Origin of the sequence: Bradyrhizobium sp. SZCCHNRI3043 (assembly GCF_032377735.1) — a bacterium.
Taxonomy (GTDB): domain Bacteria; phylum Pseudomonadota; class Alphaproteobacteria; order Rhizobiales; family Xanthobacteraceae; genus Bradyrhizobium.
Genome location: NZ_JAUHID010000009.1, coordinates 1 through 57671, shown reverse-complemented (window position 1 = coordinate 57671; position 57671 = coordinate 1). Strand labels below are relative to the sequence as shown.

Here is a 57671-nt window from a genome sequence, read left to right as displayed (position 1 = left end):
CTTCCTGATCGCCGCCGTGGACAGCCTCGGCCATGGCGAGGCGCTGGTGACCTGCGCGATCGAGTTCGTCGTCGCCATCACGGCCGGCGTATGGCTGGTCTGGCGCCAGACCCACATGGCCTCGCCGCTGCTGCCGCTCGACCTGCTACGCATTCCAGTGTTCGCGCTGTCGATCGCGACCTCGATCTCGTCGTTCTGCGGACAGATGCTCGCCTTTGTCGCGATCCCCTTCTATCTCGAAAGCCATTTCGGCTATTCGCCGGTGCAGATGGGCCTGCTGATCACGCCGTGGCCGATCGCGGTCGGCCTGACCGCGCCGATTGCGGGGCGGCTGGTCGAGCGCGTACCAGCCGGGCTGCTCGGTGGCATCGGTCTCGTGATCTTCGCGTGCGGGCTCGGTGCGCTCGGCCTGCTGCCGCGCGAGCCGTCGGCATGGGATATCGTCTGGCGCATGGCGCTGGCCGGCTGCGGCTTCGGCCTGTTCCAGACGCCGAACAACCGTACCATGATCGCCGCTGCGCCACGCGAGCGCGCCGGCGGCGCCAGCGGCATGCTCGGCACGGCGCGCCTGCTCGGCCAGACCACAGGTGCGGCGGTGGTCGCGATGTTTCTCGCGATCGATTCGACCGACGGCACGCGGCTGTCGCTCTTGACCGGGGTCGGTTTCGCGCTGGTCGGCGCGTTCCTGAGCATGCTCAGGCTGTCGCCGGCCGGCGCCCGCGGCGCCGAGCGCGTCCGCGTCCAAGACGGCCAGCGGTTGAAGGGCGAGTAGTGACAGCGATGACGGACTGGACGATGCTGGCCCTGCTCGCCCTCGCCGCCTTCGGCTCGGGCATCGTCAATGCGCTGGCCGGCGGCGGCGCGTTCCTGACCTTCCCGACCTTGCTCGCCGCCGGCATTCCCGCGATTGACGCCAACGCCTCCAGCACCGTCGCGCTCTGCCCCGGGCAGTTCGTCAGCGCTTGGGCCTCCCGTGAGATATTGAACGACGCAAAGGCGCCCTGGCGCCACGACCTCGTGCGACTGTCGATCATCAGCCTGATCGGCGGCACGCTCGGCGCCGTGCTGCTCTTGGTCACACCGTCGGCCGCCTTCAGCCGGCTGGTGCCCTGGCTGTTGCTGTTCGCCACGAGCGTGTTCGCATTCGGCATGCGCTTTACGCCGAAGGACGGCGCGCGCTGGTTCGGGCCGCTGACGATCCAGGCGGTGCAGTTCGTGATCGCGATCTATGGCGGCTATTTCGGCGGCGGCATCGGCATCCTGATGCTGGCGGCCCTGGTGTTCTACGGCATGCGCGACATCCGCGCCATGAACGGCATGAAGGTGCTGCTCGCTGCGCTCATGAATATGACGGCCTCCGCCATCTTTGCGTTCTCGGGCCGCGTGCATTGGCTGGAGACGCTGACGATGATGGGGGCTGCCATGGTCGGCGGCTTCGTCGGCGCGCGGCTTGGCCAGATCATCCCGCCGGCCCATGTGCGCCGCTTCATCATCGCCGTCGGCTGCGGCCTGACGGTGTATTTCTTCGTCAAGCCGGCCTGAGCCGCACGTCGCATCAAAGAACCTCGCGTCAACGAAAAAGGCCGGCGCGATGGCCGGCCTTTCGTAGTCATCTCGTAGCGTCAGGCTTACGCCTTGACCAGCGGTCCCTTCGGCGCCGGCCCCTTCGAGCCACCGCCGGACTTCGGCTTGCGCTTGCGCGCGGCCGGAACTTCGGACTTCGGCGTGACCGGGCCCTCGACGAACTCGAAGCCGATCTTCTCCTCGACGCCGGATTCGTCCTTGACGAGGACGACACGGACATGCCCGCCGCCCTTCAGCTTGCCGAACAGCACCTCGTCGGCCAGCGGCTTCTTGATGTGCTCCTGGATCACGCGGCCCATCGGCCGTGCGCCCATCTGCTCGTCATAGCCGTGCTGGATCAGCCAAGCCTTGGCCGGCTCCGACAGCTCGATCGTGACGTCGCGGTCGGCGAGCTGGGCCTCGAGCTGCAGCACGAACTTCTCGACCACCATGCCGATCACCTCGACGTTGAGGTGCGCGAACGAGACGATGGAGTCGAGCCGGTTGCGGAATTCCGGCGCGAACTGCCGGTTGATCGCCTCGTGGTCGTCACCTTCCCGCTTCGAGCGATGGAAGCCGAACGCCTGCTTGGCCATGTCGGCCGCGCCTGCATTCGTGGTCATGATCAGGATCACGTTGCGGAAGTTGACCTGCTTGCCGTTGTGGTCGGTGAGCCGGCCGTGATCCATGATCTGCAGCAGCACATTGTAGAGATCCGGATGCGCCTTCTCGATCTCGTCCAGCAGCACCACGCAATGCGGATGCTGGTCGACGCCGTCGGTCAAGAGGCCGCCCTGGTCGAAGCCGACATAGCCGGGAGGCGCGCCGATCAGGCGCGACACCGTGTGCCGCTCCATGTACTCCGACATGTCGAAGCGCAGCAGCTCGACGCCCAGGGTCGAGGCGAGCTGCTTGGCGACCTCGGTCTTGCCGACACCGGTCGGACCCGAGAACAGGTAGCAGCCGATCGGCTTCTCCGGCTCGCGCAGGCCGGCACGGGCCAGCTTGATCGAGGCCGACAGCGAATCGATCGCCTTGTCCTGGCCGAACACCACGCGCTTCAGGGTCTGCTCGAGATGCTTGAGCACCTCGGCATCGTCCTTCGACACGCTCTTCGGCGGGATCCGCGCCATCGTGGCGATCGTGGTCTCGATCTCCTTGATGCCGATCGTCTTCTTGCGCTTGTTCTCGGCCAGCAGCATCTGCGCCGCGCCGGATTCGTCGATCACGTCGATCGCCTTGTCCGGCAGCTTGCGGTCATGGATGTAGCGCGACGACAGCTGCACCGCGGCCTCGATGGCCTCGTTGGTGTATTTCAGCCGGTGATAGTCCTCGAAATACGGCTTCAGGCCTTTCAGGATCGCGATCGCATCTTCGACCGACGGCTCGTTGACGTCGATCTTCTGGAACCGGCGCACCAGCGCGCGGTCCTTCTCGAAGTGCTGGCGATACTCCTTGTAGGTCGTCGAGCCCATGCAGCGGATCGAGCCCGAGGCCAGCGCCGGCTTGAGCAGGTTGGACGCATCCATGGCGCCGCCCGACGTCGCACCCGCACCGATCACGGTGTGGATCTCGTCGATGAACAGGATCGCATTCGGATGCGCTTCGAGCTCCTTGAGGACCTGCTTCAGGCGCTCCTCGAAGTCGCCGCGATAGCGCGTGCCCGCGAGCAAGGTGCCCATGTCGAGCGAGAACACGGTCGCCGCCGCCAGCACCTCGGGCACTTCGCTGTCGACGATGCGCTTGGCCAGGCCTTCGGCGATCGCGGTCTTGCCGACGCCGGCTTCGCCGACGAACAGCGGGTTGTTCTTCTGGCGCCGGCACAGCACCTGGATGGCGCGGTTGATCTCGGAGTTGCGGCCGATCACCGGATCGATCTTGCCGTCCCGCGCTTTCTTGTTGAGATTGACGCAATAGGTTTCCAGCGCCTCGCCCTTTTTCTTGGAGTCCTCACTGCCCTTGGTCTCGGTCTCTTCGTCGACGCCGCGCACGGGGCGGGCCTCGGACACGCCGGGCCGCTTGGCGATGCCGTGGCTGATGTAGTTCACGGCGTCGTAGCGCGTCATGTCCTGCTCCTGCAGGAAATACGCGGCGTGGCTCTCACGCTCGGCGAAGATCGCGATCAGCACGTTGGCGCCGGTCACCTCTTCACGGCCCGACGACTGAACGTGGATCACGGCGCGCTGGATCACGCGCTGGAAACCTGCGGTCGGCTTGGCGTCGTCGCTGCCGTCCGTGACCAGATTTTCGAACTCGGTTTCGAGGTAGTTCACGAGACTGCCGCGCAGCTTGTCGAGGTCGACGCTGCATGCGCGCATCACGGCCGCTGCATCGGAGTCATCGATCAAGGACAGAAGGAGGTGTTCCAGTGTCGCGTATTGATGATGACGCTCGTTGGCGATCGCCAGCGCACGATGCAGGGATTGTTCAAGGCTTTGAGAAAAAGTCGGCATGCGCGTCCTCTGTGGCCCCTTGCCATCATGATCGCCGCCGCCCGGTCAGGCAACAACAACCTTCGTCAAATATAGTTATAACCGAGTGCGACAAAAGACCGGCCGAGCCGCTCGATTACGGGTTCACCGGATCGTCAATGCAAAACCCGTTCCGATTGCGGCAAATCGGGCTTGCGACAACCGAACGGCGCAGGCGGTCCAGCGCGGAGAGATAAGGACCGGAGCGGCCGTAATTCTTCGGGCGAAACGTGAAACCTGCCCGGATTGCGCCGACCTCGTCTGCAGCAATTTGCATCTGCGGCGACTTGCGATTCCGATTCGCCACCGCCACTTCTCCGGCGCGCCCGAGCGGCCGGAGCCCCCGGCCTCTGGCGCGCTATTGCACGCGTCGGCGGCTCTCTTCGCGGAGGGAGCCGGCTATTTCTTCTCCATCACACACTGCAACGGATGCTGGTGCTTGCGGGCGAAGTCCATCACCTGCGTCACCTTGGTCTCGGCGATCTCGTAGGTGAAGACGCCGCACTCCCCGATGCCGTGGTGGTGCACGTGGAGCATGATCTTGGTCGCGGCCTCGACGTCCTTGTTGAAGAACTTCTCCAGGACGTGAACGACGAACTCCATCGGCGTGTAATCGTCGTTCAGGATCAGGACGCGGTAGAGGTTGGGGCGCTTGGTCTTCGGCTTGACCTTGGTGATCACGGACGTTGCCGGGCCACCGGTGCCACCGGACTTGTTGTCGTTATTGCTCATCCTGGGCGCGGATCGGTTCAATCTGGAAGTTGGCTGCGACATCTTGCACGCGTTAGATATGGCTGCGAGGCCCCCAATAAAGAGTTTCCCTTGGAGGGTCGCTCAACTTGGAGGGTTGCTCAATAAGGGTTGCCCCGACCTGTCCCCTGCCGGGCCGCTTTCCGCCACCCGGTCCTGCTTTCCAGATCGCCTGTCCCAGCCGACCGGTCCGGTCGGACCGACGCCAGGAATATGGGTCAGCGACCGGTTTGCCGCAAGCGCAGGCCCAGGACGGACCGACGCTCCGGCAGGACCGATTCCCTGCCCCGGCGATGAGGTGCAAGGTTAATCAAACCGGCCGCATTTTACAAAGCCCATTCAGCGGGCATTGACAGGGAACCAGCTCGGTTGCGGGCGCGGCGCCACGCTGCGGGCATTGGCCCGGTGTTTCGCGGTTTCGATTTACCCGTCCTTGACGAAGCCGAACCGAAAACACCCTGCAGAAAACCATAATTGGTGAGCGACATGACCGATGTCTCCTTCATTCGACTCTGCCGCCGCGCCGCCCGACGGTTCGCCTGCGACCGCGGTGGCAACATCTCCGTGCTGTTCGCCATCTCGCTCGTCCCTATCCTGGCCTTCGTCGGCGCAGGCGTCGACTACAGCCGGCTGAACGCCGCGCGGTCGTCGATGCAGGCCGCGCTCGACTCCACCTCGCTGATGCTGTCGCGCGACTTGGCGCAGGGCACCATCAGCGCAGCCGACGTCGGAACCAAGGCAAGCGCCTATTTCAAGGCGCTCTACACCAGCACGGACGCGCAGAACGTCACCGTGACGGCCAGCTATACCTCCTCGACCAGCTCATCGGCCTCCAACATCCAATTGTCGGCCTCCGGTCAGATCGTCACCCAGTTCATGAAGATCGCCGGCTTTCCGACCATGGACTTCGGCGTCAAAACGACATCGACCTGGGGCGACGTGAAGATGCGGGTGGCGCTCGCGCTCGACAATACCGGCTCGATGGCGTCCAGCGGCAAGATGTCCGCGCTGCAGAACGCCGTGGCCGGCAGCGGCGGGCTGATCGACCAGCTCAGCGCCCTCGCCAAGACCCCGGGCGACGTCTACATCTCGGTCGTTCCATTCGCCAAGGTCGTGAACGTCGGCGCCAGCAACTACGCCAAGGACTGGATCGACTGGACCGACTGGCAGAATCCGCCCACGATCCAGCCCGCCAATGGCTCCTATCAGGCCGCAATCCCGAACGGCAGTTTCACGCAATCCCAATGGGACATGGTGGGACCGGGATCTTCCTGTCCGTTCAAGTCCGGCAACGGCTTCCCCTACTTCTCCTGCACCAGCGGCCCGGCGACCGGCAGCTCCAGCGCCTCCAAGATCCCGTCGAGCGGGACCTACAACGGGTACATCTGCCCGGGCTACGACTCCGCCTCGCACAGCTACTACAACGGCTGCTGGGACAGCGTGCAGACCAGCACGCGGGTGAACTGGTGCACCGGCAGCTACTGCAGCTGCCCGACCAGCGGCAGCAATCTTCCGAACAACACGTGCAGTTGCACGGGAAGCGGATCCAGCACGGTGTGCAAGGTCAACACCTTCACGCACACCTGGATCGCCAACACCAAGAGCACCTGGACCGGCTGCGTCGCCGACCGCACCCAGCCCAACGACGCGAATGCCGTGTCGCCCGCGACCTCCGACGTGACGACGCTGTTCCCGGCCAACCAGCACATGGAGAACAGCACCCAGTACTGCAACAGCACGGCCTCGACCAAGCTCGCGGAGATCGTGCCGCTCAGCTACAATTGGAGCTCGCTGAAGAGCGCCGTCAACGCCATGCAGCCCACCGGCGGCACCAATCAGGCGATCGGACTTGCCTGGGCCGTACAGTCGCTGATTCCGAACGGCGTGCTGGCCGCGCCGGCGGAGGACGTCAACACCACCTATAATCGCGTCATCATCCTGCTGTCGGACGGCCTGAACACCGAGGACCGCTGGCCCGAATACGGCAACGGCTCGTCGCAAGCCTCGGGCAACCCGATCGACGCGCGCCAGGCCCTGCTCTGCTCGAACCTGAAGAACACCAAGGATTCGAAGGGCAACGCGATGTACACGATCTACACGATCCAGGTGAACACGAGCTCGCCCGCCGATCCGACCTCGGCCGTGCTGCAGAACTGCGCCAGCAGTCCCGACAAGTTCTACATGCTGACGAGTTCGAGCCAGATCGTGACCACGTTCAACTCGATCGGCACCGCATTGTCGAAGCTGCGGGTTGCCAAATAACAGAAGCGCCGGGCACCGACTGCGCTCCGCCTTCAGCCAACAAAAAAGCCCGGCGCAAGCCGGGCTTTGTGCTCCCTACAGGGCGCGAACGGTCAGTGCGCGGCCGGCGGGGTGAACTTGGCGGCGATGCCTTCCAGCGGCTTGAACGCCTGCTTGGCGAGATCCGAATACAGCCCGGCGATCTTCTGCGAATCGGCGACGAAGGTCTCGTAGGCCGACTTGGCGAACTCGGTCTGCACCTCGAGCACCTTGTCGAGCGACTTCACGCCCTGGAGCTTCTCGACGAACGACTTGGTGTCCTCGAACGACTTCTTGGTGTAGTCGCCATACGCGGTGGCGATGGCTTGGAGCCCGTTCTGCACGGTGGTCGCAGAGTTCACGACGGTCTCGAACTGCTCTTTGCCGTAGTTCTGAAAGTCTTCAACCTTAAACATGTGGCATTCCTTTCCCTGATTTTGAGCGCCCTCAGGGAAGCCCCGGCTCCCTGACGCATCCATAATATAGTGCAGCGCACAAAAAATCAAGAATCTTGTGCAATGCACCATCACGGGCATTGCGGTCTCGACGCACCGTCGGGCGCCCCAACCCGGGCCAGTTCGGCGGAAATACCGACCGTCGGCGCAAGGTTTCTTTAATCCTTTGGCAACTCGACCGTCCTAACCTCTCCGGTGGTCCCGGCCAGCGTCGGCCGAACCGTAAAGCTGTTCTAAAACAGCGTCTTAACAAAACCTCAGTTCGAGCCCTTCGATGCTTGGCAGCGTCATGGCGCGATCGGGAGGTCCGACAGGCACGGTTACGGGGGCGTTCGGCACAATTTCGCCTTACGAGCCGGTGATCACGTCAGAAATTGGACGGGGATTTCATGCTTCGCAAACAAATGGCTTCCTCGCGCCTGTTGCGAGTCGGCGTCTACGGACTGATCACCCTCGCGACGGCAGCAGTGGTCACGGTCGACAGCGCGGAGGCGCGTCGGCGCCATCGGCAGCATCACGCGCGGCACTCGCCCCATAATGACGAGGGCAGCTACAGCCCGGCGTTCGCGTCGATCGTCGTCGACGGCAATTCCGGCGCGACGCTGACGGCGACCAATCCCGACGCCTCGCGGCACCCCGCCTCGCTCACCAAGATCATGACGCTCTATTTGCTGTTCGAGCGGCTCGATTCCGGCAAGATGAAGCTCGATACCGAGATGCCGGTGTCCGAGCACGCCTCCGAGCAGTCGCCGACCAAGCTCGGCCTGCGCCCTGGTCAGACGATCCGCGTCGAGGACGCGATCAAGGGCCTGGTGACGCGGTCGGCCAACGACGCCGCCGTGGTCATCGCGGAGGCGATCGGCGGCGACGAGGACGAGTTCGCCAAGATGATGACGCGCAAGGCGCGCTCGCTCGGCATGAGCCGCACCACCTATGTGAACGCCTCCGGCCTCCCCGCTGACGCGCAGATCACGACGGCGCGCGACCAGTCGATCCTGGGCCGCGCGATCCAGGACCGCTTCCCGCGCTACTATCGCTATTTCTCGACGGTGGTGTTCAATTATCGCGGCCAGTCGATCCGCAACCACAATCATCTTCTCGGCAATGTCGAGGGCATCGACGGCATCAAGACCGGCTATACCCGCGCCTCCGGCTTCAACATCGTGACCTCGCTGCGCCGCGGCAACCGCCACCTGGTCGGCGTCGTGCTCGGCGGCCGCAGCGGCGGCTCGCGCGACGCCATCATGCGCAACCTGCTTGCCGAAAACCTCGACAAGGGCGCGACCCGGCGCACAGTGGCGGCGATCGGCGAGCGCGGCGGCTCCGACGGCGGCGATCCGAACCAGGGCACGGTGCAGCTCGCCTCCGCGGCGCCGGAGACGCCGGCCCCGAGCCGCGCCTCCAAGATCATCTCGACCCTCTCGGAAGCCACCGCGGCCCTGCCGCCGGCGGCACCGCGAGAGGCCAAGGTCGAGCCGGCGCCGATGACCTCCGGTGTGATCCAGAGCCAGCCGATGTCGATCGTTCCCGGCTCGACCGAGCCGATGAAGCCGGTCAAGGTCAGGACGGTCCAGGTCAAGGCCGGCGCGGTCAAGCTCGCGACCGCCGCGCCGCAGCCGGCCGCCCCTGCTCCCGCGCCCTTCGCTCAGCGCGTCGAGGCCATCGAGCCGGCGCCGCCGATCACCCGCGCCGAGGCCCCCCGTCCCGACATGCCGCCGCAGCCGCCGGGCCATGGCACCGGCAACGGCATTCTCGGCGTGCTGCCTGCCTCCAGCCTGCCGGCAGGCTCGTCGCAGGCCATGGCCTATGCGGCGCCTCCGGCCCAGCCGGCACCGACGCAGATCGCCTCCGCGAGCGCTGCGGCGGAGCTTCCGAGCAAGCCTTCCGTGACGCGGAGCGGCTGGATCATCCAGGTCGGTGCGCTGGACAACGAGGCCGAGGCCCAGAAGCGGATCGAGGCGGCCCGCAGCTCGGCGCAAGGCCTCCTCAGCAAGGCCGATCCCTTCACCGAGACGGTCGCGAAGGGCGACAAGACCCTGATCCGCGCCCGCTTCGCAGGACTCGATCGTGATCAGGCCGAGGCCGTCTGCAAGAAGCTGAAGCGCGCCGACATCTCCTGCATGACCGTGCACAACTAACGCTGGCACCGATCCTGTTCCGATGAGGCCCGCGCGACACAGCGCGGGCCTTTTCGTTTGCGGACCATGCGATCGATGACGGGACGCACGGCTGCAAACCACTCGTCAAGGATTTGCCGCTAGAACTTTTTCACCATGACGAACGATCGTGCCTGGCAAGGGCGAGAGCCGCAGGCGTCGACAAAGTTGCGTTGAAAGCGGGTTCGGTGTTGTGGCGTTGGTGGCGTTGCCGGAGTTAGCCGTGATGCGTACGAAGCAGAGTATCCTTGGCCTCGTTCACCCGGGCGGCGAGGTACGTCGACCCCCCTTGGTCGGGATGCAGTTTCTTCATGAGCGCACGGTGGGCCCGACCGATCTCGTCTCGCCCCGCGCCCGGCTGCAGGCCAAGGATCTGATAGGCCTCCTCTTCCGTCATTTTGGAGCTCGACGCCGCGCGTCCCTGCCGCCCTGCCGCATCGCGCTCCGCGTGCTGACGCCAAGCGGGAAACCGGCGGTCCAGATAAGTTTCAAGTAGAGCGACGCTGTCGGCATCGAGGCTCGGCGTCATCGCGGCGAGCTGCGGCAGATCGAACTCGTCCAGCGACCGGCCGGCATGGACGCCGGCGACGAAACGGCCCTGCATCTGCCCGCTGTCGTGATCGAGCACCATCTCGATGAATTGCGAGCGCACCCGCGAGTTCTGACCGGACGAGCGCTGCCCGCCCAGCCCGAACATGCTGCCGACATTGCCGAGCCCACCCGGTGACCAGCCGAGCAATCCCGCCCCGAACAGCCCGATCGGGATCGCCACCACCAGCTCGCCGCGGAGGCCGGTGAAGGCTGCCACCGCAAGGCAGCCGATGCCGCCGGCAAACTTGAGCGCGCGCGCCAGCGCCGCCGGATTCGCGTTCCGGAACATCTGCAGCAACAGATAAAGGGTGATGACGGCGACGGCGCCAGCGATCAGTGTCATGATCCGAATATAGGGCGTGTCGAGACAAAAAGCATGATCGGCTGCGTACGCGACCGGCAGGCTCGAGCCGGTGCGCCGGGCTTGATATTGGCGGCGGCCGAGATCGATCTCTACTTCATCTGCCCGATCAGGCGTGCCGCGCCCGCTTCGGAGCCGGCGAGCCGGAGCAGCGCCGCGCGACCACCGGCAGCATAGGCCGCGGCGGCGCGCAGAAGATCGCGCAACTGCGCGGATGCGCCCGGATCGAAGCGGCACCATGCTCCCCCCGACAGCCGCGCCATCTCGCGAAAAGCCTGCTCGGCCGCGGGCTCATTGCCCTCCTGGAACATGAACAGCGGGACCTTCAACAGCCCGAGCTCGCCGGCTTTTGCGCAGAGCACGTCGACATTCTCCTCCATCGCGTCGCCAACGAACACGACGGCGCGGATTCCAGACGCTGTCGCATGGCGTCGCGCCTCGGCAAGAACCTTGCCGATCTGGGTCTGGCCGCCGCGGCAATCGATCTTGCCCATCAGTCGGGCGAGCTCAGCGCTGTCGGAGATCCAGCCAGTGGCGCGGCATTCATCGAAACCCCGATAGTACACCAAGCGGATATCAAGGCTGCCGAGGGCGGCGGCCTCGCGAAACATGTCGGCCTGCAGGGCACAGGCCATGTCCCAGGTCGGCTGGCGGCTCAGGGTCGCATCAAGCGCAAAGACGAGACGACCTCTGGTTCCCTGAGCTGCAGGAGCCATGGCCTTGGCCTGCGCCACAAACGCCGCAACGGCGTCTGCCGTGGAGCGCGCATCGTCCGGCAACCGTTGCTGGCGCGAGCCATCGTCGGCCGTGGTCATCGGCGCAGAACCTGGCTTCGTACGACGATCGACCATACGCGCACCTTGCTCGGACGCGCATCATGTGGGCAGCCGGACGAACAGCTTCAATGACGGCAGCGACCCATCTGCCGCATACGTCGTTCATTCCGCCCGTCGTGGTGGGCGGCAAGGGTCAGGCGAGGCTGGCGTGCATCCCGGCTTGCGCGCTCAATGCGTCAGCGGCTTGGCCGGCGTCGCGGTCTTGCCGACCGGCGCATAAGGCGCGACGGGCCCCGGATCGAGCAATGGTGTCTTGGTCTTGACCGGCCCGATGTCGCTGCTGCTGTCGCTGTCGGCGAGGAACTTGTCCAGCATGGCCTGGATCGACGACTTGGCGTCGTCGGGTCCGGTGTCGCGCATATCGTTGTGCTGGAAGTCCGTGTTGACGACCGTGATGCCTTCCTTCTCGCAGATGTCGTCGCTCGGGATCACGCCGGGATCGGTCTTGAATTGCGGGTCCTTCGAACGGAACGACAGGATCTTGAACTTGCCGTCGGTGACGAACGGGACGCGGAGGTTGTCGAGCGTGACGACCTTCCGGACGTCTTCGGGATACTGCTTGGCGAAATACATCGAGATGTCGCCGCCCATCGAATGACCAACCATCGTCAGATGATCATAGTCGGCGTTCGGCTGCACTTGGTGCATCTGCTCGACGGCGAACCGGATGTTGGCGACACCGCGCTGGATCTGCGGCAGGCGGCCGACATAGGGCTCGCCGACCTTCGTCACCATCGGCGCATCGGTCGGCAGGTCGTGCTGGATGCTGACCGCCATGTAGCCGCGCGCAGCAAATACGTTGGCCAGGAACGAGTACTCGGTGAACTTGACGGTGTTGCCGTGATTGAGGATCGCGACCGGCAGCTTGACCATGCCGGCTTCGGCCTGCATCTCCTTGTCGCGGCGGACGGCCACGGCGACTTCGACCAGACGGTTGTCGCGCGAGGCGTCATAGAACCTGATGGTCTCGTGCCGGATCGCCCACTTGCTCGCGGTGAAGTAGCCGACGGCCGCCAGCACGCTGACAGACACAAGAACGGTTATTCCACGCTTCATGTTCGTCCCTCGGGAGCACAATCAAAGGTAGTTTTGAACCTATAAGACTCTCGCGACCCGTTCTGTTTAATATATGTAACGGCGCTGTGACAGGAAGACCAAATGTTGTGTATCGGTCGCCCGTTCGTTGTGCGCCGCACCTAGTTGCTGTGCAGCATAGCGGGTTCCGCCGCCCGTCTCTGTAACTTGAGCCCTGAACGTCAGGTTCAAATCAGTCATGAATTTGACGGTAATCTAGCGAAGTTGGCGGCCGCGGCGTTGACCTGAGACAAATCTTCCTCGTCCGCCCCAAGCAGGCTGAACGCGCCGTCCCCCCCTGTCACGCGGATTGTTAACCAAGCGGCGGGCGTACGTTCAACGCGCACAATGTCTCAGGCGCGGCTTCGCCGGACTGCGGACGGTATTCAGGCGCTGATGATGTCGTGCAGGTCGAGCGGCTTGTCGACCTGGGCGAACCATTCGGCGCGGTTCGCGGCGCGGCGGCGGCCGCGCTCGTCCAGCGGCAGCTTGAGCTGCCGCAGCAGGCTGGTGACCTCCTCCCGGGCCGTGACGTGGCCGAGATTGGGGCGGGTGCCCAGGGTCGCTTCGTCGATGTCGTCGAGCGCGGTCAGTCCGCGCGGGAAGAACTCGCGATAGACGACGCGTTCGGCAAAGCCGTCGATGGCGCGAAAGCCGAGCCGCAGCGACAGGTCTTTGAGGCCGTCGGCGACCAGTTGCTTGTTGCGGGAGCCGAGCATCGACAGCCGGTTGCGGACCACGATCCAGTCGGTCATCGCACCGTCCACCTGGCGGCGCTTGCGCCGGACGTCACGCACCATCTCCGCATAGTGGCTCTCGCCGGTCACGGCATAGGTCGCCGGATCGACCGTTCCCAGCACGTCGAAGTCGAGGAAGCTGTCGTTGATCGGCGTGACCAGCGTATCCGCCATCGAATGCGCCAAGCGCATCAGGTAGCTGTCGTTGCCGGGCGTATCGATGACGATGAAATCGAACGAGCGTTCGACGGCGCTCACGGCCTCCATGAACTGCTGGAACTCGGCGTTCTCGTTCTCGTCGATCTGCAGCGTCCGGCCGAGCTGGATGCAGTAGTGCGTGGGCAGCTCGAGGCGCAGGCCGGTGCGGCGCGCCCAGGCGCTGCGGTTGTTGATGTAGTGGGTGAAGCTCTGCTGGCGACAGTCGAGATCGATCGTGGCGACGCGCTGGCCGGCCTTCAGGAGTGCCACGGCGATGTGCAGGGCGGTGGTCGACTTGCCCGACCCGCCCTTCTCGTTTCCAAGCACAACCACGTGGGCCGAGCCCGATTGTCCTTGGCTAGTCTGCACCAGCATGTTGTCGACCTCTTACGATCATCTTCGAGTCACGGTCGTCTGCGGTCAAGTGAAATGCATCGTCATCGTGAATCCCACGGGGGACGCATCCTCCGCTACTACTTGACGCGCGCGTTTACCAACTCCGCATCGGACGCGGAGACGTGCTAACAGGCGTATTCAAGTATGCTGAGCGGCGTGTCGCGTCCTTGTTAAGGGCGGTCGCCCGAGCGTCAAGGCCGAACAGAGCAACCGCAATTTTTCGCTGTGAGATCGAGCAAAAATGTCACGAAGCCCTCGCGTCGCCCGCACCGTTTCCGCCCTCCGCCGCGAGCTCGACAGCTTGCGCGCGAGAAAGGCCAGCATCGCGCTCGTGCCGACCATGGGCGCGCTGCATGAAGGCCACATCTCGCTGGTCCGGCTGGCGAAGCGCCGCGCCGACAAGGTGGTCGTCTCGATCTTCGTCAACCCGACTCAGTTCGCGCCGACGGAGGATTTCGGTTCCTACCCCCGGACCTGGAAGGAGGATGTTGCGAAACTTGCGGCCGAGCGCGTCGATCTGATCTGGCATCCCGACGCGAAGGCGATGTATCCGGACGGCTTCGCGACGCGGGTCGTGCCGGAAGGCGCGGCATTGGCCGGGCTGGAGGATCGCTTCCGTCCGCATTTCTTCGGCGGGGTCGCGACCGTGGTCGCCAAGCTGTTCACGCAATGCCGGCCGGACGTCGCGATCTTCGGCGAGAAGGACTATCAGCAGCTCCGCGTCGTCGCCCAGATGGCGCGCGACCTCGATCTCGGCGTCCGCGTCGTCGGATCCCGTACGGTGCGCGAACGCGACGGGCTCGCGATGTCGTCGCGCAATGTCTACCTCACTGCAGACGAGCGGCGGGCGGCGCCGACGCTGCACCGTGTCCTGAAGGAGCTGGCGGCCCGGCTGCGCGCCGGCGACGACATGCAGCCGGCGCTTGGGGACGGCGCCGCCGCGATCACCCAAGCCGGCTTCGCCTTGGACTATCTCGAGGTCCGCCACGCCGAGACGCTGGCCCCCATCGCCCCGAACGAGTCAGGACCGATACGCATCCTGGTCGCGGCCAAGATCGGAACCACGCGACTGATCGACAATATCGCCGGCTGAGCCGCCGGGAAATCAGCGGCTCGCCAAGACCGCGAGTGCTCCTTCGCCCGCAAGGGCAGAGGCAGCGGCAACTGACGCCGGGTAGAGCGTACGCTCTGCCCTTGCGATCGAGTCTGAACTTCCGCCCCGGCGTGAGATGCTCACGTGCAACACCGGCAACTCGTCGAGCGGCTACAGCAGGCCGAGATCGCGCAGCTCGCGGCGCAGCGGCTCGGGCATGGCTTCGACCCCCGCCGCACTGGACTTGCCGAGATCGGCCGGCGCATCCTCGGTCGTCAGATAGCGCCACCCCTGGAACGGACGCATCGGCCGCGGCGACACCGCGATCACCTTCGGCTGCATGATGATGCGGCACCGCCCGATGCCGTCGCCGTCGCGGAACGGCTCGATGCCGACGATCTTCTCGCGCGCGGCGACCTCACCGCGGATCACCCAGTACAGCGAGCCGCCGGCGAGGATGTCCTCGACTCGTTTCGGCGTCATCCGCGTGACATGGACGTGCTGCTGCGGCAGGCCCTTCTTCTTGGCCGCGAGCATGCGCTCGGCGATCCACTCCTTCAGCTCTTTCACGGACTCGCAGCCGACGGCGAGCTTGATCAGGTGCAGAGGCATGATGGCGGTTCGACCAGCGGGATCTATTCGTTGTTGGCGGCCGGCTCGGCGGCGTCAGGCGCCGCCTGAGGCGCCGCGGCAGCCGGCGGCTTCGGCTTCGGTGCGGCCTTCTTGGCCGCCGGCGGCGCCTGGGCGTGGCTGGCAGCCACGGTCGGCGGCGCTGCCGGCGACGGCGCAAGCTGCGTCGGCGGCTTCGGCGCAGCGGCTGCCGGTGCGACCGAACGCGTCGAGGCCGTCGGCTCGGGATTCATGATGCTGACCGGCGGGGTATTGGCCGAGCTGGGAAATTCCGCGGTCGTCGGCTTGCCGCTCGGCGCCGACGGCGCCTGCCCTGGAGGCGCCAGTCCCGCAAAGGTTCCAGCGACGGGCTGGCCCGGCGCCGCATTCCACTGCGAGGCGTAGCGCGTCACCAGCCCCTCATAGGTCCGCCCTTCCATGTTGTTCATCAGTTGCTGGCGATCGCCCACGGCACGGAACATCACGCAATCGCTCGGCGTGCAGCGGTCGCGCGTCAGCAGCACATAGGCCATCAGGCCATAACGATCGCGCTCCACGGCGCGGCGCAGCGCCAGCAGCTCGGCGGTCATCACCTTGTTGGCGCTGGCGACGTCGCCCGCCTGGGACAGCCGGCTCAGCATGCCCGCCGCATAACTGACGGCCGCGGCCGTCATCTCGGCCGATCCGAACAGGCTCTTCTCGCAATTCGCGAGCACCAGGTCGCCGGCGAGATCATCCACGCAGGCCAGAGCGGGCGGCGAGAAGCTGACGGTGGCGGTCGCCGCAGGATCGCCATTGGCGCCGCGCGGGCTCGCATCCTGGCTCCGCATCATCGACGCCACCGCAATCCCGACCGCCAGCAGCGTGATCACCGTCAGCGCGCCGTTGGCGACCGATTTCTCGGCCCTGAGCAGGGTCATCAGGACGATCAGTGCAAAGAAACCCGCCGCGGCAACGGTGAGCCACATCGGGAACGCCGGTGAGTTCAAGAGCTGATCCAACGAGGAAGGCCAGGTCGAGTTCATGCGCGCTTGTTCCTGACGTGGGCCAGCGAGAGCGGGCCCGATGGCGTCCCTACATGGGACGGCCGTGAAACGATCATCAAATTCAAATGATCACCCGATCGATTGCGGCCCCACCACGACAATAGGACGATTCCATGCGCCTGCGGGCGCCGGATGGTGTGGAGCTACCCGCTATCCCCAAAGGGATCGCGCAGCAATCGTCAGCGTCTCGCGCCACGGCTCCCGAACGCGTGGCAACTCCCCCTCTCGCTTCGGCTACGTCTCCGGCGGCCGCCTCCGCCGACGCGGCACGTCATCCTCAAGACAAGGCCAATTGGCTCTCTCTGGCAACCCGCTCAAAGGCTTCCGTCGAGCTTTTGATCCGATACTGGCAGTCGTCGTCTTCCGTCGGAAGCTGGCGGATGATCTCGTAGGTGCCGGTGGCGGCCGGACGCGAGACGTTGCTCGCGGTAAAATAGACGGTCGATCCAATGGGGAACTTGTGTTTCAACGCCCTCTCCTGCTCGCGTGCCGGCAAGAGCCCCTTGTCCCGCTGCCCGGGCCGGCGTGTCTTTATAAATATCGCGCTTATATCACGCCGCCGCCCGCCCTGACCAGCGACCTCACGACATGGCAAACACGGAGATTGCGAGAGTCTTCAACGGGATGACGCCGTAGGCGGTATTTCTGGACGAGCGCGTCGGGGCTCGCTCGTCCACCGCAGACCATATCGTGAACAGGCGGCGCCGTTCAGACTTTCTCGACCCGGTCGATGATCCAGCTCTCCGCAAGTCCGTCCTTCACCCACGCCGCGAACTCCGGCATCGCCATCATCGTGTCCATGTAGGCACGGGTCTCGGCGGCGACCGGAATGGCGAAGCTGTGGAAGCGCGTGACCACCGGCGCGAACATGGCGTCGGCCGCGCCGAAGCGGCCGAACAGGAACGGCCCGCCATTGCCATAGCGGGCACGGCAGTCGCGCCAGATGTCCTCGATCCGGGCGATGTTGGCCTTGGCATCGGCAGACAGCTCCACCAGCCGCACCGGCCGGTGCAGGTTCATCGGGCATTCGTTGCGCAAGGCCGGGAAGCCGGAGTGCATCTCCGCGCAGACCGATCGCGCGTGGGCGCGGGCAGCGGCATCGGCGGGCCACAGCCCCGCTTGCGGGAAACGCTCTGCGAGATATTCGATGATCGCGAGCGAATCCCACACGCTGATCGCGCCATCGATCAGGATCGGCACCTTGCCGGCCGGGGAATGCTTAAGGATGCGCGCCTTGTCGGCGGGATCGTCGGTGTAGAGCGGGATCACGATCTCCTCGAAGGCGATGTCGCAGCCGCGCAGCGCCAGCCACGGCCGCATCGACCATGAGGAATAGTTCTTGTTGCCGATCACCAGCTTCAGCGTCATGTCCAGCCGTCTCCGTGTTCAGGCGTGCATGGGCCGCGCCGTGTCGGCCATGGCAACCTTGCCTTCCGGGACGCATACAGGATCGGCAGTGGCCGCGTCGACAGCGACTTGCTCCGATTTGCGTCCCCCGCGCGCGACACGATCAGCGCGTGAAGTCCTGCGGCGTGAACGACATCTCGATCACCTTCCACTCGTCATAGCGATCTCGCGGCAGCATCGAATAAGGCTGGCAGGCGTTCAATGCCTCGACGGCGCTTTCCTTCAGCTGCGCAGCCTTCAGCGGTGCGATCACCTCCCTCACCTCCGGCTCCGTCGCCAGCCGCCCGTCGGGCGTCATTGCGAAGCGCAGCCTGACCATGACCCGGTCGGACGGTGACATCGAAGCCGAAAGACGGGCGCAGCTCCTGACCCGCTGACGCAGCGCCGTCTCCAGATTGGCCGCGAGGTTGGTTGTCGCGGCCGGCCCGGCGTCCTTGGCATCGTCCGGGCCGATTGCCGGCGGCAGCGGCGAAAGCGGCTCGGGCAGGCCCAGCATGACGCCGTATTTCACCGTGATGTCGGGCTCGGGCGGCACATAGCTCGGCGCCGGAGCCGGCACAGGCGGCGGCAAAGGCTTGGCGGCCGACTTCGCCTCCGCCTTGGCGGCCGTCTTCACGGCCTTGGACGGCGGCATCGGCGAAGGCTGCGGCAGCGCCGGTGAGGGAGACGGCGGCTTCGGCATCTCCTTCGCCTCCTGCACCGGTGGCTGCGCCAGCTCAGGCGCCGGAGGCGGCGCGGCGGCCGCCGGCGACGGGCTCGGCGCCGGCTGCGGCAGCGTCAGTTCGGGCGATGGCGACGGCACCGGCTCCGGCGTCTTCTGCGGGTCGTCGGCATCGACGATGTCGACGGCAACCTCGTCAGTCCTGGCAATCTCGTAGGGACGCACCGTGGTCGAGACCACGACCCCACCGGCGATCAGGAGATGCGCGAGCACCGATGCGGCGATGCCCCAACGGATGAACTGCCAACGTTCCATGCTGCTTCACTTGCGCCCGCGCCTGACCGAACGCCGGACGGATTGCCTGGGCTGCGCGCGGTCTCGCCGATCATTGGCAGGGATTGCAGCGCCAGCCGCCGGCCGCGCCGGCCATGTCGGTGTCTAGCATAGCGGCGCGGGCGCCGCCCTCAATCCCATTTCGGCGCAAAGGCGAAGTTGGTCATCCGCCCTTCGGGACTGCCCATCGCGAAGATGTCGGCCATGTCCTGCTCCGAGAGCTCGAAATCGAACACGTCGAGGTTCTCGGACAGCCGTTCGATCTTCGAGGTGCGCGGGATCGCCACCACGTTCTGCTGCACCAGCCAGCGCAGGCAGATCTGCGCCGGGCTCTTGCCATGGACGCGGCCGATCCGCGTCAAGGTCGGATCGTTCTTGATCTTGCCCTTGGCGATCGGGCTGTAGGCGACAAGCGCGATGCCATGGCGCGCGCAGGCATCGCGGACCTTGGTTTGATCGAGATAGGGATGATACTCGACCTGATTGCACACCAGCGGCTCGGGCGATGCCGCCACCGCCTCGTCGAGCAAGGCAACCGTGAAATTGGAGACGCCGACGTGGCGTGCGAGCCCGAGCGTCTTGGCATGCGCCAGCGCGCCGAGCGTCTCGGCCAGCGGCACGTGCGGGTTGGGCCAGTGCAGCAGCAACAGGTCGACCTCGGAGACGCGCAGCCGGACCAGGCTCTCCTTGGCCGAGCGCTCGAGGTCGTGCGGCGCGAAATGCGTGGTCCACACCTTGGTTGTCAGGAACACCTCGCTGCGCCGGACGCGCGAGGCGCGCAGGCCTTCACCGACCTCGTGCTCGTTCTCATAGACCTGCGCGGTGTCGATGTGCCGGTAGCCGAGGGTGAGCGCCTGCTCGACGATGCGGCTGCAGGCGCGCCCGCGCAGCTCCCAGGTTCCGAGACCCAAAGCGGGAATTCCGGCACCATTGGCCTCGATCATCAGCATGGCCGTGCACTCCAGAGCGCGTGCAACATTATGTAGGCACACGCTGGGCGTTGCCAACGCACGACCCGTGTTTGGCTTAAGTCTTGGCTAAGGCGGCAAACACCGTCTCGGGCGCGTGCGCGATGACGGTGAGCAGCGCGCGCGCCGGGCCGCGCGGCATGCGCTTGCCCTGCTCCCAGTTGCGGATGGTCTCGACGGGCACGCCGAGCTTGGCGGCGAATTCCTGCTGGGTCAGCTGCACCCGCCGCCTGAGATCGCGCACTTCGAGCGGAGCCGCGGGCGCCAGCGGAATCTCCTCGCCGTCACGCAGCTCCACGATCCGTCCATCTGCCTTCAGCCGCAAGCGTTGCATCGTCCGACTCCGTCTCGAGCGACAGTGTCGCCGAACCGCGTTAAGGCCGGATTAACGATATAAGTCGTTCAGGGATTGCGCTTATTTCAAGCCGAACCACAGCGTGGCGATGCCGAGAAACGAGAAGAAACCGACGACGTCGGTCACCGTCGTGACGAAGGTTCCCGAGGCGACGGCCGGGTCGGCGCGGACCCGTTCGAGCACCATCGGAATCAGGATGCCGCCGAGCGCACCCGCGACGAGATTCGAGATCATCGCAAGCCCGATCACGATGCCGAGCCCGGGCATCTTGAACCACGCCACGGCGGCGATGCCGGTGACGAGCGCGAAGGCCAGACCATTGACGAGCCCGACCAGTCCCTCGCGGATCACGACCCGCATCGCATTGTTCGGCCCGAGCTCGCGCGTCGCCAGCGCGCGCACCGCGACCGTCATGGTCTGGGTCGCGGCATTGCCGCCCTGGCTGGCGACGATCGGCGCGAGCACGGCGAGCGCCACCATCTGCTGCAACTGGCCCTCGAACAGGCCGAGCACCGATGACGCCAGGAACGCGGTGGCGAGATTGATCAGCAGCCAGTTGAAGCGACCCTTTGCGATGGTCCAGACGCTGTCGGACAATTCCTCGTCGCCCGACACGCCGCCGAGCGCCTTGAAATCCTCGTCGGCCTCCTCCTCGATGACGTCGACCACGTCGTCGATGGTGATGACGCCGGCCAGCCGGTTATCGGCATCGACCACGGGGGCCGCGACCAGATTGTACTTGCCGAACAGCCGCGCCACTTCGGCGAGATCGTCGGTGACGGTGACGCGACGGCGGTCCTCGTCGATCAGATCGGCCAGCGGAACCGGACGGCGGGCGCGCAGCAGCGCATCGAGCGACACCGCGCCCTGCCAATGCCGTGCGTCGTCGACCGCATAGATCTCGTAGAACCGCTCGGGCAGATCCGGCGTCTCGCGCATGTAGTCGATGGCCTCGCCGACCGTCCAGCCCAGTGGAACCGCGATGACCTCGCTCTGCATGCGGCGGCCGGCCGAGCCCTCGGGATAGTCGAGGCTGCGCGCCAGCGCGTCGCGCTCCGACGGCGGCAGGCGTTCGAGGATCTCCTCCTTGTCCTCCTCGTCGAGGCTTTCCAGCAGCTCGACCGCATCGTCGGATTCGAGCTCGCGCACGCCCTCGGCGACGGTCGCAGGCTCGAGCTCCTCGAGGATCTCCTCGCGGACCGCGTCGTCGACCTCGTTCAGCGCGGAGAAGTCGAAATCGGTGCCGGTCAGCTCGACCAGCCGGACACGGTCGTCCGGCGCGAGCGCCGCGATCAGGTCGCCGAGATCGGCCTCGTGCAGCTCGGCGACCTCGGCGCGCAGAAACGCCTCGTCCTCGGCGGCGATCGCCGCCGTGATGGCCGCGATGAATTCGGCGCGAATCACGCCGGATTCGGTGCGCATCGGCGCGCGATCGCGTAGAGTAGCATCAGCATGGGCAACGTCCGATGTCTCGTTCATGACGTGCCTCACGCGCTTGATTTCAGAGCAAATGGTCTGATTTGTGCTTTCACGCATTACATAATCGGCAACAGCGAGCGCAACGGGAAAAGATGCGGCTTTGGCGACCGATGACGGGATGGGTAAACGCGGCCTGCGTCGTGGCGGCGCTGCTTGCGGCTGACGTCGCCGCAGCTGCGCCCGCCGCATGCCCGCGCGAAGGTACGCTCGGCACGTCGCGCATTCTCACCGTCGATCCCGCGACACATCCGCGCGTCGGCCTGAAGAGCTTCCCGGACACGCTGCCGCTGCACGACGGCGAGGTGGTGCTGACCTTCGACGACGGCCCGTCGCCGCCGATGACCGACAAGGTGCTCGCCGCACTCGCCAGGGAATGCGTGCGCGCGACCTTCTTCCTGGTCGGCGAGCCTGCGTCGCGCCGCGCCGCGCTGGTGCGGAAGATCGCGGCCGAAGGCCACACCATAGGCCATCACACCTTCACGCATGCGAATCTCGCGCACATCACGCCGGGACAGGCCGTCGATGAGATCGATCGCGGCATCGGCGCCGACGAGAAGGCGCTCAACGGCGCGGAGACGACCACGCCGTCGACGCCATTCTTCCGCTTTCCCTATTTCGAATCGACACCGGCGACGCTCGACCTGCTGCAGTCGCGCGGCATCGTCGTGTTCGGCGCCGATCTCTGGGCCAGCGACTGGAACCCGATGTCACCGCAGCAGACGCTGAAGCTGCTGACCACCCGGCTGAGCCAGGCGCGCAAGGGCATCATCCTGCTGCACGATCCGCAGCCGCGCACGGTCGCCATGCTGCCCGCGTTCCTGCGCTACCTGAAGAACCACGGCTATCGCGTGGTCCATGTGGTTCCGAAGCAGCCGGCGGATGTGCATCACGAGCAGCATAGCGAGCGCCCTTCACCCGCGCCGACGACGCCGAACGAAGGTGGTTAATCCGTCGTTCAGGACCCCTGTCTACGCTCGACTGCCGTGATCACGGCGATTTCTACCGCTTGCAATCCGGCAACAGCCGCGTGCAAACCGGAACCAGGAACGATGTCATCTCGCGACGGCCGAACATCCCTGCTATGTCTTGGCGGTCGCTTGCCCGTCCCGCGCGGCTGCGACACATCATCGAGCGTCGAAGACCCTGGCCGAAGGGGCCGGGACGGTGAAGGGAATGTGAGCAGCGTGATGCGTGATCGTCGGTGGGCTTGCGTCGGACGGCCAACATGGCTCGCAGTGCTGTTGGGCACCGTCGCCTGCGTCGCCTCCAGTGTCGGATCGTCAGCCGCATCGGCGGCCGATTGTCCCGGACACCCGAACGCGCTCGGCACGTCGCGCGTCCTGGTGGTCGATCCGCGCGAGCATCCGCGCCTGGGCGCGATGCAGTACAAGGAGACGCTGCCGCTCAAGGATCACGAGGTCGTCATCACCTTCGACGACGGGCCGCTGCCGAAATACAGCAATCGGGTGCTGCAGATTCTCGCCGACCAATGCGTCAAGGCGACGTTCTTCACCATCGGCCGCCAGGCCAAGGCCGATCCCGAGGGCGTGAGGAAGCTCGCGGCCGCCGGCCACACCATCGGCACTCACAGCCAGAACCATCCGCTGAGCTTCAACAAGATGACGCTCGAACAGGTCCAGCCGGAGGTCGATCAGGGCATCGCCTGGACGAAGGCCGCGCTCACCGATCCCTCCGCGCTGTCGCCGTTCTTCCGCGTGCCTGGCCTGCTGCGCGGCGACGCCGTGGAAAGCTATGCCGCCTCGCTCGGCCTGCAGGTCTGGAGCGCTGACTTCCTCGCCGACGACTGGCGCAGCATTTCCGGCGCCAAGGTCTACGAGCTCGCGATGAAGCGGCTGGAGGCGCGCGGCAAGGGCATCCTGCTGCTGCACGACATCCAGGCCCGCACCGTCACGGCGCTGCCGAAGATCCTCGCCGATCTCAAGGCCAAGAACTACAAGATCGTGCACGTCGTGGCGGCAACGCCGGACCGGCCGGCGACGCCGACCGAGCCCGAGGATTGGCTGGTGCATCGTCCGTCGGACGAGACCCCGGTGGCGCATTGGCCCAGGATCGCGCCCGTCGATCTCGCCGGCGCCGAAACACGCGCCCGCGCCAGGCTGGACGATTTCGGCATTCTCGACGTGCCCGCGGCCGTCACGCACGGCGCCCAGAAGCCGGCATGGCCGCGTCCGCCGCTCGCGCCGCGCCTTGCAGCGCCGGCCTTGGCAGCGCCGGCGCCCAATCTGTTCGCATGGCCGCCTGTCGCGCCGCTGTCGGCGCAGCGGCATCAGCTCGCCCGGCTCGAGAGCCCGGCCCCGAAGGCGGCGACTGCCAAGCCGGCGCCGCGTCCGCTGCGCCTCGCGAGCCTCAGGCGGCGCTGAACATTCGCAGATGTTGCACGCGGGGATGCCGCACGATTCGCTCGCCCTCGCCTTCGGCTGCTGGAACTCGATATCGCGGCGATCGGCCTGATGCACACCGATCGCGGTGCGACCGATCAATTCGAGACCAGCTTGCTGACGCAGAGGATGACGGCGGCGGCCAGGAAGAACAGGTCGATGTAGGATTTCTTCTCGCCGTCCTTGCGCAGCGATCCGACGTCGGACACCACCTGCCTGCTGACCACCTGCCCCACCGGCCCGTCGCCGAGCATGCCGGCCAGCCGGCGGACGTCCGATTCCATCTTCTCGATCCGTCCGAAGAAATGGAAGGTGCGCACCACCGTGACGGCGCGCATGCCGGCATAGATCAGCACCACGAGCGCCAGGACGGCGCGGTTCTGGTACTTCTCGATGTAGTTCAGGCTGAGATAGACGGCCGCGAGAAATACGAAATTCGAGATGAAGCGGTACACGAGGCCCGTGAAGTTCATCTGCTCCCCCACATGATGTTCGGATCACTGGCCGACGACAGAACTCACGAAACGCGTTTCGCCCCCGCGTCCTGGTTCAACCGGCGTCACCCTAGGAGAGCGGGCTTGCGAATTCGTGAAGTGGAAATTTTGCAGCGCCAGAACAGGCCCGCTTGGTAAACAAGGGACTGCCCGGAGAGCGCCGCTGCAGCCTGCAATTGCAGGGCTGCAGCAGCTCTCGCAGCTATGCGCCGAATCGCGCCGGCGCGCAGGCGGCGACGTCGACGCTCGGCGCCTCGCCGCTCATCAGCTCGGCGAGGATGCGACCCGTCGCAGGCCCCAGCGTGAAGCCCTGGTGGCCATGGCCGAAATGCAGCCACAGGCCCTTGTGACGCGCCGCCTGGCCGACGACCGGCAGCATGTCGGGCATGCACGGCCGCGTGCCGATCCACGGCTCGGGCTCGACCGGCTTGCCGAGGTCGATGAGCTGGCGCGCGGCAGCCTCGGCCTTGCCGAGCTGAACCGGGGTCGCCTTCGCATTCGGCGATGACAGCTCGGCGCCGGTCGTGATGCGCACGCCGAGCGCCATCGGGTTCATCAGATAGCCGAGCGCCGCATCGCGCAACGGCAGATCGAGCGGGGCGCCGCCGCTGTAGTGACGGTGATAGCCGCGCTTGCGCACCATCGGGATGTCGTAGCCGAACTGCTTCAGGAACTCCGGCGACCACGGTCCGAGCGCGACCACCACGGCCTCGGCCTCGATGCGTCCCTCCACCGTGGTGACGGCCCAGCCGCTGCCCGCCTGTGCGAGCGTGGTCGCGTCGCCGCGCAGCAGCTTGCCGCCGCGCCGCGTGAACAGCTCGGCATAGGAGCCGACGAGGCTGCCCGGGTCGGACACGGTCCACGGCTCCTGCCAGTGCAGGCCGCCGATGCCGCTGTCGATCAGCCCGGGCTCGGCCTGCTTGAGCTGCTGGGCGCTGAGCAGCTTGAACTTGACGCCGAACGCCTTGCCGACCGCCTCGGCCTCCCTCGCCTCCTTGTCGAACTGCGCCTGCGTCCGGTGCAGCACGCGAAAGCCGTCGCGGCGCACGAGATTGCCGGCCCCGGCCGCGAGAATCAGCGGCTCGTGCTCGGGCGCGGCGCGTGCGATCAGTTGCGCATAGGTCCGCGTCAGCACCTCGTGCCGGGCGGGGAACGAATTCCACCAGTATTGCAGCAGCGGGCGCACGTGATAGGGCAACGCCGCGAGGCTGTAGTGCACGTCGTTGGTGCGCGCGAGCGCAATGTCGAGCACGCCGGCGAGATCATAGGGCATCGCGTAGGGCCTGACGGCCTCGCTCTGGATGATGCCGGCATTGCCGTAGCTGGTCTCGCGGCCTGGCTCCCTGCGGTCGACCAGCGCCACTGACCAGCCGCGGCTCTGCAGGTGCAGCGCCGTGCCGACGCCGACCATGCCGCCACCGAGAACGATCGCGCTTTGCATCGTCATCACTCCTATCTCAGGTCCGCGCCGCCGCGACGACGGTGACCTCGATCTTCACATCCGCCATCATCTGGGCCTGCACCGTGGTGCGCACCGGCAGCGGGTCCTTGAAGTGCCTGCGATAGGCCTCGTTGTAGGCGGCGAAATCCGCCTTGTCGGCGAGGTGCACCATGCAGGACACGACGTCGTCGAGCGTCAGGCCTTCGCCGGCAAGCGTCTCCGAGATGTGCTTGAAGACGAGATCGGTCTGCGCCGCGATGCCTTCGGGAATGCTGCCGTCATCCGCAACCGGGATTTCGCCGGACAGGAACACCAGGCCGCCGGCGCGGCGCACCAGCGAAAACGGCCATGAGGGGGCGTCGGACATCGTTAGTCGCTCCAGGATGTATTGATCATGATGGCCGGCCTCAATCCCACGCCATGAAGCCCGGCGTCTGCGCCAGCGGCGGCAGCGACGCGAGCCTGGCGAGGTCCGGCCGGGGACGGCGCAGCTCGGAGTCATCGGCAAAGGCGGCCTCCAGCGCCGCGGCGACGCCGAGCACCAGCGCATCGCCGCCGCGGGGACCTACGATCTGCAGACCGAACGGCAGGCCGTTGTCGTCGAGGCCGAGCGGCAGGCTGAGCGCGGGGTGGCCGGCGAGCGTCACCGCATAAGCAAGCGCCAGCCAGTGGAAGTAGGAGCGTGTCGGCACGCCGTCGATCTCGGCCGGATACAGCTCGACCCACGGCCGCGGGCTCAAGGTGATGGTCGGACTGATCAGCACGTCGTGGCTTGCGAAGAAGCCCTGATAGGCGCGGTAGATGCGGGTCTGGTTGGCGCTCGCGCGCGAAAAATCGTCGAGGCTGTAGCCGAGCCCCTCCTCGACATTGGCGCGCACGTTCGGCCCCAGCATGTCGGGCCGCTCGCGAAAATTCTTGCCGTGCTGGGTGAGGAACAGCGAGGCGCGCAGCACCGCGAAGGTCTCGTCGGCGCCGCTGCAATCGGGTGCGCTCTCGTGCGCGTCAGCAAACAGCGGCGCGATGCGCGACACGCGCGCACGGAAGGCGCGGCGGATCAGCGCTTCCGTCGGCGCAAAGCCGAAATCCTCGGTGAAGGCGAGCCTGAGCGTCTTGAGTTCGACCGCCGGCGGCACCGCCCAGCGCGATGGCGCGCCGCGCACGGCTTCGCCCGGCAAGGTGTAGGCGAGCGGATCGCGCGCATCGTCGCTCGCCATCACCGACAGCATCAGCGCGGTATCGGCGACATCGCGCGCCATCGGCCCATCGGTCGACAGGCACGACCAGCCATGGGCGCGCTTCTCGCTGGCGACGAGGCCGTAGGACGGCCGCATGCCGACGATGCCGGAGAAGCCGGCCGGATTGCGAAGGGAGCCGCCGGTGTCCGAGCCGGAGGCCAGCGGGGCCATGCCGCAAGCGAGCGCGACCGCCGAGCCGCCGGAGGAGCCGGCGGCCGAGCGCATCGGGTCGAACGGGTTGCCGGTGGCGCCGAACACGGGATTGCGGGTGTTGCCGCCCGCCGCCCATTCCGGCGTGTTGGTCTTGCCGAAGATGATCGCGCCGGCAGCGCGCAGCCGGCCCACCGAGGCCTGGTCGACGGCCGGGACATTGTCGGCCAGGATCGGGCTGCCATAGGTGGAGCGCATCCCGGCGGTGTCCTGGGTGTCCTTGATCAGCACCGGCAGACCGTGCAGCGCCCCCCGGTCCTCGCCCCTCACGATCTCGGCCTCGGCGGCCTTGGCCGCCGCGCGGGCAGCCGGCTCGTCCAGGGTCACCACCGCGTTGACGGCCGGATTCACCGCCGCAATCCGGTCCAGACACGATTCGAGCAGCGCAACCGGCGAGATCGCCTTTGTTTTCAGGAGGTTGACCAGCTCGACGGCGGTCTTGTCGCAAATCGATTCCACGGGGCTTCTCTTTTCCGTTTCGGAAAACTATTTAGCATATAGGAAATCGAATGCACGACCCGAAAACGCATTGTTCCACCGCTGTCCACGCATGACCTTCGGACATCGGGGCACCCAATTGAATATGTTGTTCTTTGGGGCGAGATTGTCGGCCTGCCCCGGCCATCGGCACGCCTGATCCGCTAACGGATTTTCCGGAGATCGCTTTGACAGACACTGCCATCAGCGCGTCGACCGAAGGCCCCCACTCCCAGCTCGGCCAGTGCCTGAAGGCGGCCCGGCAGGCGCGCGGGCTGACCCTGAAGCAGGTCGCCGAAAAGACCGGCATGGCGCTGTCGACGCTGTCCAAGGTCGAGAACGGCCTGATGTCGCTGACCTATGACAAGCTGCTGCAGCTCACCTCGGGCCTGCAGATGGACATTGCCGAGCTGTTCAGCCCTGCTTCGCCGCGTCCCGAGGCGGGTCGCCCGGTGACCGCCCGCCGCAGCGTCAGCCGCGCCGGCCAGGGCCAGATCGTCAACACCAGGTTCTACACCTACACCTATCAATGCACCGACCTGATCGGAAAGCGCATGGTGCCGATGATCGCCGAGGTGCGCGCCCGCACGCTCGAGGAGTTCGGCCCCTTGCTCCGCCACAGCGGCGAGGAATACTTCCTGGTGACCCGCGGCACCATCGCCGTGCACACCGAGTTCTACGCGCCCGAGACCCTGCACGAAGGCGACGGCATGTATCTCGACAGCACCATGGGCCACGCTTACCTCAACGCCGGCGAGACGGACTCCGCGCAGGGCGTGTGTCTGTGCACGAGTGAGCAGGCCGATCTGTTCGAGCAGCTGCACCGGATCGCGAAGAAGGATGCGGTGGAGTGAGGGGCGCGTCGGCGGCACGTTGAAGCAGAGGCGAGACGCGCTATGTTGAACAAGGAAGGTTTTTGTCCAACAGAACCCGGATCATCATGGCCAAGGCACCTGCCGGCAAATCCCCCTCCCGCCGGGGCAAGCAAACCGCTCACGGCATGTCGCGCCGGCCTCGTGTTGAGGCGACGATTGGACGCGTCGTCCCGAGCGAGACGCGCGTCCAGGCGGTCATGCAGGCAGCCGAACGGTCCGGACTCCTCAAGGACAAGGCGGGACGGATTGGCGGACGCGTGAGCTCCGCGTTGGTCCGGCAGGCCAAACGGCAAACGGGAATCGAAACGGATACCGACCTTTTCGAGTTTGCTCTCGCGACCATCGCGCTCGAGGATAATTTCGCGCAAGTCTTCAAGGAATCGCGCGGGACGGTCGATCCGAAACTGAAGCTCGGCTATTGACGTGGCGGCATTCGACTTCGAGAGCGCGCGGCGCTGGGCGCGTTTCGATCCACGGGGAACGTGGCACGGCGGAGCGATGACGAGCTGCCATTTGTCGGACCCGGCCTGATTGCCGGACAAGGACTTTTGCTCGACACTTGTGTCTATATCGACCAGATGCAGAGCCGCTCACCTCCCATTCTGGACGAAGTCATCGCGCGTCGTCAGGTCAACCACTCGATCCTTGCGGTGCAGGAGTTGATGCACACGGTTGGCGCCTTGAACCCAACCGACTCGCGCACTGCGTCCGTCATCGCGGTGGTTGGACGACAGATCAAGGCAACGCCCTCGCATTGCGTCTTCATCCCAGACGCCGAAATTCTTGGACGCGCAGCACTCCTGTCAGGCATCCTTTGCCGAACCCAGGGTTATGACAAAGATGGCAAGTTCCGCGCTCTCCAGGATTGCGCGCTGTTCCTTCAGGCGCAGAAGCTCGGCTTGGTGGTCCTGACGGCAAATGTCACCGACTACGACATATTGCTTCAGCTCATACCGAAGGGACGAGCGCTCTTCTATCGAGGAGCCGACCCTGATCGGGCTTAGAGCTTTGCATTGAGCCAGTCTCGGTCGCTGCGCTGAGGCTGCGTGTCCGCACAGCCGTCTTGGATTCTTCATGTCGGACGTTGCGCCATGGCTGCAACGACGTCTCCTCGCTCTCATGGTTCAACGCCGTCCCGAGCAGCGCGGGAGAAAACCCGGTTGCGCCAAAACTCTGTTTTCGTCTGCCCCCTCAACCACATCACCCCTGTCCAGTCGTTCCGTGAAAAATATTCCTCTTTCGCTTTTCCGAAAATCATGATTTTCTACCACCGTCCCGCCTCAGCACGAGGGGCGTTTCGCGATCGTCACGACACGCGGGGTGGGATGCGGTGGGCGTGTCGGTTCGCAGCATGCTTGGCATGCGGACGAACGAATCCGATGCGCCGGCGAAATCGTAGGGTCCTGGCCTCCCGGTGCTGAGGCCAAGCTCGTGACAACGCGTTCGCGTTGCGCGGGTGACGGGGGCAAGACAGCCGGTCCCCGGGGAGAGGACGTATAAGCCGCCCAACCATCGCGCGGGGAATGCCGGGATGTCTCGGCTGAACCTGTGGTTCCTGCCGCCAGCATTTTTTCCGCTGGCGGGCCATGGGTGCGGCCAGCGCCCGGCATTCCCTGCGCCCTCGTTGTCGAGAGGGCGAAACCACCGGCACAGCTCGGACGCATCACGCGCCGCGAGGCGGAGACGGCTCGCCCGGACGGCGCTGTGGATCGGGGCAAACGAGGGATCGCTCACCGCATGATCGCTGCGGACTCACGTCGCTGTCCTGCCGGACAAGGCCGACACGATCGCCTCCGACAATTGGCTCAGCCGGAACGGCTTGGCGAGAAGCCTGGTCGTCGCCCGGAATTCCTCCGGCACCAGCGAGGGGTCGGCGAAGCCGGACATGAAGACGATGGGCAGATCGGGCCATCTGCGGCGCACCTCGCGCGCCAGGTCGATGCCGGTCAGGGCATCCGGCAGGAGAATGTCGGTCAGCAGCAGCGCGACCGGGTCCGGCCGCTCCAGTTCGGCAATCGCCGCGGCCACGTTGGTGACGACGACCAGGCTGTAGCCCATCGATGTCAGCATGGTCGATGCCATCGCGCCCACCAGCGGATTGTCCTCCACGACCAGGATCCGTTCGCCAGTCTGCGGCCGCGCCAGCCGCGCCGCGCCGGCGCGCGCGCGACCGGTGACGCCCGGCCCCGCGCTCGGCAGATACAGCGTGACGCACGTGCCCTCCGCCACCCGGCTGTCGATCAGCACCGTGCCTCCCGATTGCCGCGCAAAGCCATAGACCATGCTGAGGCCGAGGCCGCTGCCCTTGCCGAACTCCTTGGTGGTGAAGAACGGCTCGAAGGCGCGGCGCGCGATCTCGGGCGGCATGCCGGCCCCCATGTCCGACACCGCGATCGTCACGTAGTCCCCGGGCATGATGCGCTCGTCGCCGTCATCGAGCGGCTGGTCGAGCACGGCATTCGTCGTCGTGATCGTCAGTCGACCGCCGCCATCCATCGCATCGCGCGCGTTGAGCGCCAGGTTGAGCAGCGCGTTCTGCAATTGCGTCGGGTCGATCAGGCAGTGCCACAGCATCGGATCCTGCGCCAATTCGATCTCGATGTTCTCGCCGAGCGTCCGCTGCAGGATCGTCGTCATCCCGCTGACCAACTGATTTACGTCGGTGATCTGCGGCTGCAGCGCTTGCTTGCGGGCGAAGGCCAGCAGCCGCCGGTTGAGATCGGCGACCCGCTCCGCCGCCTCGATCGCCCGCTCGACCATGCTGCGGCAGGAGACATCGGCGGGCGGCAAGGCGTCGAGCAGCAGATCCAGATTGCCGAGCGTCGCCGCCAGCATGTTGTTGGAATCGTGCGCGATGCCGCCGGCCAGCTGGCCGACGGCCTCCATCTTCTGGGCCTGGCGCAATTCGTCCTCGATGCGCTTGCGCTCGGTGATGTCGACCGACAGCACGAAATAGCCGCGCACCGTGCCATCCTGGCTGCGATCCGGCACCCGAATGGTCTGGCACCAGCGTTCACGGCCGTCGGGAAACGCGATCTTCTCCTCGCCGCCCGCGGTGCGGCCGGCCAGCGCGGCCTCGATCTTCGGCCTCACCTCGCCACGTCGCGCGGGATCGATGTAGTCGTCGATCCTGCGGCTGCGGCCGGCTCCGGTGGGCGGCTGCGCGTACCATTCGCGTGCGACACGATTGGCGTAGCGGATGTCGCCGTCGGCGCCGACCTGGACGATCAACGCGGGCACGTTCTCCGTGACCAGCAGATGCTGCTCGAAATTGTCGCGCAGCGCCTGCTCGGATGCCGCGCGCAGCCGCCATTGCCGCGCCAGGACGAGGCCGAATCCCGAGATCAGCAGATTGAGCCCGGCGGCGATGGCGCTGTAGTACAGCGCGTTGTGTTTCCAGCCGGCCAGATACTCGACCGGATCGCGCGCCACGGTCACCACCAGCGGCAGGCCGGCGACGCGTCGATAGCTGATGCTCCGCGACGTGCCGTCCGTCATGCCGCTGCCCTCGAAGCTGCCGTGAGGCGCCTGCGGGAGATATTGGCTGAACAGACGATTGGACCGAACGTTGCGGCCGGCAAAATCGTCGGCGTGCGGCGAGCGCAGCAGGATCGTGCCATCGTCTCGATAGAGCGTCACCGTTCCGCGCTGCCCGACGTTCAGCGACAGAAAGAACTGCCGCAGATTCTCGTAGTCGACGGCCACGACGATCACGCCGGCGAAACGTCCGCCCGGCATCATCAAGGCGCGGCTCACCGCGATGAACAGACCCTTGTTCACACGCGAGGCCACCGGCACGTCGATGAACAGGCCGCGGCCGGGGTCATCGCGCTGGACCCTGTAATAGGCCCGATCGGCGAAATTGTTCTCGCGGCCGGGAACTCCGTTGCCGGCGCTGTCGCCGAGCAGGTTGCCGTCCGCATCAATCACGACGATGCCGCCCGCGGCGGGATACGGCGCCACCCTGCGCTTCAGCTCGTCGATCAGGGCCGGATTGCCGACGGTGAGCAGCGATGGGTCCTGCTTGAGACTGTCGATCGTCGTGTTCAAGAGCACGTCGACGCCCTGGATGTTGCGCAACATGTATTCTTCGAGCGCGCGGGCAAGATCGCCGTTGGCGGCCTCGGTGGCCCGATAGGTCTCCCGATAGTTGACGGAAAGCATGTGCGCCACGAAGGCATCACACAGCAGCGCCAGCACGAGGCCGCTCAGCACGATGATCCAGGGGGTCCAGCGCCGATCCATCCACGATCCGGACGCGGCCCTGGTCCAGGCGTCGACAATGCCTGCCTGCCGCGGACCGCGCCGATGGTCGGCTCTCGCTTTGATCTGGTCCCGCATGGCGTCGAATTCAGGAGGTCGTCGGGCGGTTTGATTGTGAATCGATCGGCGCGTCAAGCATCGGCGAAAGGTCCGGATTGTGCCGAATTCCGCGTCTCCAGGCGCGTCGCGATCCATATCGCGGGCGCTCGATAGCACGGTTTGCCGGGGCGTGTCATCGGCACCCGCCAAGCGCTGCGGCGGTCGCGGAAGGGCTCGAGGCGTCAAGACGCGGTCAGAGCTGATGCTCGAACGCCTCGCGCTCGGCACGGCTCAGATGCAGGCCGTGCTTGGTGCGCCGGTCGAGGACGTCGGCGGCCGTGACGGCCCACTCCTGCTCGCGCAGAAAAACGAGCTCGCGCTCATAAAAGGAGGAACCGAAATGGCGGCCGAGATCGCCGACGTTGCGGGATGCTCCGAGCAGGTCGCGCGCCCGGGTGCCGTAGAGCCGCGCGCAATGTGCCAGCACCGCCGGCGGCAATCCCGGATACTCGCCGGCGAGATCAGCAAGGAACTGATCGAACGGCGCACCGAGATCGCCGCCCGGAAGACACGCGCCCGCCGTCCATGCCGACGCCAGCTGCGGAAACCATGGCGCGAGGCGCTCCATCGCTTGTTCGGCAAGCCGGCGAAACGTCGTGATCTTGCCGCCGAAGATCGACAGCAGCGGCGGCTGCCCGGGTGCACCATGTACCTCGAACGCGTAGTCGCGCGTCACCGCCGACGGATTGTCGGCGTTGTCGTCGTAGAGCGGCCGCACCCCCGAGAAGGCGTGAATGATATCCCCCTTGCCGGGCGCAGCCCGGAAATAGCGGTCGAGCACGGCGAGCAGATAGTCGACTTCGGCACCGTCGATCGCAACGTCTTCCGCGCGGCCGTCATGCACGATGTCGGTGGTCCCGATCAGCGCCAGATCGGTCTCATAAGGATTGACGAAAATGACGCGGCGATCTGTGTTCTGCAGCAGATAGGCCTGCGATCCGCTCCAGAATTTTGGCACCACGAGATGGCTGCCTTTCACGAGCCGCACATTGTGCGCCGAGTTGAGCCCGGCGACGCCCTGCACCACGTCCTGCACCCAGGGACCTGCGGCGTTGACCAGCGCCCGCGCGCTGACGGTCTGCAGCTCGCCGCTCTCGGAGCACATCTCCAGCCGCCAGACGCCATTCTCTCGCCGTGCGCTCACGGCGCGGGTGCGCGGCAGGATCGTCGCGCCCTTGCGTGCGGCATCGACGAGATTGAGGATCACCAGCCTGGCATCGTCGACCCAGCAGTCCGAATATTCGAAGCCGCGCCGGAATTCGGGGCGCAGCGGCGCGCCCTCCGGCTCATGCGCGAGATCGACGTTGCGGCTCGCTGGCAGCTGCTTGCGGCCGCCGAGATGGTCGTAGAGGAACAGCCCGGCGCGCACCAGCCAGGCGGGACGCTGCTCCGGCGAGTGCGGCAGCACGAAGCGCATCGGCCAGATGATGTGCGGCGCCGAGGCCAGCAGCACCTCGCGCTCGATCAGGGCCTCGCGCACCAGGCGGAATTCGTAGTACTCCAGATAGCGCAAGCCGCCATGAATCAGCTTGCCCGATCGCGACGAGGTGCCCTCGGCGAAATCGTCCTTCTCGCACAACAGCACCTTCAGGCCGCGGCCGGCGGCATCACGGGCGATACCAGCGCCATTGATGCCGCCGCCGATCACGGCGAGGTCCAACAGACCGTGATCGGTTCCGCTGCGTGAGACCGTCGCATTCATCGCTTGCTGCTGCGCTTCTTCTCTGGCTTGCTGCGCGCGGCGGCGCGCGCCTTTGCCGTCGCCTTGGCCGGCTTCGCCGCCTTCGCCTTCGGCTCCTGCAGCCCGTAGGTCGAAAACCCCTGCGACGTCTCGGCGATCTCGGCGTCGCCCAGGATGTGCGGCTGGCCGAGCGCGAGCGACAGATAATATTGCCGGGCGATGGTCTCGAGCTCGACCGCGAGCCACATCGCCTTCTCGAGACTGGCACCAACCGCGATCATGCCGTGATTGGCCAGCAGGCAGCCGTTGCGGCCTTCCAGCGCCTCCAGCGCGAGTTCGGACAATTCGGCCGTGCCGAAACGCGCATAGCCGGCGCAGCGGATGTCGGTGCCGCCGAACGCCGCCATCATGTAGTGACAGGCCGGTATCGGCTTGCGCGCGATGGCGAGCACGGTGGCATAGGTGGAATGCGTGTGAACGACGCCGCCGACATCCGGACGGCCGCGCATGATGTCGAGATGAAAGCGCCATTCCGTCGAGGGCTTCAACGGCCCCTCCCAGGAACCGTAGTCACCCTCGAGCGGCATCGAGGCGATCATCTCCGGCTTCATCGAGTCATAGGGCGTCGCCGAGGGCGTGATCAGCATGCGGTCCTTGTAGCGGGCGGAAATGTTGCCCGAAGTGCCCTGGTTCAGCCCCGACGCATTCATCCATCGGCATTTGGCGATGATGTTCTCGCGGATCAGCCGTTCCTCGCGATTCATGTCGAAAACCTTTCGTCGTCAGCAGGGATTGAGCGGCGGCTCGCCGGCCAGATAGCGGCGAACCTCTTCGGCCGCCTGGTCGGCGGCAAAGGTAACGGTGCGCACGGACGCGCCGGCGATGTGCGGCGTCAGCGTGACGTTGGGAAGCTGCAACAGCGGCCAGTCCGGCGGCGCCGGCTCGACGGCGAACGTATCGAGCATCGCACCGGCCAGTCGCTGCGAGCTGAGCGCGTCATGGAGCGCGTGATAGTCGACCAGCGGCCCGCGCGCCGTGTTGATCAGGATCGCGCCGGGCTTGATCCGGGCCAGCGCATCGCGATCGATGAAGCCGGTGGTTTCCGGCGTCACGCGGGCATGCAGGCTGACGACGTCGGCGCGCGCCAAGAGGTCGGCGAGCGCGACGTGCTCGACGCCGTCGTTGCGGTCCTCAGCGCTGAGCTGGACGTAGGGGTCGGTCACCAGGATCTTGCAGCCGAACGCCTTCAAGAGCTTGACCACGCGAGTGCCGATCGCGCCATAGCCGACGATGCCGACCGTCATTTCGCCGAGTTCGCGTCCCGTGCGGTCGGCGCGGTAGAGATCGCCGCGCCATTGCCCGCCCCGCATCGACTCGTGGCCGCTACGGATCAACCGGGTCTCGGCGAGCATCGCGCCGATGGTGAATTCGGCCACCGCGCTCGCGTTGCGGCCGGGCGTGTTGACGACCAACACGCCGTGATCGCGCGCGGCCTGCATGTCGACGTTGACGGGGCCGCCGCGCGACACGGCGATGAATTTCAGGCTCGGCAACCGCTGCAGCATCGCCCGCGAGATCGGAGCCAGATGCGTCACCAGCAGGGACGCCTCGCCGATGAAGTCCGCCAGTTCTTCGGGGTCGCCCATGAACTCCTTCAGCCCGTCGAGCTTGGAGCCGGCATAGCCATGCTCCATCGGCTCGTCCGGCCAGGGCTGCTCGAGCATGCGGATGTCGATGCCATCACCGCAGATGGCGGTGATGCGCTCGGCGAACACCGACGGCAGCATGAAGCGGTCGCCGATAATGGCGATGGAGCTAGACATGATCGGCACCCGTGCGCTGCGCGGCGAGCTGCTTCCAGACCGGCCGCGCCGCGAGGCGGGCCTCGACATAGACCGGGAACAGCTGCGCATAACGTTCCGCCAGCGCCGCATCCGGCGCTTGCGGCTCATCCAGATACGGTCTCACCCACTCCTCCGCGCAGATCATCATGTCCGAGTAGAGCCCGGTCGCGACCGCGGCGATCATCGCCGCCCCCGACGCGCCGGCCTCCTCGCGACGGCAGACTCGAATCGTGCTGCCGAGTGCCGCGCCAAGAATCGCGCCGAGCGCGCGGCTGCGTGCCGCGCCCCCCGTCAGGCGAATTTCCGTCGGCAGCGGTCCCATCGCCGCGTAGCAGTCGCGTGCGGCGAAGGCCAGTCCCTCCATCACGGCACGCATCAGATCCCAGTAGCCGTGACCGATACGCAGGCCGATCAGTTGCGCAGAAGCTTCATGGGACACGAAGGGGCCGCGTTCGCCGGCGTCGGAAATGAACGGATGATACAGCAGCTCGCCCGATTTCGCCGCAAGCACGCGCTCGTCCAGCCGGCGGATCAGATCGTTGCGCGACCGCGCGATGCCTTCCATGGCGAGCACCCCGCGCGCGACATCGAGCAGCCAGTCGATGTTCAAGGTCGCGGCCATGGTCGACTGCATCTGCGCATAGTGGCCCGGCACCGGGAACGGCATCGTATAACCGGTCGCCTCGGCATTCAGCCTGACTGCATCGGCGCCGTTCACCAGCCGCATGTGCATGCCGGTCGAGCCGATGATGGTGCAGCCGACCTCCGGTGTGGGGTCATACAGCCCACCGCCGAGCGCATTGCAGATCACGTCGACATAGCCGAGCGACACCGGCACGCCCTCGGGCAAGCCCGTCTCGGCCGCAGCCGTTGCCGTCAAGCCATGCGTCGTCGCGACACCATCGACGACATCTGGAAACAGGCGCGCGGCATCGGCGATGCCGATGAGACGCGCGGCATCGCCGTCGAAGCCGCGCTTGCGAAAATCACCGCAGGAGAACGTCGCCTCGGAGGGATCGGTGACCCGCTCGCCGGTCAGCTTGAAGTAGAGCCAGTCCTTGCAGTGGAACGCCGTGCCCGCGCGTCCCAGCAACTCTTCGTCATGGGCCTGCAGCCAGGCCAGTTGCGCCCCCTGCTGGCAAGCGTTGAGCCCCGATCCGGTGCGCTGATAGTGCGCGACATTGCGCTCGCCGCCGCGGAAGGCTTCAACGAAACCTGCCGCACGCGAGTCGAGCCACAGCAGCGCGGGCGCGACGGGATGGCCATCCGCATCGATCAGCCAGGTGCCATCGCCCTGCCCGGTCACAGCGATCGCGGCGACCCGGTGAGCCAGATTCGGCAGCGCGCCGCTGAGGCCGCGCAAGGCCGCAACGGTGTCGGTCCAGGTCCGCTCCATGTCCTGCTCGACTCGGCCGCCCGGCAAGGTGGTGTAGCTATTGGGAATCGCGAAATCCCCGAGCTGGCGGCCATCCCGCGAAAAGGCCACCGCCTTGATCACCGACGTCCCGGCGTCGATGCCGATGATCACGTCGCGAATCGCTCCGGAGGTCATATTCAACGCGCCTCCGCGTGGCGGACGCAGACGCCGTCGGCGCCGAAAACGTGGAGATGGCGTGACTCCAGCGCGCAGGGCACGACGTCGCCCGGCCGCGCCACGACCCTGCTCGATGTCACGGCGACCAGCAGATGACCGGCGCACTCGCCCGCAATGTGCGACTGATCGCCGAGCCACTGGTTGGAGACGACGCGCAGCCGCGTTTCACCGCTGCCGATCGCGATCCGCTGCGGCCGGATGCCGACCTTGATCCGATCGGCCTGCACCAGCGCCTGTTGTCCCGTCACGTCCAACGTCTGCCCGGGAATGTGAAAGGCAACATCGGAGCCCACGGACAGACGGAAGCCGCCTTCCTCCTGCGTCACCGCGGTCTCCAGCAGGTTCATCGGCGGCTCGCCGATGAAGCTCGCGACGAACTGATTGGCCGGGCGGTTCTTCAGCTCGCGCTCGCTCGCGAACTGCTGCAGCACGCCGTCTTCCATGACGGCGATGCGATCGGCGAGCGCGCTCGCCTCGGTCTGGTCATGGGTGACGAAGATCGCCGTCATGCCACGTTCGGCGAGCAGGCCCTTGATGCGGCCGCGCAGCACGGCGCGGAGCTGCGGCTCCAGCTGCCCCATCGGCTCGTCCAGCAGATAGAGGTCGGCGTCGCGCACCAACGCGCGCGCCAGCGAGACGCGCTGCTGCTGGCCGCCGGAAAGCGCGCGCGGATGGCTATCGAGGATATCCTCGATCTCGACCAGGCGGGCGATGCTATCGACCCGATGCGCGATCTGGGCGCGCGACAGCTGCTGCGCCTTCAGCGCGAAGCCGATGTTCTCGCGCACCGTGAGCGGCGGATACAGCGAATAGCCTTCGAACGCCATCGCCACCTTGCGCTTCGCCGGCGCCAGATCATGGATCGGCCGCTGTGCCAGCGCGATCGAACCCGAGCTGACGCTCTCGAACCCGGCGATCATTCGCAAAGTCGAGGTCTTGCCGCAGCCGGAAGAGCCGAGCAGCGCAACGATCTCGCCTGCTTTCACCTCCATATCGAGCGCGCGCACGGCATGGACCGGCGGCTTGCCCCGGCTGTGATAGACCTTGTCGACGTTGCGGATTTCGAGCATGCCCATGCTAGGTCCTCACGCCGCCTGCCGCCGCGGCGAGAGGCCAATGCGGTCTCCCGTCGCGTGGTCGAACAACAGCGCCGCATCGGGCGCGAACCGCACGAACACGTCCTCGTCCGCATCCGCCTCCAGCGCCTCGGGCGCCAGCGCAGCCAGCCACTCGGATCCGTCGGCGAAGCGCAGCAGCACCACGGCGCGCTCGTGGATCGGCGTGACCGCGACGATCCGCGCCGGGATCGCACCCTCGCCGCCATCACGCGTCACCACGACATCGTCCGGCCGGACGCCAAGCCAGCAGCGCTCGCGCATATTGGTCGGCAAGCCGTCCGCATCGAGCCGGATCAGCGTCCCGGCGACAGATGCGGTCAGCCGGCCCTGCTCCGCCACCGGCGTGACCTCGACAAGATTGATGCTGGGATCGCCGAACAGCCGCGCCACCGCGACCGAGGCAGGCCGCGCGTAGATTTCCTCGGGACGCGCCACCTGCACCAGACGGCCGTTGATCAGCACCGCGATGCGATCGGCGATTGCCATCGCCTCGCGATAGTCCTGCGTGACATAGAGCACCGCCGCCGAGCTGCGGCGCAGCAGGCTCGGCAGCTCGAGGCGCATCTCGTAACGCAGCTTGGCGTCGACGTTGCGCAGGGGATCGTCGAGCAGCAGCACCTCGGGGTTGCCGATCAGCGCGCGCGCCAGCGCGGTGCGCTGCTTCTGGCCGTTGGACAGTTCACGAGGCTTGTGGCCGAGCACGTGCTCGATCTTCAACAGCCGGCTCATCGCCGTCACTTTCGCGGCGGTGTCGGCCGCCCCCGTCGCGCGCAGGCCGCTGGCGATATTGTCGCGCGCGCTCATATGCGGAAACAGCGCAAAATTCTGGAAGGCCATGCCGATGCCTCGCTGCTCCGGCGGGGCATCGACGATCGAGCGCCCGCCGACCAGGATGTCGCCATCGTCAGGCTCGAACATGCCGGCGATCATGCGCAGCAGCACGGTCTTGCCGCTGCCGGACGGGCCGAACACTGCGACGATCTCGCCGGGCTCGACCGTCAGCGACACGCCTTTCGCGCAGCAAGCGGCGCCAAAGGTCTTGTCGACGGCTTTCAGTTCGAGACGCGCCATGTATCCTCAACCCTTGACCGCACCGAGCGACAGTCCTTCGACGAGATAACGCTGCGCGTAGAGCGCCAGCAGCAATGTCGGCGTAACCGACAGCACGATCGCGGCGGCGATCTGGCCGTACTGGATGCCGGACGCCGTCACGAAGGCGAGCGCGCCCACCGTCACCGGCTGCTTGTCGGCCGAGGCCAGGATCAGCGCGAAGACGAAATTGTTCCAGCAGAAAATGAAGGACAACAGCCCCGCCGCTGCGATCCCCGGCCCTGCCAGCGGCACCGCGATGCGTGTGAACGCCTCGCGCCAGGAATGGCCGGCGAGCCGGTAGGCATGCTCGATGTCCGGGCTGATGTCCTCGAAATAGCCGCGCACGATCCACAGGATCAACGGCAGCGCGATCAGCTGGTAGACCCAGACGATGCCGAAATACGTGTCGTTCAGGCCGAGCTGCTGGTAGTACAGCGACAGCGGCAGCAGCACCAGCAGCGGGGGCGCAAAGCGGAACGAGAGAAGCGTGAACGCAATGGTCTCGCCGAGCCTGAACTTGAAGCGCGCGAACGCATAGGCCGCGGGCACGCCGAGCAGCAAGGCCAGGATCACCGCGGCGCTCGACAGCACGAAGCTGTTCATCAGGTTGCGCATGAACGAGATCTGCAGATTGCCGGCCGCGGTGCGGAGCTGGCCCGAGATCAGCGCCTCGTAATTGGCGAATGTCGGCTCGAACAGGATGCGCGGCGGGATCCGCAGAATCTGCTCGTTGGTCTGGCACGACATCAGGAGTATCCAGACAATCGGAAACATGAAGAACACGAGCACCAGCGCGAGCGCAATGCCGCGAAAGATGCGTCCAGCCAGGCTGGAGTGATCCATGACGTCCCTCCCTCAGGCGTGACCGTGGGCGCGTGCGCGCAGCCGCAGCCAGTTCTTGATGAAGATGTTCGAGAGGATGTTGGTGATCAGCCACAGGATCATCAGCAGCGCCGCCGAGCGTCCGACATTGGTGTACTGGAAGAACTCGAGATAGGCCTGGACTTGGAACACCATCAGCCGGTCGCCGGGGCCGCCTTGCGTCATCGCATAGACGATGTCGAACTGCTGGATCGAATCGAGCAGCCGGAACAGCGAGGCGGTGATGATGTAGGGCGCGAGCATCGGCAGGGTGATGCGGAAGAACACGAAACTCGCCGGCACACCGTCGAGTGCGGCCGCCTCAAACGGCTGACGCGGCAGCGAGCGCAGACCGGCCAAGAGCAGGATCATGATGAAGGGCGTGTAGACCCAGACGTCGACCAGGACGACCGTGAACAGCGCGGTCGACGGATCGGAGGCCCATTTGAAGTCATGCGCGCCGAACAGGCCGACCAGATAGGACAGGATGCCGAAGCTCGGATTGGTCATCAGCTTCCACATCAAGGCGGCGATCGCCGGCGCCGTCATCAGCGGCAGCAGCAGCACGATCGAGACCGCGTTGTGGAAGCGCGTCGGCCGCCGCAGCAGCAGCGCGATGCCCAGGCCGAGCAGCAGCTCGGCAACGACTGTTACCGCGGTGTAGACGAGCGAGATCCGCAGCGTGTTCCAGAACGCCGGATCAGACAGGAAATCGATGTAGTTGTCGATGCCGATGAAGCCGCGCAGATATGGCAGATTGAGCCGGTAGCGCTGCAGCGAATAGACGGCCGCGGTGACGAACGGCACCAGGATGGCGATGCAGACCAGCAGGGCCGGCAGGCTCAACAGGTATGGCAGCAATCGCCCGCGCCAGCGTTTCGTGCGGCGCGGCACTGCTTGGGTCTCGATAAGTTCAGCCATGCTCATGACAAGCGTGATCGCATCAGCGCGGGGATGGGCCGGTCCGGACGCCCGTGGGGGAGCGGCCGGACCGGCGGGTGGTCATGGAACGAGCGTCGCCCGGCCTCAGCCAAGGCCGGCCTGCTTCAACTGACGGTTGATGCTCTCGGCAAGCTTGTCGAGGCCCTCGTCGACGCTGATCTCCTTGGCCACCATCTTCTGCAGCGAGGCCGCCCACTCCGTCGTGAGATCGAAGAACAGCGGCTGCGCTGTAAAGTAGATCTTCGCACCGGGCGCCGAGAGGTCATGCTGCTCGAGATAGCCAGGATAGGACTTGGCGATCCGATCGCGGAACTCGCTGTCCTTCCACACCGAGGTGCGGACTGGATTGACGAAGTCCATCTTGCGGGCGCCGAACAGGTCGTGCTCGACGGAAGCCGCCCACTGCATGAAGGTCCACGCCGCATCCTTCTGCTTGGAGAAGCTCGACATCGCCAGCGACCAGATCCAGACGTTCGGCGTCGGCGCCTTGGCGGCCGGATTGGCCGCGAATGGCGCGTAGCCGAGATTGCCACGCTCCTTGTTCTCGCCGCCGTTCATGAAGTAGCCGAGAATGTCGGCGTCGAAGATCATGCCGGAAGCGCCGGCGCCGAGATCGGTGCCGACCTGGTACCAGGTGTAGGTCGACCAGTTCTTCGGACCCGAGCCCTGGATCATCTTGACCCACTTCTCGTGGAAATCCTTCGACGCCTTGGTGTTCATCGCGGCCTTGAGCTTGCCGCCCTCCATCACGAAGTCCTTCTGGCCGAAATTCGCGTAGGCCGACAGGAAGCCGGGATGGATGGTGGCCCAGGAGCGCGAGCCGCGCACGCCGACACCATAGGGGCCGCCGGCATCCTTGGTGATCTTGGCCGCGACGTCGAGCAGCTCATCGAGATTCTTCGGCGGCTTGACGCCGACCTTGTCGAAGATGCTGCGGTTATAGGTGATGTTGTTGAGCTCGTAGCCCCACGGGATGCACCATTGCTTGGCTTTGCCGGAGCCGAGCTCGGACCCGGCGACGCCGTCCCAGGCGGTCGAGGAGCGCAGGCCGGGCAGCACGTCGTCCCAGGCGAACGCCGGATTGGTCTTGGCGGGATCCTTGATGTAGGTGTTGAGGTCCTCGATCCAGCCGGCCGGACCATAGGTCCAGGTCATGTAGGCGCCGGTCATGAAGGCGTCGTATTGATCGGACTTCGACGACAGCGCCGCCGTCACCTTGTCGAAATAGACGTCCTCCGGGAAGATGTCGTAGCTGACGTTCATGCCGGTCAGGCTCTTGAACGCCTCGATGTCGCCGATCATCGCATCGACATAGGGATGCTTGTTGAGGAGCAGCTTGACGGTCTTGCCGCTATGGGCCTTCCAGTTGAAATCCGCGGCCATCGCCCTCGACATCGCCGAGGCAAAGGCGGCATTGGCGGCGACACCGGCGATGCCGAGCTTGGCAGCGCCGTCGAGCAGATCACGCCGGCTGATGCGCTTGCCGGCATAGGACGCAAAGAGATTCTTCTCACGATCGTACATTCAACCCTCCCTTTGTTTTTTGTAGAGACGTGTTCGCGTTACCTGCCCTTCCGACTCTTGTTCTTGGAGATGCCGGATGTTTTCTCCGGCTTGTCGGTAGCCAATGCCTGAGCGGTTACCTCATCGATGATGAGACCGTTCAGGAAGCCGCTGCGCAGCACCGCGCGCAGGGCCGTGATCTTCGCCTCGCCGCCGCCGATGGCGACGATGCGGTGTTTCTTCAGATCGGCAGCGGCCATCGAGGTGGCGCGCGCCGAAAGATCGAGATCGAGCAGCTCGCCCTGGGCGTTGAAGAAATGCCCGAGCAGGTCGGCGCAGGCGCCGGCGCGCTTCAGCTCGACGACCTCGTCCGGCTTGATCATGCCGCTCGACACCAGGAAGCCGTCGGCATGGATCTGGCCGATGCCGACGAACAGCAGCGACGCCCGCTGCGCCAGCGCGAACACGTCGGCAATGCCGAACTGCTGCATCAGCACGCGGCGGTCCGCGACCGAATTGGCGAACACGGGCACCGGCAGCAGATAGGCTTCGGCACCGGTGCGCTCGGCGAGACGATGGATCACGTCGAACGGGTTGGCGGCGAATTTGCGCGTGAGGCCGCCGAGCAAAGACACGAACTGCACGTCGCGCGCCGGGGTCTGCGGCAGCTGCGCCACGACCGCCGCAAGCGTGCGGCCATGGCCGACACCGATGATCTTGTCGTCGCCGCGCTCCAGCACCTGGCGCAGGAAGCTGGCGCCCTCCAGCGCCAGCGCCTTCAGCGGCAGATCGCCCTCGCCGAGATCCGGCGCGACGCGGCAGAAGGCGAGCCCGTAGCGCTCGGCCAGCGCGTTCTCCAGCGCGACGCATTCGGCGACGGGGCCCTCGACGAAGACGCGGATCATGCCCTCGCGGCTGGCGCGCGCGATCAGGCGGTGCGCCTTGGTGCTCTGGATGTTGAGCCGGTCGGCGACCTCCGACTGCGTCAGCCCGGCCGCGAAATACAGCCACGCGGCGCGCGTTGCGAGCGAGGCCTCGCCGTCCACCATGGGCGCCCTGTCGGAAGCTGTCGTCACGCCGAATGCCTGCTTGCAAATTTCTTCACTCCTTGCAAAAAATTGCAGACGCCGATCCGGCCGTCAATCCCCCAAACGTGCTGCAGCGCGTCAGGGACGACGCGCCGGGCGAGCACAGGCATGCTCGCCGGCGCACAACGGGATGAGGTCGCATGACGGAGTTGTTTGTCGGCATCGACGTGGGCACGAGCGGTGTGCGCGCCTGCGCCGTCGATAACAGCGGCGAGATCAAGGGCGCAGCCGCCGTTCCGCTGGTCGCGCCGCATCAGGACGGCAACGCCATCGACCAGGATCCCGAGCTGTGGTGGCAGGCGGCGACGGCCGCGCTCCGCATGCTCGGCGAGCGCATCGATCTCGGCGCCGTCGCGCGCATCGCGGTCGACGGCACCTCGGGCACGCTGCTGCTGATCGACGCCGACGGACAGCCCTGCTCGCTTGGGCTGATGTACAACGATGCGCGCGCGGTCGACGAGGCCAGACGCATCGCAGCCGTCGCACCGCCCGAGAGCGGTGCGCATGGCACGAGCAGCCCGCTCGCCAAGCTGCTGCATCTGCTCGCCTCCACCAGCGGCGCGCGGCATGCCGTGCACCAGGCCGACTGGATCGCCGGACGCCTCGCCGGCCATCACGGCGTCAGCGATGAGAACAACGCCCTGAAGCTCGGCTATGACCCCGTCAGGCGCGAATGGCCGCAGTGGATCGATCAGCTCGGCGTTCCACGCGACGTGCTGCCGAGCATTCTGGTGCCGGGCACGCCGTTCGCCGACATCGATCCAGCCATCGCGCGCTCGCTCGGTCTGTCCCCATCGACGCGCATCGTCGCCGGCACGACCGACGGCGTCGCCGCCTTCATCGCCACCGGCGCCGATACGCCGGGCGATGCGGTGACCTCGCTCGGCACCACGCTGGTGGTGAAGCTGGTCGCGACGCAGCCGATTTTCGCCGCCGATCAGGGCGTGTACTCGCACCGCCTCGGCGACAAATGGCTCGCCGGTGGCGCATCGAATTCCGGCGGCGCCGCGCTGCTTGCGCATTTCACCACCGACGCCATGGATCGCATGACACCGCTACTGCGCCCGGACGAGCCCACCGGGCTCGACTACTATCCGCTGCAAAAACCCGGCGAACGCTTTCCGATCGCAGATCCCGCGCTGGTGCCGCGGATCACGCCACGGCCGGCCGAGGATCATCGCTTCTTCCAGGCGCTGCTCGAAGGAATTGCTGGCGTAGAAGCGCTGGCCTATCAGCGCCTGCACGCGCTCGGCGCGCCGGCGCTGCGGCGGGTGATCAGCATCGGCGGCGGTGCCCGGAACGAAGCCTGGACCGATATCCGCCGGCGCATCGTCGGCGTGCCCGTCAGCGCCGCCGCGCAGACCGAAGCGAGCTACGGCACGGCGCTGCTGGCGCTGCAGGGACCGCCGCGATGACGGCGGCGGCGTGCGAGATCAGCGGCCTGTCCGCCATCGCCGACAGGTTCGATCACGTGCTGCTCGACCAATGGGGCACGTTGCATGACGGAAGGACGGTGCTTACCGCTGCGCATGACTGCGTCCTGCGGCTACGCGAGGCCGGCAAGCATATCCTGGTGCTGTCGAACTCCGGCAAGCGCGCGAGCGCCAATGCCGAGCGCCTCGCCCGGCTCGGCCTGCCGCGTTCTGTCTATGACGGCATTCTCACCTCGGGCGAGGTGACCTGGACCGGCCTGCGCGACAGAACCCGCGCGCCCTTCACCGATTGTGGCAATGCCTGCTTCCTGATCACCAGGGGCGGCGACCGCTCGTTGATCGACGGGCTGGATCTCGTCATCGTGACGGATATGCGCGACGCCGATTTCATCCTGCTCGGCGGCCTTGATGACGACCTCGCCGAGCCGGACCTCTGGCGCGATCAATTCACCGGAGCGGCGGCGCGAGGCTTGCCGATGATCTGCGCCAATCCCGACCTGATGATGTTCGGCGCGAGTGGCCTCGTGCCTGCGCCCGGCACGCTGGCGCGCGCCTATGAGTGGCTCGGCGGCCCGGTGAGCTTCGTCGGCAAGCCGCATGCGCCGATCTTCGCGGCTGCGCTGGAGCAGCTCGGCCATCCGCATCCGCATCGCGTGCTGATGATCGGCGACTCGCTCGACCATGACGTCGCCGGCGCCCGCGCCGCAGGCCTGCAGAGCCTGCTGCTCGGCGATGGCGTGCACCGCACGACGCTGGCCGGTGCGCCCGACCTGGCTGCCGCGACGCGCAAGCTCGCGGCTTCGCCAGGCCGCATGCCGAATTGGACGATGCAGCACCTGGTGTGGTGAGAAGGAGACGCGAGATGCGCGAGCCTGCCGAGCTTGATGATTTGCGCCGGATGTCGGCTCGGGTCGGCCGCAACGTGGAGCTGGTGCAAGGCGCCGGCGGCAACTCCTCGCTCAAGCAGGATGATGTGCTGTGGGTGAAGGCGTCCGGCACATGGCTTGCCGACGCCGACGCGAAGGACATCCTCGTGCCTGTCCTCCTGCCTGCAGCGCGCGATGCGCTCGCCGCTGATGACGAGCGCATTCCGCTGGCAGCCCCCGGCCCGCTACGCGCCTCGATCGAGACTGCGCTGCATGCGCTGCTGCCGCACCGGGTCGTGCTGCACGTGCATGCCGTCAACACCATCGCCTGGGCGGCACGGCGCGATGCACGCAACGAATTTTCGGCGCGACTGGTCGGGCTCTCCTGGCGCCATCTCGACTACTTTCATCCCGGGCTACCGCTGGCGCACGCGGTGAGTGCAATCGTCGCGCGCGAGCGCATCGACGTGCTGATCCTCGGCAATCACGGCCTCGTCGTCGGTGCCGAAAGCTGCGAACAGGCCGAGGCGTTGGTCCATGACGTCGAGCGCAGGCTGGCGCTGCCGGTGCGCCCGGCGCCCGCCGCCGACGCCGCGGCCTTGCGCCGCCTGTGCGCCGGCACCGCCTATCGCCTGCCGCACGACGCTGGTAGCCACGGCATCGCCACCGATCCGTTCAACCGCGCCATCGCAACCGGCGGCTCATTGTATCCGGACCACGTCGTGTTTCTCGGCCCGGGCCTGCCGACGATCGAGAGCGCCGGCGGCCTCGCCACGCTGCTCGCACGGGCGGACGCGAGCCGCCTGCCCGCGCCCGTCGCGGTCCTCGCGCCGGGTCTCGGCGCCATCATCCGCAGCGACGCCAGCCCGGGCGCCGAGGCCATGCTGAGCTGCCTCGCGCTCGTGACCAGCCGCCTGCCGTTATCGGCCGATATCGGCTATCTCTCGTCGCAGCACGAGCAGATGCTGCTCGACTGGGACGCCGAACGTTACCGACAGCAGCTGACGGCAAGCCGCCAGTCGTCGAAGTGAAACGGCGACGGATCACGCGATCTCATCGCTCGAGACCGGCGGGGACGGCGCCCCCACCACAATCAGCTTGTGAAGAGCATCTCCGACCTGATCAATGACTTCGCCCCAGTCGCGCCCTTCGCGCTGACGGAACAGACGCATGCTCGGGTACCAGACGCTATCGTCACGATCGAGCAGCCAGCGATAGTCCGGCGTATACGACAGAAGCGTCCAGGTGGGACGGCCGAGCGCGCCGGCGAGATGAGCGACACTGGTATCGACGGTGATCACGAGATCCAGACATGAGATCAGCGCGGCCGTGTCCGCGAAATCGGCAAGTTGGCCCGTCAGGTCCGTAATCCGGCTCGCCTCCTGGAGCACGGCTTTGTCTTCGGCCTTCGGCTCTTTCTGCAAGCTGATGAACGCCGCGTCCTCGCCGAGCAGGCGGGAAAACATGCGCAATGGGATGGAGCGATTGTGGTCGTCGAGATGATTGGGGTTGCCTGACCAGACCAGGCCGACACGCAATTTCTCAGGCGCACCAAGGCGCTCTTGCCAGATTTGAATCCGATCCGGATCAGGCGCCGGCAAATACGACACCGGCGCTGGAATCGCGGCCAGTGTCGTCCGAAAGGCAAACGGCAGGCTCATGATCGGACAATGGATATCCACTCCCGCAAGGTCGGCGGCCTCCGAGACCGGAATGCACTGCGAAATGCCCGGCACATTCGACAACAGAGGTAGCAACGGCTTTTGAACGGCGAGGATGACGCAGGCGCCTAGCGCCAGGACCATCGGCACGTAACGGACAAACTGGATCGTATCGCCCAGTCCTTCGTCGGCTGCGATGACAATGGTTTTTCCAGCGATGCCGTCCTGGCCCAGCCACATGGGTTGCTGGAAGCGCGGATAAGAGCTCGGCAGGCTCCAACGGGCCTCCCGACCAGACCAGCCCGCGTCGAGATCCCCCAGCAACAGGTTCAAATGAGCCGTCCCAAGATCGGCCAGCGTGTCTCTCGGGTCGGCACGCTTCAACTGCCTGTAGACCTCGAACGCTTCGTCGAATCGACGCAGCTTCGTCAGCACAGAGGCCTTGTCGTGCAGCGCATCCCTGGAGCCAGGTTGCAAAGCCAGCGCCCGCTCGAACCATTGCAACGCTTCTTCGTCTCGGCGCATCGTCCGCAGGACAATGCCCGTCTTGACGCAGATGTCAGAGTTGCCGGGCTCGATCTCGTGGGCTCGCCGACAGATGGCAAGGGCCTCGTCGAAGCGCTTCAGGCCATTCAGAAGTGCACCACGCATCAACAACGTCGGTACATGGGCCGCAAGGCGTCGCTCAGATCGAGATAGGCGAGCGCTTCGTCGATCCGCCCCAACCGTTGAAGCGCGATGCCGCACTGGTTTGCCGCGTCCCAATGCCTCGCATTCAGTTCCAGCACACGTTGGAAGCTCAACACAGCGTCGGCGAGCTGCTGCAGGCTGACAAGGGCATTGCCCCTCAGCATCCACAGATCGGCGCTTTCGAGACCGAGCACCCTCGCCTTCTCGACGACCTTCATCACCTCATCCGAGCGTCCCTGGACCTGTAGCACCGTGCCAAGACTCAGGAAGTACTGCGGCTGAACATCCTGCTGGATCGCGCGGGATACCCACCGCAGTGCAGCTTCATACTGCTGTGCCTGCAGTGCAAGGATCCCTAGCAAGTTGAGGGTCGGCGCATGCCCTCCATCGATCGCAAGCGCCATATGACAACACCGCTCGGCGTCCGCATGTCGGCCATTGGCGACGTCACGCAAGGCAGCGTCATAGAAGTTCGCGGCACCATCGGGCTTGGCAGGTTGGAGCTTCACTTTGGTGGGCGAAGCTCGGCGCTCGCGACGGTTCATTGCTGCAATTCGTCCCGGTTACGATTTCAGCGTAATTGATTCTCATTCAGGCTGACAGTCGCAATTCTATCTCCGGCTGTGGTGAGGACCGCTCCGATTCTGCCTGCATTTCGTAGCATAAGAGCGCGGAAGACAACGATCCGATGACACGCTTCGTGGAAGTCAAACTCATTGCAACCATTGCGAGCACGATCAAAACGGCCTGCAGGACAAGGATGAGGACGTCTTCGGTGGTTCCGCCGATATGAGGTCGGGCCATCTGCCGACCCTCGAGATCATCATCACCGAAACGCCGGCGCATCTGCGCAAGTTTCACGATCCGGAATCGGGCCTGGCGCTGATCCGGCCGGATGCCTGGCATGGGCCGTCGGACAGCTCGGACTCGTCGCCGGACACGGCCATCCGCAAACAGACTGGAAAGGAGGAGAGGTTGAATGGTGCGCTCGGAGCGGGAGAACACCTGTGTTCGTTTAGTAGCTGAAGCACGACCGCCTTTCCGCACACCGGCCGGACGTGCCGATTTCTGATCCAATCTTTCGCCGGCAGCGCTATGGCGCTTCATGCCCACGTGTGAAGCCGCTCTCCCGGCGGTAACAGAGATGAAGCTTGTCCCACACCTTCATCATCGCATGGACCAGTTGGTCCATGAGCGCGTCGTCGTGAAAGGGCGTAGGTGTAAGACGCAGGCGTTCCATTCCTCGCGGGACAGTGGGGTAATTGATCGGCTGGATATAGATGCCATGCTCCGACATCAGCAGGTCCGAAGCCGCCCTGCACTTCTCGGGATCGCCGACATGCACCGGCACGATATGGCTCTCGCTCGGCATCACCGGCAGGTCTGCTGCCGTCAGGACGGACTTCAGCCGCGCTGCACGATCCTGATGCCGGACGCGCTCCGCTGTCGAGGCTTTCAGATGCCGGATTGCAGCGGTCGCGGCTGCGCAGACCGGAGGCGGCAATGCCGTCGTGAAGATGAAACCGGGGGCGTAGGAACGCACCGCATCGATCAGGTTCGCCCCAGCCGCAAGATAGCCGCCGAGACAGCCATAGGCCTTTGCGAGCGTGCCCTCAACAATGTCGATCCTTTCCATGACCCCGTCGCGCTCAGCTATGCCGCCGCCGCGCGGGCCATACATCCCGACCGCATGCACCTCGTCGACATAGGTCAGTGCGCCGTAGCGCTCGGCCAAGTCGCAAATTCGATGCAGAGGCGCAATATCCCCGTCCATCGAGTAGAGGCTCTCGCATACGATGAGCTTTGGCCTTTCGGGATCTGCCGCCCGCAGCAGCCGTTCGAGATGCTCAGGATCATTGTGCTGCCAGATCTGCTTCTCAGCACCGGCCTTGCGAACACCCTCGATCATGGAGTTGTGGTTCAACGCGTCGGAAAGCAGCAAACACCCAGGCAGCAGCTTGGCGATCGTCGATATCCCCGCCTCGTTGGAAACGTAGCCGGAGGTAAACACCAGCGCGGCTTCCTTGCCGTGGAGATCAGCCAGCTCCTGCTCGAGCGCGACGAGCGGATGGTTCGTTCCCGCGATGTTACGGGTGCCCCCGGCTCCTGTGCCCATGCGCGATACGGCATCGATCATGGCTCCCATGACCTTCGGGTGCTGGCTCATGCCCAGATAATCGTTCGAGCACCAGATCACAACCTCACGCTTGCCCTCCCCCGAATGCCAGATCGCATAGGGATAGCGTCCCGCCTGGCGTTCAAGATCCGCAAAGACACGATAGCGCCGTTCCTGATGCAGTCGATCCAACGCACCGCGGAACATCGCGTCATATTCAGGGAGGAGGCTCAACGGCCGCATCTGGTAGTTCATGATTGGACGACTCCTGCCGACTATTTTGCCCGATTGAACTGGTAGGAGCCCTGCAGGAAGACGCCATAGCGCTCCGTCGTATATCTCAGGACCTGATTGAAGGAATCGACCGCATTGGTGCTGAGATGCCACCAGCGTCCGCCGATGCCGATGCGGAAATTGTCGGTCAACTGGTAGTTCAGCACGGTCTCGGCCTGGAATCCGGATCCTTGTCCTGAGGCAGGATCGCGCCCGAACGTGAAATAGTGCGTGTCGATCGCATTCTGCGAAGTCCAGACATAAGCGGCCTCCGCCTGCCAGCTCAGCCGGTCAGACAGCCGCGTGTCGAGTGAGACACCGGCCCGTCCGCTATGCCAGCGATCCTGCTCGGTCACCACCTTGACGCCTGCCCCAAGAGCCGGACTGCAGATCGTCGGATTGCCACCCACCTGGGTGCAGCCCCGCGCGTCGACCGTTTCTGTCCAATATTGATAGCCGACGAAGGCACCAAGCCGGAAACGCTCCGTCTCCAGCAGATTGAAGCCGACATCGAGATTTGCGTATTGCAGCCGCCCGCCCACGCTGCTGACGGTCTTGGATGACGGATTGACGAAAGGAGCAAAGTCCTCATCGACGAGAGTGCCCGAGCTGATCTTGCCCGCCCCGAAATAGCCCTTCAGAAACATGTTGGTGAACGGGCCGTCGAGCGCATCAACCCTGAAGAACATCTCGCCGCTGTGCCCGGTCATGCCGCCATAAGCGAGCCGGGAGACCTGAAGCGTCGCTGCCTGATCGGCGAAATAGCGGTAGCGATTCTGCCCCGAGCTGAACCAGTAGCGCACTCCGGTCTCCAGCATATAGGACGGCAGGATCGATGCGCGCGACCGCAGCGGCATATCGCCCGAGCCCGCGCCTTGGCCGCCTTGCAACGCTGCAGGCCTGGCCCAGGCGCAGCTGACGATCGAGGCGTTGCACTTCGTGACACCGTCGGCGTTGAAATCGCGCCGCAACGTGACCGTCGCGAACAGGTCCTTTGTCGTCGTCTTGACGTTGGCCAGCGTGCTGTCGACGAACCGGTAGCCAATCTCTGTTTCCAAGCTGATCTCCTTCGACCAGAGATAGCTGACCAGCAGCGACGGCAGGATCGTGTACTCCTTCAAGTCGGTCCGGGTGCCGGACCTGTAGCCCATCCGCAGCCGCGGGCTGATGGCGAGATCGGGGGTGATCGGGTAGCGCGAGGCAAGATCCAGCACATAGAACTTCGAGTCCGCCAGGCTCGCGTAGCGTAGCGCGCCCATGAACAGATCGCCCGGCTTGATGATGCTGTTCCCGGTCAACTGAGCCGACAGATAATATTCGAGACCGCTCGCCGGCGTGCCGTCGACGCCGCCGGACGGCAGCGTGCCGGTCAGATTGGTCACCGTGGCATCGGCGGCGACCTGCCAGGTCTCGTTCAGTGGCCGCGAATAGCTCACCATCGCCGACTGGAATGTCGGCGTGCGGTCGATCGCGAGCTGCCTGATCTCGCCTGCGGTATTGAACTTCATCATGTCGTAGAGCGTGAGGAACGGCTGCCCCTGCAACGCATTCCAGGTCGAGAGAAATGGAACTCTTCGGTAATCGAACGAGGCGTTGATGACCGACTTGTCCTCGAACGTATACGTTCCCGAGAACACGGCGGCATTGAGCGCGCGGAAATGCGTGTCGTAGTCGATCAGGCCGAGCAGCGACTTGTTGGTGTCGAAATAGCGGAATTCCGCGCCGATGGCCTGGCGGTCGACGATGTTGCGGTCGTATTGCGTGATCAGGTAGACGGTGGTCTCGAGCCCGCCGAGGATCTTGCCAAAATCGATGCTTGCCCCATAGAGCGTCTTGCCATCCTTGAACGGTGCGTCGAAACGGCTCCAGTTCGGCGAGCCCGCGAGCACGTTCAAGCGCAGCCCGGGGCTCTTCTGCCAACTCAGCACCGCGCCGTCGAAACGGCCGATCACGCCGCCGGTGTTGCGGGATTGCCGTCCGACGCGCAAGGTCACGTCGGCTTCCTTCAGCGTGTAATCGACTTGCGCGGTCGAGACGCCATACTTGTCATTGCCCGTATCGAATTGGCGCTCGTGGGTGAACGCCAGCTTGAACTTGGTCCTGATGCGATCGTTGTCCGCGGTGCCCAGGAAGTCGAAATTGGTCAGCAGCGTGTTCTGGTGCACCCGGTGGGCATCGGGATCTGCATTCGGGTTCGGCGCGATGGCCCTGTCCTTGACGGCGCTGGTGCTGTCATTGGTGATGAAGGTGGTCGAGAGGCTGCCCGACATCGACCAGCGCGTATCGCCGTTCGGCCCTGCCGACTTGGTTGGCATCCCTGCCCCCATGTCTCCGCCATCGGAGTTGGCCGGAGACATGTCGCGCGGTCGTGCCGGCGCGCTGCTGGTTGCGGTCAGAAGCGCAGCGAGCCGCTGCCTCACCCGCTCAGCGCCCTCGCCGTTCGGATAACGGCGCAGATAGTCCTCAAATTCGGCCTGGGCTGCAGCGGTCTGCCCGGCCTTCTGGCGCGCGACGCCGAGCAGCTCCTGCGCCTCTGCGCTCGAACCGGTCTCAGGGAGTTTCAGCACCTTCTTCAGAAGGTCGATCGCGGCGTTGAAATTGCCTTTCTTGATCGATGCGCGCGCCTCGTCCATCGAGGCCTCCGCAAACCGGATGTCCGCCGCGGACGCCTGCTGCATCGTGCGATTGTCGTTGCGGACCGACGCCGCCGCACCGGGGATCGCAACCGGTTTCGGCGCATCCGGAGCGGCTACGCTCGGCACCAGGGCCTTCACCTTGCACGCCGACACCGGGCCCTTCCGGGCAATCACGATCGTGACCTGCTCGAAGCTGCCGGATTGCACGATCTGATAGGTGAACTCGCCAGCAAACTGAGCGACGAGGATCGGTCCTCTGTTCTGATCGAGCGTCAGATAGACGTCCTGGATGCCGGAGCCCTGGGCATTGTCGACCCGCACGCCCTCTCGTCTGACCAGACGCCGCGTGATGACGGCGTCCCGATCGACCAATTGTAGCGAGACGCTGAGCTGGCTGCCCTTATCCAGCGGAAAATGCCCAGTGTAGCGCACGCGAGCATGAAAGTTGACGCGCAGCAGGCTGCAGTTGCCGATCGTCGTGGCGTTTGCACTGGCAACGAACTGATCGATGACCGGCTGCGCCGGTGCGACGCCGAAGGCTCCGTCGAGCAGGATTGCGAGCAGGCCGGACAGCAGAGTCATCGCCCATCGGGTCGACCTCGCTGCTGCTGCTTGACTGAAGCGGCAGCTCATCACCAGCCGCCTCCATTGACCCGGTGCTGCCGCTGGCGACGGGTGATGATGGCGGTCTGCGACTTGTCAGCATAGATGTGACACGCGCCGGTGCAGTCCTTGAGCTCGGCGACGGTGTAGTCCATCGGCGCCGGCTTCACGAGCTTGGCATGCTGCTGCGGCCGGAAATCACCCGCGTGACAGGCGGCGCAGTCGGGCTTGTAGGCCGCGAACTTGAACACGACGGCTTGCGAATTGCCGCTGTGGCAGGCGGTGCAGCCAATCGTGGCGCTATGGTTCGGATAGCTTGCCGACATGTGTCGGTAGTTGACCGAACTCCAGCTGACCGTCCGATGGCAGCTCTCGCAGGGGACGTTGGTCACGAAGTGCTTCGGCGATTTGCCGGTGGCATTGGAGCCGTTGTGACAGCTGGCGCACGGCGCAGTGAGGCTGGTGTGATCCATCCGTGCGCCCGAGAACGACACGGTGTTCTTGTGGCAGCTTTCGCATGGCGCGCTGGTGACCACGTGGCGCGGCGGCTTGCCGCCGGCTGATGATCCGTTGTGGCAGGTCGCGCAGGCCGCCATCGTACCGGTGTGACTGAAGCGGGCTCCGCTGAATGTCGTCGTGCTCTTGTGGCAAGTCTCGCACGGCGCATTGGTCGCAACGTGCTTCTGCGGCTTGCCGGTCGCGGCCATGCCGTTGTGACAGCTCGCGCAGGCCGCCATCGTGCCGGTGTGACTGAAGCGGGCTCCACCGAATGTCGTCGTGCTCTTGTGGCAGGTCTCGCACGGCGCATTGGTCGCGACGTGCTTCTGCGGCTTGCCGGTCGCGGCCATGCCGTTGTGGCAGCTCGCGCAGGCCGCCGTCGTCCCGGTGTGGCTGAAGCGGGCTCCGCTGAACGTCGTCGTGCTCTTGTGGCAGGTCTCGCACGGCGCATTGGTCGCGACGTGCTTCTGCGGCTTGCCGGTCGCGGCCATGCCGTTGTGGCAGCTCGCGCAGGCCGCTGTCGTCCCGGTGTGGCTGAAGCGGGCTCCGCTGAACGTCGTCGTGCTCTTGTGGCAGGTCTCGCACGGCGCCGCAGTCGCAATGTGCTTCGACGGCTTGCCAGGCGCACTCATGCCGTTGTGGCAGGATGCGCACGGTCCCTGCGCCGTCATGTGGTTGAATCTCGAGCCGGCCTCCGTGGCGCTCGACCCGGCAAGCCCTGCCCTCGGATTGACCGTCGGCAACAGCGATGGAACCCGACCTGCGTTCTGCGACTCCATTGCATCAGGATTGGCGGCACCGATCGAAGGCAGGAGCTTGCTGCGCGGATCGTTCGGCACAGGCGCTGAAGGGGCGGATGTCATCCGCGGGAGAGTGCTCAGCGGCTGCGACACCGACGCCGCGTCACCAGCTTTCGCCGCGCCGTCGGGTTTGGAGGCGGCAGGCGCACCGGCCGGGGCCCCTGCTCGAGGATCGGTCGTCGCGGCCGCCGACGTCGCAGCTGTATTCGCCAGCGGCTTGCTGCTGAACAAGAGCGTCGAACTGGATGGTGCGGCAGGCTTCGCAGCCGCGCCGGCCGCAGCCGTGGCCGGCGCTGCGCTCGTGCCCGATGCGGACTCGGGAGTCGTGGCCGCCGTCATCGTCCGGTTGGCGGTCGTGGCTGGCGTCACCGCCTTGGCGACGGGCGCCTGAGCGGGGACCACCGACCTGGCCGTGGTCGAGCAACCCGCGGCCGGCTTCTGCGGGTCGTCGTCCCAGGTCGAGAAGTTGGCGGCAGCGCGCACGTGGCAGCAGCCGCAATCCTGTGACTTGGCACTGTGATCCGGCCCCTGCGCGCCTCTGCGGCCCTGGCTGCGATAGGCGCCATTGTGACAGCTGTCGCAGCGCGTCGCATGCACGGCGGTATGACTCATCGTGTAGGTGGCGAAGCTCGCCGCGGTGTTGCTATGGCAGTTCGAGCACTGGACGCCGGTCACCGGAATGTGCGGCGGCGTGGTCAAACCCTTCGCGCTCGAGCCATTGTGACAGGCGGAGCAATTGGTGTTGGCCGCGGAGTGGGTGAACGCCGCGCCACCCCAGCTGGTGAAGCCGCCCGAGGCCGCCTTGGCGTGACAGCTGACGCAGTCGGCGCCACCGGTGGCGACGTGGTTCGGGTACGACGCCGTGCCCATGGCGCCCTTGGTGCCCTGCCCGGTGTAGCTGCCGTTGTGACAGCTGTCGCAGCGCGCGGTCGATACCGCCGCGTGGTTCATGGTGTAGGTGGCGAAGCTCGCCGCGGTGTTGGTGTGGCAGTTCGAGCACTGCAGCGTCCCGGTCGGGATGTGCGGCGGCGTCGTCATGCCCATCGCGGTCTTGCCGTTG

At 65.8% G+C, this 57671-nt stretch carries 47 protein-coding genes and 2 pseudogenes (1 of these 49 running past the window's edge); 14 read left to right on the top strand and 35 right to left on the bottom strand.

Annotation, left to right across the window (positions count from 1 at the left end; translation table 11 throughout):
* Both QX124_RS19245 and QX124_RS19240 read left to right on the top strand, forming a co-directional pair.
* On the top strand, positions 1 to 772 hold the 3' portion of the coding sequence (locus QX124_RS19245) for an MFS transporter (RefSeq protein WP_315797984.1). Its footprint begins 656 nt before the window's first position; only the last 772 of its 1428 coding nucleotides appear in the window; the start codon falls outside the window, past its left edge; the stop codon is at positions 770 to 772.
* A gap of 8 nt (positions 773 to 780) precedes the next feature.
* The gene (locus tag QX124_RS19240) at positions 781 to 1542 is read left to right on the top strand and encodes a sulfite exporter TauE/SafE family protein (protein ID WP_315740330.1); all 762 of its coding nucleotides are present in this window, start codon (positions 781 to 783) and stop codon (positions 1540 to 1542) included.
* Between the two features lie 86 nt (positions 1543 to 1628).
* Here the strand turns inward: QX124_RS19240 and clpA are convergent, their stop codons facing one another.
* The gene (clpA, locus tag QX124_RS19235) at positions 1629 to 4016 is read right to left on the bottom strand and encodes an ATP-dependent Clp protease ATP-binding subunit ClpA (protein ID WP_315784564.1); all 2388 of its coding nucleotides are present in this window, start codon (positions 4014 to 4016) and stop codon (positions 1629 to 1631) included.
* Between the two features lie 417 nt (positions 4017 to 4433).
* Positions 4434 to 4766 carry an ATP-dependent Clp protease adapter ClpS gene (clpS, locus tag QX124_RS19230; RefSeq protein WP_006611275.1) on the bottom strand — a complete coding sequence of 111 codons (333 nt, stop codon included), beginning with the start codon at positions 4764 to 4766 and terminating at the stop codon, positions 4434 to 4436.
* Between the two features lie 504 nt (positions 4767 to 5270).
* Between clpS and QX124_RS19225 the strand changes: the two genes are divergently transcribed.
* Positions 5271 to 7046 (top strand): pilus assembly protein, encoded by a 1776-nt coding sequence (locus QX124_RS19225; RefSeq protein ID WP_315797983.1) that lies wholly within the window; start codon positions 5271 to 5273, stop codon positions 7044 to 7046.
* 92 nt (positions 7047 to 7138) lie between these two features.
* On the opposite strand, the gene QX124_RS19220 is transcribed toward QX124_RS19225, so the two are convergent.
* Positions 7139 to 7480, bottom strand: a complete 342-nt coding sequence (locus tag QX124_RS19220; protein WP_315718372.1) for a phasin family protein — start codon at positions 7478 to 7480, stop codon at positions 7139 to 7141.
* Between the two features lie 428 nt (positions 7481 to 7908).
* Here QX124_RS19220 and QX124_RS19215 point away from each other — a divergent pair, with 428 nt between their 5' ends.
* Complete coding sequence (locus QX124_RS19215) at positions 7909 to 9657, top strand: D-alanyl-D-alanine carboxypeptidase (protein WP_315754486.1); 1749 nt, start codon at positions 7909 to 7911, stop codon at positions 9655 to 9657.
* 235 nt (positions 9658 to 9892) lie between these two features.
* Here the strand turns inward: QX124_RS19215 and QX124_RS19210 are convergent, their stop codons facing one another.
* The 4 genes from QX124_RS19210 to QX124_RS19195 form a co-directional block, all read right to left on the bottom strand.
* Positions 9893 to 10609 carry a DnaJ domain-containing protein gene (locus tag QX124_RS19210; protein WP_315754567.1) on the bottom strand — a complete coding sequence of 239 codons (717 nt, stop codon included), beginning with the start codon at positions 10607 to 10609 and terminating at the stop codon, positions 9893 to 9895.
* A 110-nt stretch (positions 10610 to 10719) separates the two neighbouring features.
* Positions 10720 to 11478: a VWA domain-containing protein gene (locus QX124_RS19205; protein WP_409997715.1), complete on the bottom strand. Its 759-nt coding sequence runs from the start codon at positions 11476 to 11478 to the stop codon at positions 10720 to 10722.
* Positions 11479 to 11631: 153 nt separating this feature from the next.
* Positions 11632 to 12519 (bottom strand): alpha/beta fold hydrolase, encoded by an 888-nt coding sequence (locus tag QX124_RS19200; protein ID WP_315740335.1) that lies wholly within the window; start codon positions 12517 to 12519, stop codon positions 11632 to 11634.
* A gap of 404 nt (positions 12520 to 12923) precedes the next feature.
* Positions 12924 to 13847 (bottom strand): division plane positioning ATPase MipZ, encoded by a 924-nt coding sequence (locus QX124_RS19195; protein WP_315740336.1) that lies wholly within the window; start codon positions 13845 to 13847, stop codon positions 12924 to 12926.
* Between the two features lie 262 nt (positions 13848 to 14109).
* Between QX124_RS19195 and panC the strand changes: the two genes are divergently transcribed.
* A complete protein-coding gene (panC, locus tag QX124_RS19190) occupies positions 14110 to 14961 on the top strand; it encodes a pantoate--beta-alanine ligase (RefSeq protein WP_315797981.1) in 852 nt (283 codons plus the stop codon).
* A 171-nt stretch (positions 14962 to 15132) separates the two neighbouring features.
* On the opposite strand, the gene QX124_RS19185 is transcribed toward panC, so the two are convergent.
* The 8 genes from QX124_RS19185 to mgtE form a co-directional block, all read right to left on the bottom strand.
* Positions 15133 to 15573, bottom strand: coding sequence for a DUF1489 domain-containing protein (locus QX124_RS19185; RefSeq protein WP_315740338.1), 441 nt, complete (start codon positions 15571 to 15573; stop codon positions 15133 to 15135).
* Between the two features lie 23 nt (positions 15574 to 15596).
* Positions 15597 to 16595 carry a hypothetical protein gene (locus QX124_RS19180; protein ID WP_315797980.1) on the bottom strand — a complete coding sequence of 333 codons (999 nt, stop codon included), beginning with the start codon at positions 16593 to 16595 and terminating at the stop codon, positions 15597 to 15599.
* 298 nt (positions 16596 to 16893) lie between these two features.
* Positions 16894 to 17085 carry a hypothetical protein gene (locus QX124_RS19175; protein ID WP_315740340.1) on the bottom strand — a complete coding sequence of 64 codons (192 nt, stop codon included), beginning with the start codon at positions 17083 to 17085 and terminating at the stop codon, positions 16894 to 16896.
* 239 nt (positions 17086 to 17324) lie between these two features.
* Complete coding sequence (locus QX124_RS19170; protein WP_315797979.1) at positions 17325 to 17984, bottom strand: glutathione S-transferase family protein; 660 nt, start codon at positions 17982 to 17984, stop codon at positions 17325 to 17327.
* A gap of 142 nt (positions 17985 to 18126) precedes the next feature.
* The gene (locus QX124_RS19165) at positions 18127 to 18999 is read right to left on the bottom strand and encodes a hypothetical protein (RefSeq protein ID WP_315775255.1); all 873 of its coding nucleotides are present in this window, start codon (positions 18997 to 18999) and stop codon (positions 18127 to 18129) included.
* Between the two features lie 149 nt (positions 19000 to 19148).
* The gene (locus QX124_RS19160) at positions 19149 to 19967 is read right to left on the bottom strand and encodes an aldo/keto reductase (RefSeq protein WP_315797978.1); all 819 of its coding nucleotides are present in this window, start codon (positions 19965 to 19967) and stop codon (positions 19149 to 19151) included.
* Positions 19968 to 20043: 76 nt separating this feature from the next.
* On the bottom strand, positions 20044 to 20319 hold the full coding sequence (locus QX124_RS19155) for a helix-turn-helix domain-containing protein (protein WP_315740344.1): 276 nt from the start codon (positions 20317 to 20319) through the stop codon (positions 20044 to 20046).
* 81 nt (positions 20320 to 20400) lie between these two features.
* The gene (gene mgtE, locus QX124_RS19150; RefSeq protein WP_315797977.1) at positions 20401 to 21819 is read right to left on the bottom strand and encodes a magnesium transporter; all 1419 of its coding nucleotides are present in this window, start codon (positions 21817 to 21819) and stop codon (positions 20401 to 20403) included.
* Positions 21820 to 21929: 110 nt separating this feature from the next.
* On the opposite strand from mgtE, the gene QX124_RS19145 reads away from it, so the two are divergent.
* Complete coding sequence (locus QX124_RS19145; RefSeq protein WP_315797976.1) at positions 21930 to 22766, top strand: polysaccharide deacetylase family protein; 837 nt, start codon at positions 21930 to 21932, stop codon at positions 22764 to 22766.
* A gap of 240 nt (positions 22767 to 23006) precedes the next feature.
* Positions 23007 to 24200: a polysaccharide deacetylase family protein gene (locus QX124_RS19140; RefSeq protein ID WP_315797975.1), complete on the top strand. Its 1194-nt coding sequence runs from the start codon at positions 23007 to 23009 to the stop codon at positions 24198 to 24200.
* Between the two features lie 116 nt (positions 24201 to 24316).
* Here QX124_RS19140 and QX124_RS19135 read toward each other — a convergent pair whose 3' ends face one another.
* From QX124_RS19135 to QX124_RS19120, 4 genes are all read right to left on the bottom strand, one after another.
* Complete coding sequence (locus tag QX124_RS19135; protein ID WP_315740348.1) at positions 24317 to 24691, bottom strand: hypothetical protein; 375 nt, start codon at positions 24689 to 24691, stop codon at positions 24317 to 24319.
* Between the two features lie 223 nt (positions 24692 to 24914).
* Positions 24915 to 26153 (bottom strand): FAD-binding oxidoreductase, encoded by a 1239-nt coding sequence (locus tag QX124_RS19130; RefSeq protein ID WP_315797974.1) that lies wholly within the window; start codon positions 26151 to 26153, stop codon positions 24915 to 24917.
* 16 nt (positions 26154 to 26169) lie between these two features.
* Positions 26170 to 26520 carry a RidA family protein gene (locus tag QX124_RS19125; RefSeq protein WP_315740350.1) on the bottom strand — a complete coding sequence of 117 codons (351 nt, stop codon included), beginning with the start codon at positions 26518 to 26520 and terminating at the stop codon, positions 26170 to 26172.
* A gap of 40 nt (positions 26521 to 26560) precedes the next feature.
* Positions 26561 to 28057, bottom strand: coding sequence for an amidase (locus QX124_RS19120; protein WP_315797973.1), 1497 nt, complete (start codon positions 28055 to 28057; stop codon positions 26561 to 26563).
* A 206-nt stretch (positions 28058 to 28263) separates the two neighbouring features.
* On the opposite strand from QX124_RS19120, the gene QX124_RS19115 reads away from it, so the two are divergent.
* From QX124_RS19115 to QX124_RS19105, 3 genes are all read left to right on the top strand, one after another.
* A complete protein-coding gene (locus QX124_RS19115) occupies positions 28264 to 28929 on the top strand; it encodes an XRE family transcriptional regulator (protein WP_315740352.1) in 666 nt (221 codons plus the stop codon).
* Positions 28930 to 28991: 62 nt separating this feature from the next.
* Positions 28992 to 29372 (top strand): hypothetical protein, encoded by a 381-nt coding sequence (locus QX124_RS19110; protein WP_315797972.1) that lies wholly within the window; start codon positions 28992 to 28994, stop codon positions 29370 to 29372.
* Between the two features lie 60 nt (positions 29373 to 29432).
* Positions 29433 to 29954 (top strand): DNA-binding protein, encoded by a 522-nt coding sequence (locus tag QX124_RS19105; RefSeq protein ID WP_315797971.1) that lies wholly within the window; start codon positions 29433 to 29435, stop codon positions 29952 to 29954.
* Between the two features lie 748 nt (positions 29955 to 30702).
* Here the strand turns inward: QX124_RS19105 and QX124_RS19100 are convergent.
* From QX124_RS19100 to QX124_RS19050, 11 genes are all read right to left on the bottom strand, one after another.
* Positions 30703 to 33195 carry a hybrid sensor histidine kinase/response regulator gene (locus QX124_RS19100; RefSeq protein WP_315797970.1) on the bottom strand — a complete coding sequence of 831 codons (2493 nt, stop codon included), beginning with the start codon at positions 33193 to 33195 and terminating at the stop codon, positions 30703 to 30705.
* A 310-nt stretch (positions 33196 to 33505) separates the two neighbouring features.
* A complete protein-coding gene (locus tag QX124_RS19095) occupies positions 33506 to 35014 on the bottom strand; it encodes a glycerol-3-phosphate dehydrogenase (protein ID WP_315797969.1) in 1509 nt (502 codons plus the stop codon).
* Positions 35011 to 35757 carry a class II aldolase/adducin family protein gene (locus tag QX124_RS19090; protein WP_315797968.1) on the bottom strand — a complete coding sequence of 249 codons (747 nt, stop codon included), beginning with the start codon at positions 35755 to 35757 and terminating at the stop codon, positions 35011 to 35013. Before QX124_RS19090 ends, QX124_RS19095 begins: the two co-directional genes overlap by 4 nt.
* Positions 35758 to 35775: 18 nt before the next feature.
* Positions 35776 to 36816 (bottom strand): 2-hydroxyacid dehydrogenase, encoded by a 1041-nt coding sequence (locus QX124_RS19085; protein WP_315784595.1) that lies wholly within the window; start codon positions 36814 to 36816, stop codon positions 35776 to 35778.
* On the bottom strand, positions 36809 to 38389 hold the full coding sequence (locus QX124_RS19080; protein ID WP_315797967.1) for an FGGY-family carbohydrate kinase: 1581 nt from the start codon (positions 38387 to 38389) through the stop codon (positions 36809 to 36811). The genes QX124_RS19085 and QX124_RS19080 overlap by 8 nt, the downstream gene beginning before the upstream one ends.
* Positions 38390 to 38391: 2 nt before the next feature.
* A complete protein-coding gene (locus QX124_RS19075; RefSeq protein ID WP_315798052.1) occupies positions 38392 to 39501 on the bottom strand; it encodes an ABC transporter ATP-binding protein in 1110 nt (369 codons plus the stop codon).
* A 15-nt stretch (positions 39502 to 39516) separates the two neighbouring features.
* Positions 39517 to 40620, bottom strand: a complete 1104-nt coding sequence (locus QX124_RS19070) for an ABC transporter ATP-binding protein (protein WP_315741293.1) — start codon at positions 40618 to 40620, stop codon at positions 39517 to 39519.
* A gap of 6 nt (positions 40621 to 40626) precedes the next feature.
* Complete coding sequence (locus QX124_RS19065) at positions 40627 to 41484, bottom strand: carbohydrate ABC transporter permease (protein WP_315797966.1); 858 nt, start codon at positions 41482 to 41484, stop codon at positions 40627 to 40629.
* A gap of 12 nt (positions 41485 to 41496) precedes the next feature.
* Positions 41497 to 42423 carry a sugar ABC transporter permease gene (locus QX124_RS19060; protein ID WP_315797965.1) on the bottom strand — a complete coding sequence of 309 codons (927 nt, stop codon included), beginning with the start codon at positions 42421 to 42423 and terminating at the stop codon, positions 41497 to 41499.
* Positions 42424 to 42528: 105 nt separating this feature from the next.
* Positions 42529 to 43968 (bottom strand): extracellular solute-binding protein, encoded by a 1440-nt coding sequence (locus tag QX124_RS19055; RefSeq protein WP_315797964.1) that lies wholly within the window; start codon positions 43966 to 43968, stop codon positions 42529 to 42531.
* A gap of 38 nt (positions 43969 to 44006) precedes the next feature.
* On the bottom strand, positions 44007 to 44996 hold the full coding sequence (locus QX124_RS19050) for a sugar-binding transcriptional regulator (protein ID WP_315798051.1): 990 nt from the start codon (positions 44994 to 44996) through the stop codon (positions 44007 to 44009).
* Positions 44997 to 45175: 179 nt separating this feature from the next.
* On the opposite strand from QX124_RS19050, the gene QX124_RS19045 reads away from it, so the two are divergent.
* From QX124_RS19045 to QX124_RS19035, 3 genes are read left to right on the top strand one after another with little or no spacing between them, the layout of a single operon-like run.
* A complete protein-coding gene (locus tag QX124_RS19045) occupies positions 45176 to 46450 on the top strand; it encodes an FGGY-family carbohydrate kinase (protein WP_315797963.1) in 1275 nt (424 codons plus the stop codon).
* Positions 46447 to 47316, top strand: coding sequence for a TIGR01459 family HAD-type hydrolase (locus QX124_RS19040; RefSeq protein WP_315797962.1), 870 nt, complete (start codon positions 46447 to 46449; stop codon positions 47314 to 47316). The genes QX124_RS19045 and QX124_RS19040 overlap by 4 nt, the downstream gene beginning before the upstream one ends.
* 14 nt (positions 47317 to 47330) lie before the next feature.
* Positions 47331 to 48365, top strand: a complete 1035-nt coding sequence (locus QX124_RS19035; protein ID WP_315797961.1) for a class II aldolase/adducin family protein — start codon at positions 47331 to 47333, stop codon at positions 48363 to 48365.
* Between the two features lie 12 nt (positions 48366 to 48377).
* On the opposite strand, the gene QX124_RS19030 is transcribed toward QX124_RS19035, so the two are convergent.
* Positions 48378 to 49646 (bottom strand): tetratricopeptide repeat-containing glycosyltransferase family protein, encoded by a 1269-nt coding sequence (locus QX124_RS19030; RefSeq protein WP_315797960.1) that lies wholly within the window; start codon positions 49644 to 49646, stop codon positions 48378 to 48380.
* Complete coding sequence (locus QX124_RS19025) at positions 49646 to 50230, bottom strand: tetratricopeptide repeat protein (protein WP_315797959.1); 585 nt, start codon at positions 50228 to 50230, stop codon at positions 49646 to 49648. Before QX124_RS19025 ends, QX124_RS19030 begins: the two co-directional genes overlap by 1 nt.
* Before the next feature lie 250 nt (positions 50231 to 50480).
* Here QX124_RS19025 and QX124_RS31890 point away from each other — a divergent pair.
* Positions 50481 to 50576: pseudogene (locus QX124_RS31890) on the top strand (DUF296 domain-containing protein); the annotation flags it as partial.
* Between the two features lie 202 nt (positions 50577 to 50778).
* On the opposite strand, the gene hemA reads toward QX124_RS31890, so the two are convergent.
* The 3 genes and pseudogenes from hemA to QX124_RS19005 all read right to left on the bottom strand — a co-directional run.
* Positions 50779 to 52044, bottom strand: coding sequence for a 5-aminolevulinate synthase (hemA, locus tag QX124_RS19015; RefSeq protein ID WP_409997717.1), 1266 nt, complete (start codon positions 52042 to 52044; stop codon positions 50779 to 50781).
* A 32-nt stretch (positions 52045 to 52076) separates the two neighbouring features.
* Positions 52077 to 55292 (bottom strand): hypothetical protein, encoded by a 3216-nt coding sequence (locus QX124_RS19010; RefSeq protein ID WP_315775282.1) that lies wholly within the window; start codon positions 55290 to 55292, stop codon positions 52077 to 52079.
* 50 nt (positions 55293 to 55342) lie between these two features.
* Positions 55343 to 57671 (bottom strand): annotated as a pseudogene (locus tag QX124_RS19005) (hypothetical protein); the annotation flags it as partial.

What these genes read in the sequence shown, in the direction of transcription:
- QX124_RS19240 (WP_315740330.1), top strand. Translation starts at nt 781, where the DNA reads ATGACGGACTGGACGATGCTGGCCCTGCTCGCCCTCGCCGCCTTCGGC.
- clpA (WP_315784564.1), bottom strand. Translation starts at nt 4,016, where the DNA reads ATGCCGACTTTTTCTCAAAGCCTTGAACAATCCCTGCATCGTGCGCTG.
- clpS (WP_006611275.1), bottom strand. Translation starts at nt 4,766, where the DNA reads ATGAGCAATAACGACAACAAGTCCGGTGGCACCGGTGGCCCGGCAACG.
- QX124_RS19225 (WP_315797983.1), top strand. Translation starts at nt 5,271, where the DNA reads ATGACCGATGTCTCCTTCATTCGACTCTGCCGCCGCGCCGCCCGACGG.
- QX124_RS19220 (WP_315718372.1), bottom strand. Translation starts at nt 7,480, where the DNA reads ATGTTTAAGGTTGAAGACTTTCAGAACTACGGCAAAGAGCAGTTCGAG.
- QX124_RS19215 (WP_315754486.1), top strand. Translation starts at nt 7,909, where the DNA reads ATGCTTCGCAAACAAATGGCTTCCTCGCGCCTGTTGCGAGTCGGCGTC.
- QX124_RS19210 (WP_315754567.1), bottom strand. Translation starts at nt 10,609, where the DNA reads ATGACACTGATCGCTGGCGCCGTCGCCGTCATCACCCTTTATCTGTTG.
- QX124_RS19205 (WP_409997715.1), bottom strand. Translation starts at nt 11,478, where the DNA reads ATGGTCGATCGTCGTACGAAGCCAGGTTCTGCGCCGATGACCACGGCC.
- QX124_RS19200 (WP_315740335.1), bottom strand. Translation starts at nt 12,519, where the DNA reads ATGAAGCGTGGAATAACCGTTCTTGTGTCTGTCAGCGTGCTGGCGGCC.
- QX124_RS19195 (WP_315740336.1), bottom strand. Translation starts at nt 13,847, where the DNA reads ATGCTGGTGCAGACTAGCCAAGGACAATCGGGCTCGGCCCACGTGGTT.
- panC (WP_315797981.1), top strand. Translation starts at nt 14,110, where the DNA reads ATGTCACGAAGCCCTCGCGTCGCCCGCACCGTTTCCGCCCTCCGCCGC.
- QX124_RS19185 (WP_315740338.1), bottom strand. Translation starts at nt 15,573, where the DNA reads ATGCCTCTGCACCTGATCAAGCTCGCCGTCGGCTGCGAGTCCGTGAAA.
- QX124_RS19180 (WP_315797980.1), bottom strand. Translation starts at nt 16,595, where the DNA reads ATGAACTCGACCTGGCCTTCCTCGTTGGATCAGCTCTTGAACTCACCG.
- QX124_RS19170 (WP_315797979.1), bottom strand. Translation starts at nt 17,984, where the DNA reads ATGACGCTGAAGCTGGTGATCGGCAACAAGAACTATTCCTCATGGTCG.
- QX124_RS19165 (WP_315775255.1), bottom strand. Translation starts at nt 18,999, where the DNA reads ATGGAACGTTGGCAGTTCATCCGTTGGGGCATCGCCGCATCGGTGCTC.
- QX124_RS19160 (WP_315797978.1), bottom strand. Translation starts at nt 19,967, where the DNA reads ATGCTGATGATCGAGGCCAATGGTGCCGGAATTCCCGCTTTGGGTCTC.
- QX124_RS19155 (WP_315740344.1), bottom strand. Translation starts at nt 20,319, where the DNA reads ATGCAACGCTTGCGGCTGAAGGCAGATGGACGGATCGTGGAGCTGCGT.
- mgtE (WP_315797977.1), bottom strand. Translation starts at nt 21,819, where the DNA reads ATGAACGAGACATCGGACGTTGCCCATGCTGATGCTACTCTACGCGAT.
- QX124_RS19145 (WP_315797976.1), top strand. Translation starts at nt 21,930, where the DNA reads ATGACGGGATGGGTAAACGCGGCCTGCGTCGTGGCGGCGCTGCTTGCG.
- QX124_RS19140 (WP_315797975.1), top strand. Translation starts at nt 23,007, where the DNA reads ATGCGTGATCGTCGGTGGGCTTGCGTCGGACGGCCAACATGGCTCGCA.
- QX124_RS19135 (WP_315740348.1), bottom strand. Translation starts at nt 24,691, where the DNA reads ATGAACTTCACGGGCCTCGTGTACCGCTTCATCTCGAATTTCGTATTT.
- QX124_RS19130 (WP_315797974.1), bottom strand. Translation starts at nt 26,153, where the DNA reads ATGCAAAGCGCGATCGTTCTCGGTGGCGGCATGGTCGGCGTCGGCACG.
- QX124_RS19125 (WP_315740350.1), bottom strand. Translation starts at nt 26,520, where the DNA reads ATGTCCGACGCCCCCTCATGGCCGTTTTCGCTGGTGCGCCGCGCCGGC.
- QX124_RS19100 (WP_315797970.1), bottom strand. Translation starts at nt 33,195, where the DNA reads ATGGATCGGCGCTGGACCCCCTGGATCATCGTGCTGAGCGGCCTCGTG.
- QX124_RS19095 (WP_315797969.1), bottom strand. Translation starts at nt 35,014, where the DNA reads ATGAATGCGACGGTCTCACGCAGCGGAACCGATCACGGTCTGTTGGAC.
- QX124_RS19090 (WP_315797968.1), bottom strand. Translation starts at nt 35,757, where the DNA reads ATGAATCGCGAGGAACGGCTGATCCGCGAGAACATCATCGCCAAATGC.
- QX124_RS19085 (WP_315784595.1), bottom strand. Translation starts at nt 36,816, where the DNA reads ATGTCTAGCTCCATCGCCATTATCGGCGACCGCTTCATGCTGCCGTCG.
- QX124_RS19080 (WP_315797967.1), bottom strand. Translation starts at nt 38,389, where the DNA reads ATGACCTCCGGAGCGATTCGCGACGTGATCATCGGCATCGACGCCGGG.
- QX124_RS19075 (WP_315798052.1), bottom strand. Translation starts at nt 39,501, where the DNA reads ATGCTCGAAATCCGCAACGTCGACAAGGTCTATCACAGCCGGGGCAAG.
- QX124_RS19070 (WP_315741293.1), bottom strand. Translation starts at nt 40,620, where the DNA reads ATGGCGCGTCTCGAACTGAAAGCCGTCGACAAGACCTTTGGCGCCGCT.
- QX124_RS19065 (WP_315797966.1), bottom strand. Translation starts at nt 41,484, where the DNA reads ATGGATCACTCCAGCCTGGCTGGACGCATCTTTCGCGGCATTGCGCTC.
- QX124_RS19060 (WP_315797965.1), bottom strand. Translation starts at nt 42,423, where the DNA reads ATGGCTGAACTTATCGAGACCCAAGCAGTGCCGCGCCGCACGAAACGC.
- QX124_RS19055 (WP_315797964.1), bottom strand. Translation starts at nt 43,968, where the DNA reads ATGTACGATCGTGAGAAGAATCTCTTTGCGTCCTATGCCGGCAAGCGC.
- QX124_RS19050 (WP_315798051.1), bottom strand. Translation starts at nt 44,996, where the DNA reads ATGGTGGACGGCGAGGCCTCGCTCGCAACGCGCGCCGCGTGGCTGTAT.
- QX124_RS19045 (WP_315797963.1), top strand. Translation starts at nt 45,176, where the DNA reads ATGACGGAGTTGTTTGTCGGCATCGACGTGGGCACGAGCGGTGTGCGC.
- QX124_RS19040 (WP_315797962.1), top strand. Translation starts at nt 46,447, where the DNA reads ATGACGGCGGCGGCGTGCGAGATCAGCGGCCTGTCCGCCATCGCCGAC.
- QX124_RS19035 (WP_315797961.1), top strand. Translation starts at nt 47,331, where the DNA reads ATGCGCGAGCCTGCCGAGCTTGATGATTTGCGCCGGATGTCGGCTCGG.
- QX124_RS19030 (WP_315797960.1), bottom strand. Translation starts at nt 49,646, where the DNA reads ATGCGTGGTGCACTTCTGAATGGCCTGAAGCGCTTCGACGAGGCCCTT.
- QX124_RS19025 (WP_315797959.1), bottom strand. Translation starts at nt 50,230, where the DNA reads ATGAACCGTCGCGAGCGCCGAGCTTCGCCCACCAAAGTGAAGCTCCAA.
- hemA (WP_409997717.1), bottom strand. Translation starts at nt 52,044, where the DNA reads ATGCGGCCGTTGAGCCTCCTCCCTGAATATGACGCGATGTTCCGCGGT.
- QX124_RS19010 (WP_315775282.1), bottom strand. Translation starts at nt 55,292, where the DNA reads ATGACTCTGCTGTCCGGCCTGCTCGCAATCCTGCTCGACGGAGCCTTC.